The sequence below is a fragment of the Rathayibacter sp. VKM Ac-2857 genome (assembly GCF_013205025.1).
In the GTDB taxonomy this organism is placed as follows: domain Bacteria; phylum Actinomycetota; class Actinomycetes; order Actinomycetales; family Microbacteriaceae; genus Rathayibacter.
In genome coordinates this window covers 57,109-114,779 of sequence record NZ_JABMLE010000005.1, presented here as the reverse complement: position 1 = coordinate 114,779, position 57,671 = coordinate 57,109, and the positions used below count along the sequence as shown (strand labels likewise).

Below are 57,671 nucleotides of genomic sequence, written 5' to 3'. Positions count from 1 at the left end.
CGGGGCGGCTGAACTGGTTGCGAGCCGGCGTCCTGGGCGCGAACGACGGCATCGTCTCGGTCGCCGCGCTCGTCGTGGGTGTCGCCGGCGCGACGACCGCGACGGCGCCGATCCTGACGGCGGGTGTCGCGGGAGTCGTCGGTGGTGCAATCTCGATGGCGCTGGGCGAGTACGTGTCGGTGAGCAGCCAGAGCGACAGCCAGCGCGCTCTGATCGCGAAGGAGCGGGTCGAGTTGGCCGAGGATCCCGCCGGGGAGCTCGAGGAACTGGCCTCTCTGTACGAGGCGCGGGGCTTGACCGCGGAGACCGCCCGCCAGGTCGCCCACGAGCTGACCGACAACGACGCCCTGACCGCGCATCTGGAAGCGGAACTCGGCTTGAACGAGGAAGCGGTCGCCAGTCCGTTCGCCGCCGCCGGCGCCTCCGCGCTGTCATTCCTCCTCGGAGCCGTTCTGCCGCTGCTGGCGATCCTGCTCCCGCCGCCGGAGCTGAGGGTTCCGGTGACCTTCGTCGTGGTGCTGATCGCCCTCGCGGCCACGGGATTCATCAGTGCCCGGGTCGGCGGCAGCCCGGCGCTACGCCCGGTGATCCGCATCGTCGTCGGCGGCGCTCTGGCCCTCGCTGCCACGTTCCTGATCGGGTCGCTGCTCGGTACGTCCGGCGCGGTCTGATGTCCCGGATCCTCGTCGTCGAGGACGACCCGCAGATGGGTGCCCTCATCGAGCGGGGACTGCGGGAGGACGGCTACGACGTGCAGCTCGTCGAGAACGGCGTGGACGCGCTGATCGTCTTCACCGCGGGAGACGTCGACGTCGCCGTCGTCGACGTGATGCTGCCGGGGATGACCGGGTTCGAGGTCTGCCGGCGGATGCGGGAGTCCGGCAGCACCGTCCCGGTCGTGCTGATCACGGCGCGGGACGCTGTCGAGGATCGGATCTTCGGCCTGGACTCCGGAGCCGACGACTACGTCACCAAGCCGTTCCACTTCGGCGAACTGAGCGCACGCATCCGCGCCCAGATCCGCCGCCGCGCCAGCGGCCCGCAGCCGATCGTGCAGATCGGCGAGCTGCGACTGGACGCCCTCTCGGTCCGCGCGACGGTTCGCGACCGGCCGTTCGCGCTGAGCGTGAAGGAGTTCACGCTGCTGCGCTTCTTCGCGACGCGCTTGAACGAGGTGCTCACCCGGACGCAGATCCTCTCCGAGGTATGGGGATCGCCGGACACCTTCGAGCCGACCATCGTCGACCAATACGTCAGCTACCTCCGCAAGAAGCTCGACCTCGCCGAGGTCGACTTGCGGATCGTGACCATCCGAGGCGCTGGCTACCGCCTGGAGCGCGTCACATGAAGCTGCTGCGCACCCTCTCCATCCGCGCACGGATCACCCTCGGCAGCCTCCTCGTCGCCCTGGTGGGAGTCGGCGCGATCACGGCGGTTCTGCATGGGCAGTTCCGCAGCATCGTCGCCGCCTCCGAGGTGACCCTCGCCGAGGGCGACCTCGCCCCGTACCTCGCCGATCTGCGATCGGACCCGACCGAGACCCCCGACCCGCCGGCCGAGGGGATCCTGATCTTCACGCGCGCTCCCGGCGGGGCGGTGCCCGTCGACACGATGCCGCACGACGTCCACGAGGTCCTCGAACGCAGCAACGGCAGCGACGGCACTTCGACGGTCGTCACCGACGAGGACGTGCGGTTCACGGTCGTCTCGCGGATCCTGGACACCAGTGCGGGCACGTGGGAGCTGTGGGCGGCGCGCAGCGGCGCCGGCAGCGACCTCACCGTCGCGGCCCTGGACCGGACGCTGCTCGTCAGCGCCGCGGCCCTCGTGGTCTTGTCCGCTCTCGCGGCGTGGCTGCTCACCGGTGCTGCTCTTCGTCCGGTCGAGCGGATGCGACGTACCGCCGCGTCGCTCGGCGATCGTGACGGCGGCGAGCTCCCCGTCGGTCCGGCGGTTGATGAGCTGTCGGATCTGGCGGAGACGTTGAACGCCTTCATCGCCCGGATGCGGGAGACAGCGGATCGGGAGCGGCAGATGGTGTCCGCGGCCAGCCACGAGATCCGCACGCCGCTGGCCGTCGTCATCACGCAGCTCGAACTCGCGCACCGGCACTTCGGCGACGCGGACGCCCTCGAGACGGAGATCCGCGCTGCCGAGGGTTCCCTCGCTCGCCTGTCCCGGCTGGCGACGAACCTCCTCGAGCTCTCTCGCCTGGACGCCGCCCCGCCCGTCGCGGCGCGCGCGACGGCGAGCGAGCTGGAGACGGAGTTGATGGACTCCGTCGACCGGCTGAGGACGATCACGGGCGGCGCCGGCCCCGACATCGAGCTCGACACGGCGATCGAGCGGGCCGACGCGCGCTACCCGCTCTCGGTGAGCGCGTTCTCGCGGGTCCTCGACAATCTCGGCGCGAACGCGATCGCCGCGACGCCACCTGCGGGACGCATCACCCTCCTCCTGCAGCAGCACGACTCCGCCCTCGAGCTGCGCGTGGAGGACACCGGGCACGGCATGCCGGAGGAGTTCGTGCCGCACGCGTTCGAGCGCTTCTCCCGGCCCGACGAGGCGCGCGCCAGCCGCGACGGCGGCAGCGGGCTCGGGCTCGCCCTCGTCGCAGCTCTCGTCGACACCGCCGACGGATCGGTCACCCTCGAGAACCGCCGCTCCGCCGGGGTGGCGGTGACGGTCGTGCTGCCCGAGCGGTGACATGTGAGACCTCGAACACGAATCGGACCCTGGCGCGGAATCGGCACGCACCACTCATAGCCGGCACCAAGACTCCCCCGCGACGGTGAGAGCGCGCCCCCGGGAACCCCGGGTCGGCGCACTCGACACCGACCGGAGGGCGCCGCCGTGAGCACCATGATCCGACCGACCAGCGCACCCCCACCCCACGCGCCGACCACGCTGCGTCGGTCGCAGGCCGACCGCGGGCGATCCCTGCGCCGGCGCCTGCGGTCCGCGGACGCTCTCGTCACCGCCAGCTGGGTCTCGGTCGCCCTCGCCATCGCGCTCTACCTCGCAGCCGGCGGACCCGCGCAGGTCACCGATCTCGGCGGAGCTCTCTCGGCCGCGGGGATCGTCGCCGGTCTCGTCGGCACCGACCTGATCCTGGTCATGCTCGTCCTCGCCGCCCGGATCCCCTGGATCGATCGCGCCTTCGGCTAGGACGCCGCGATGGCGCTGCACCGCCGCCTCGGCAAGCCCGCCCTGTACCTGATCCTCGGGCATGGTGCCCTGCTCACCGTCGTCTACGCCCTCACCGACGGGCTGACGCTGTGGAACGAGACGCTCGCCCTGTACTCCGGCGCCGACATGCTCCTGGCGCTGCTCGGCAGCACCCTGCTGGTGCTCGTCGTCGTCACCTCCCTCGTCGCCGTGCGCCGCCGCTTCGCGTACGAGGCGTGGCACGCGATCCACCTGCTCAGCTACGCGGCCGTCCTCGTCGCCGTCCCCCACCAGCTCTCCGCCGGCCAAGTCCTCGCCGAGAGCACCCCGCAGCGGGTCTACTGGATCGCCCTCTACGTCCTGGCGTTCGGAGCGATCGCCTGGTTCCGGTTCGCGGTGCCGGTCCTCGCCACGTTGCGGCACCGGATCCGGGTCGAGGCCGTCGAGACGATCGCCCCTGGCGTCTTCTCGATCCACCTCTCCGGCCGCGACCTCTCACGCCTCGGCGTGATCGGCGGGCAGTACGCGATCTGGCGGTTCTGGAGCCGCGGCACCTGGTGGCACGCGCACCCGATCTCCTTCTCCGCCGTCCCGACCGACACCCGCGCGCGGATCACCGTCCGCGCACTCGGAGCCGGGACCGACCGCCTCGCCCGACTGCGCCCCGGGACCGCGGTCTCGATCGAGGGCCCCTACGGGATCTTCACCGACGTCGCCCGCACTGCCCCGCGCCTCGCGATCATCGCCGCCGGCATCGGCATCACCCCCGCCCGAGCGCTCCTCGAGCACGGCGGCCTGCGCCCCGGAGAGGCGACCGTCCTGCTGCGCGCCACCGACGAGTCCCAGACCTACCTCTGGGACGAGACGCAGACCCTGGTCCGCAGCAGCCGCGGCGCCCTGTTCGGGATGATCGGCCGGCGACCTGCGGGGCTCGCGACGTGGATGTCCGCCGAGTCCGTCGCCCGCGGTGTGACGATCACCTCCGCGCTGCCCGGCCTGCTCGAATCCGACCTGTTCGTCTGCGGTCCCACCGCCTGGGCCGACCTCGTCGTCCGCGACGCGCGAGCGGCGGGCCTGCCCGACCGGCAGATCCACGTGGAGAGGTTCGACTGGTGAGAACACGAGCAGCAGTCGCCAGCGTCCTCGCCTCCCTCGCCGTCCTCGTCGGCGGCTGGCAGCTGGGATCCGCCGGCGCCACCGGATCACCGCTCGCCACCGGGACGAGCGCCACCACGGCCACGGACCCAACGGCCCCCGCGGCGACCACGCCGACCCCGGCCGGCACCCCCGCCTCGACGACGCCCGCAGCGCCCTCCGCCGGCGCCACCGCCGACCCCTCGGCCGGCGCGAGCTCGACGGCCACCGCCAGCCCGTCCGCCTCGACCGACGGCACCTGGACCGGCTCGTCCGTGTCGACCCGCTTCGGCGCGGTGCAGGTCGCCATCACCGTCACCGGCGGGCAGATCACCGACGTCACCGCCGTACACCTGACGGACAAGGACGGCCGGTCCGTGTCGATCTCCAATCGGGCCGCGCCGATCCTGCGTCAAGAAGTCCTCGCCGCCCAGTCCGCGCAGGTGCAGGCGGTCAGCGGAGCGACCTACACCAGCGACGGCTACCTCACCTCCCTGCAATCGGCGATCGACCAGGCCGGAATCTGACCGTGCACACGTTCACGACGATGGGCACCGTCGTCAGCCTGCGCGCCGCCGACGACGCCCCGGTCGGCGACATCGAGGCCGTCTTCGCCGACGCCGACGCCCGCTTCAGCCTGTACCGGCCGGAGTCGGAGGCGTCCCGGATCGCCCGCGGCGAGCTCGCGCTGACCGCCTCGTCCGAGCAGATGCGGACCGCCTACACCGAATCACTGCACTGGCGCACCGCGACAGATGGCGCCTTCACCCCGCACCGGCCCGACGGGTTCATCGACCTCGCCGGAACCGTCAAGGCGACCACCATGGCGAACGCGGCCCGGCTGCTCGGCGACGGCGAATGGATGCTCGACGTCGGAGGCGACGTCCTCACCTCACCCTCCGGCAGCTCGACGGTCGGGATCGTGGACCCCGGCGACCGGCAGGCGCTGCTCTGTGTCGTCCCGCTCGGCGACGGACGCCGCGCGATCGCCACCTCCGGGACCGCCGAACGCGGCGAGCACGTCTGGCGCCGACCGTCCGAGCCTGGCGGCGTCCCCTTCGTGCAGGTGTCCGTGATCGCCGAGGACATCGTCACCGCCGACGTCCTCGCGACCGCGATCCTCGCCGGCGGCGCCACGATCCTCGGCACCGTCACCGACCGCTTCGACATCGACGTCCTCACCGTCGACGCCACCGGCGCGCTTCTCGTCACCGACCGCCTCCGCCGCCTAATCGCCCCCGCCGCTTGATCGCAGGGGCCGACTCTGCCCGGTCGGCGCATCGTGTCTCGGCGGTGAAGCGGGGAGTCGGCTCCGAGGAGGGGCGAGCGATCGTTCGAGGGCTCACACAATCGCCTCGACCGGCGCCGCATGCCGGACCGGGCGCGTTAGCGTCACGAGGACAGCCCCCCTCGACCGAAGGCGCCCCCGATGAACGACTGGCAGATCAACGGCCTCCCCCTTCACCCGCTCCTCGTGCACGCCGTCGTGGTCCTGCTCCCCCTCGCCGCGCTCACGCTCATCCTCGGCAGCGTCTGGCCCGCCGCCCGCCGCAAGTCCGGGATCCTCACCCCGATCATCGCCCTCGCCGCGCTGATCGCCATCCCGCTCACTACGCAGGCCGGCGAAGCCCTCGAACGCCAGACGGAGCCGTCCGCGATCCTCGAGCAGCACACCGAACTCGGCGACCACCTGCTCCCCTGGGCCGCCGGCCTGTTCCTGGTCACCCTGGTGCAGTGGCTCTGGTTCCGCCGCACGCGACGAGCCGAGGACCGACCCGCCACCCGCCGCCCCCTCGTCGGGATCGTGCTCGCCGTCGCCGCGATCGCCATCTCCGTCGGAGCCACCATCGACGTCGTGCGAATCGGTGACTCCGGGGCGCAAGCCGTGTGGATGGACTCGACCTCGAGCACCGACAAGGTGCCCGCTACCGACGGCGCCGACTGAACGCTGTCCGCCGCCGCCAACCACGGCCACACCTCAAACAAGAACCAGAACCTTCAGCAGCCGCGCGCATCCCAGTCAGCGACCTTCCTCGTGGAGGAGGCAACGATGGGTTCGGAAGATCGCCGGGTGCGCTGAACGCGGAGATGCTCCTCATCGGGCAGGTCAGGGCCGCCCGCGACGCGGTGCGATCGAGCGCGTTCACCGCGATTGCGCTGTTGCGTGTGATCGCCCCCCTTGACCGCCCGACAGGATCCAGCATGACGACCACCACCGACGGCCCCGGCTACCGACCGTTGCCGGCGCTCGGTGGAACAGCCTGCGTGGGCTCCTCGGATCGAGGCTGCCACTGGGAGGATCCGTTGGTGAGCGGGTGGGGACGCGGTACTCTGGTGTTACGACGGGCCGGTTACCGGAACGTTGTCCGCCGAAAACCTCGCCTCGCGCGAGGTTTTCGTGCATCTGGCGGCCTCTACGGGTCCCAACGCCAGACTTCGAAAACGAGCCCGTCGAGGGTCGTCCATAGCCGTTGGACGGCGGATGCGACCTGGCTGTTCGATTCGACGTGGGCATCGAAGCGCCGATAGATGTAGGCGATCGCGTCCGCGGCTTGCAGGCCGGGGAAGCGGGCGGAGTCTTCGAAGACCAGCGGCGGCACAACGGCTGCGAGCATGCTGCTCTGATATCCCGGGGTACCGGAACGTTGATAACGGATCATGTCCGCGGCGTGCGCGACTTGCCCGGGGACGATGTCGGCGACGATGCGGACCTGCTTGCCGTGCTGTCGGGCGCATCTATCGATTGCTTCGAGTGTGTGCTGCAACGCGACCTGGTGAGGTGGGTCCGGGTACTTGTAGCGAGCGTTCAAGCGGGTGACGTCGACTCCTCGGACGATCACGCGAGCGGGAAGCGCGGCGAGTTCGTTCATCCACTGCTGATAGATGCGAATCCGTGCCCGCACTTGCCGGGCGACAGGTTCAAACCCATCACGACCAGTCATCAGGGAGTGGGCGTGCAGTTCGGTGGACGGTTCGACTCCAAAGCCTTTGAGGAAAATGCTCATCCGTGCTCGCGCGGCGTCCAGCGCTGGATTGTCCGCCTCATCAATGAGGAAAGCGGCGACGTAATACCGCTCGTCGGTATAAGACTCATCGAGGTAGGCCGTTAGCACGACGCCATCCTGACAGAGCAGGCGGCGTCTGAACGGCCGAGCGGCTGCACGCTGGCGTCCATCGCACACCGGGTCCGCGCTAGAACGCTACCGCCCGCTTCCTCCTCGCGAATCGGCACAGAGTAAAGGAGCATCCATCTTCGCGGGAGCGCTCGAGCTCCCTCGGCTCCCCCGCGCCGCCCCAAGCCGTGAGGTGTGAACTGATGATCAGCCCGATGAGCGGCTCCCCGCAGTCGTTCTTCGGCCGCCGCTGCGTGAGTGCAGCTCGCACCCCTGAGGCCGGGGAACCCCGGAATGTGAGGCGGCAGCTCCACACGAGCCAGCCCATACCGCTCACCGAGACAACCGAAGCCTCGAGGCGTCCACGATTCCGGCGACGCGGCGGATGATGCGCACCGTCCGCGCGAGTAGCTGACCGGTGCTACCGATGCTCTTCGCTCACGCTCCAGGTGCGGCGATCAACGCCTGCGGCATGCGCAGGATCCCGAACAGCCCGACGACGACCGGGCGCGTGCGACCAAACACCGGTACTTCAGGCCGCGCGAGAGCAGTCCTACGACACCGACGGACTCGACCCTCAGATCAGCCAGAGAGTGTCCTCCGCCTCACCTCCCGGAGGGATTCGTTCGTCAGAAATCGAAGTCGTTGATGTGCGGCACTGCTCTCGGACGGACGACGCGGGGTGAGCTGGCGTGCGTGGGTGACCCTGTGAAGATGTCAGCGCAGTCCAGCTCACGCGTGGGGAGCTGGACCGGCTGCTGAGGTCAGTTCGCGGCGTCGTACGCTTCGACGATTTCGGAGGAGACGCGGCCGCGGCTGGAAACCTCGTACCCGTTCTTGCCCGCCCACTCCCGGATCGCCTTCAGCCGCTGCGGGTCGCTCTTCTTGACCGCCGCCGGAATGGAGCTGCTCCCGGCACGCAGGCGACGTCCCGCGGACACGTACTTCTCCAGCGCCTCGGTCAGCGTGGCAGCGTTCTTCTCCGACAGGTCGATCTCGTAGTTCGCGCCGTCGATGGAGAACCGGACGGTGCCGCCGCGGCCGTCCTCGATCGGGGAACCATCGAGGTCATCAACGAGCGTCATCTTCTGAGCCATACGACTACTACTCCAAATCAGGTACGGAAAGGTTTTCCATCCCTAGTCCTATCAGACCGAGCAAGAGAAAACCTTGCACGCAGTCCACGCTCTGCACTTGACCGACCGGCCACCCGGTCTCAACAAGGTCCCTGTTGCGAAGGTCGAGTCACCCATCAAGGCGTTGTCACCTGCATCGGAAGCTCTCACGTTGGGTTTCCATTCCACGTGCATCGCATTGACGCTCGGCTGTAACGCTGATTCGTGCCGACACGTGCCTGTGCGACGGTGGCGCTCTCGGCGTCAGCACATGGTGTCCGCATAGCTCTGGTCGCTTCAGCACGTCGTCCGGAAGTCCGGACCGATTCGTGAGGAGCTGAAGGCACTCAGAGATCCCGGTTGCTGAGGCCTCGGATGCGGTGGAGTTTCTGGATCGCGGCGGCCGCTCGTGGAGTGGGGCGTGGGATGTCGTGGCGGCCGTGTGTGGCGGCGGCTTCACCGGTGAGGAACAGGGGCACGTCGGTGCTGTAGGTGAGGCAGGCGGGGTCGAGGCGGCCGCGGATCACGCCCAGGCGCACGGCGAGCAGTCCTGCGGCGTCGGCGTGGCCGAGCCAGCCGGCGCAGACGCAGCCGTCGTCGAGGTGGCAGAGGAACACGGCCGTGGGCTGCTCAGGGACTTCGGCGTCGTAGCGGGGCAGTTTCGTGTATTCGGTGTCGTCCCAAATGCCGGAAGGCACACCACGGCGGTAGGGGCAGGATGCGCACGGGGTGGCCCGCGGGGTGAGCAGGTTGTCGGGGTGCTTATCGGTCATGGCTGTCATGCCGAGTCGGTGCTGGTGGGGGTGGTGGTGAGGAGATTGTCGGTGCGCAGGAGGAGCGCGGTGAGGCGTTCGTCGAGGTCGTCGTAGGCGTCGGCGAGGCCCTGCAGGGTGAGGGGTGGCCGGAGACTCGGTGCGACCGGGCGGGGTCGGTGGTGGGCGGGGAGGAGCGTGGGGTCTTGACGGTGTGCGGTGAGGGCGGAGATGGTGCGGGTGCTGATGGTGGTGTTCGTGAGCCAGCCGTGACGGTCGATGGCGGGCAGCAGGTTCGGTGCGACCGTCCAGGTGTCCTCGAGCGGGCCGGTGCAGTCGTGCCGGTCGGTGAAGCCGGCCGGGTCCAGGAGTTCGCGCACGCTCGTGCGGAAGCCGAGGGCGGCGGGTCCGAGGACGCGCAGCCATCGGCTGAGGATGCAGCGCGGACAGGGGATCGCCGAGTCCGTCCTTGGCAAGAGTGTGTCGGCGATCCGCCATTGGGTCGGGTCGACGTCGGTGATGCGGATGGCGCGCAGGCCGGCCCGGGTGAGGTGGAGGTGGTCCAGGAGCAGGAGGACGAGCGCGTCGCGGCGTCCGACGAGGCCGGCCGGGTAACGGGTCAGTGGCAGAGCCAGCAGCGCCGCCTCGACGCTCGCCCATTCGGTGCCGACCCGGAGTGCAGGAGAGGTCGGGGTGGGGGCGTCGGGGAAGGGTGTGCCGGTGATGGTGTGCGCGGCCCGGATCGCTCGGACGCGGGCGACGGAGGTGCTGAACGCGGCGGGCACGTCGCGCAGGAACGCCTGCAGCTGCGGCGTCGCCGCCGGCATCGTCGGAACGTCGGTCGAGGCGCACCAGTCGGTGTACAGCTGCCAGGCGGCGCGGCTGGAGACAGGCAGCTGCTCGAGGATGTTTGCGGGGGTCATAGTCCGAGGGTGGTGACGGCGTTGCCGGTGAGGGGGTCGCGTTCGCGGGCGTAGATCTCGACGGTCGCGGGTGAGCGGTGTCCGGTCTGGCGCATGACCGCGTGGGTGGTCGCGCCGTGGCGCAGCGCCTCGGTGACGAATCCGGCGCGGAGGGAGTGGGCGCTGTAGCGGGCGGGGTCAAGGCCGACGGCGGTGACGCGGCGTTTGACGATGAGGTTCACCGATTGGGCGCTGAGGGGGTTCTCGGTGGGCAGGCCGCTCTTGTGCATCCGCCGCAGCAGCGGCGCCGCCCCCTCCACCGCCGGCATGTCGCTCCGGCAGACGTGCACGGCGGGGTCGTCGGTGAACAGCACTCGCATGACGGCGCTGCGTCCCTGTTCGGTGGCGGCGAGCAGGCGTAGCCAGCGCATCCATGCGCACGCAGCGCAAGTGAGCGGTTCCCGCCCGTAGGGGATGGCTTTCATGAGGCCTTTCCCGGTCTGGTCGGTTTTGGAGCGTCGGATGCGCAGGTGCAGGCCGTCGTCGCGGTGGCGGGTGATGTCGTCGAGCCGGAGGTCGGTGAGTTCGCTGCGGCGGAAGGCTCCGGCCCAGCCGAGCAGGATCAGCAGCCGGTCGCGGATGCCGGCGGTTCCGTCGGGCCAGTGGGTGACGTCGATGCGGTCGAGGACCGCTTGGACGTCGCTGAGTAGCAGCGGGTCCGCTTGCCGGGTGGGGCGCTGGCGGTCGCGGCGGATGCCCTGCAGGGTGCGGGTGACGAGGGAGGCGTGCCCGGGCAGGGGGAGGTTGCGTTCGGCGTGGGCGGCGTTGATGGCGGCCAGAGCGCGCGCGAGGGTCGATGGCGCGTACCGCCACTCCCCCGCGGTGGTGATAAGGCCCGCGCGGTCGGCGAGGTACTCCGCGACCGTCTCCGGCGAGGCCGGCAGATGAGGCCGCCCGGAGGCGGCGCACCAGGCAACGAAGCTGCGCAGGTCCGCCTGATAGGCGCGCCGGGTGTTCGCAGCGATCGACGCCTCGCCCAGCTGCAGGACTGCCGGCGAGAGCGCACCGACGACGGGCGCCGCCGCCACTCCCCCGCGCACGTCCTCGAGCTCGTCCATCAGGTGCTCCGGGGTGCGCCGAGGATTTGGCAGGCGCGGCAGGCGCCGTCCCGGGTGTCCGTGTCGGCGGTGCCGTCCGGGCAGCGTCCGCGGTCGAGGTGCGGGAGGCGGCCGTCGGCGATCTGCTCGAGCTGGCGGATGCGCTCGATCAGTTGCGGGACGGGGGTGCGCAGCAGGGCGGTCGCTCGCAGCAGGACGCGCCAGGAGGGGGTCTGCTCGGCGTCGAACCATTCGGCGGTGCGGACCTCGTGGACTTCGAGGGCGATCGCGTCCAGATCCAGTGGTGCCGCGAGCAGGCCCTCGAAGGGGCCCTCGAGCTGATTCTCGAGCGTCACGGCCGCCTCCTCCCCCTCGAACGCACCCCGAAAGCCTCCTGATGCTGCTTCGACTCTAGTAGCGGTAACCACAATTATCGCTATTTATACTTGGGCAGCATGAAACGACCCCGCCCAGCTTCGAAGAGGGCACCTACAGCGGGAGAGGTCAAAGCAAAGTGAGACGGTGAGTACCACGAAGGGCCGGCTACGCCTCCAACGATTGCCTCTTCTCGTCGATCGAGTTCGAACGGCGAGGTGGCGGAACCGGTCGAACATGTCGATCGCCGCTGCCGCCCAACCGCTAGGTTGCGTGGTATCGCGTCAGTCACGGCTATCGGCGGCCTCGCCGACGGGACTCGAAGACCTGTAGGCCGCGCAGAGCGGTCGGGACTGTAACCGAAGACGCCGTGGCGCAACGGATTGAGGCAATTTTGACCGATGCCAGCGTTGTGTTCGCAATCGTCGCGATCGCGAAGTCCTCCGCACAGCCACGCGGACCGCGGCGCAAGTGCGGAGGGCTCAGCGCGTGAAGCGCAGTACAGCGAGGACCAGGCGTTGCCGTGAGCCGAGGTCGATCTGGCGCTGGCCGCTCATTCGAGTCTTGGCGTCGTCAACGAGCATCTCGGGCACTCCGCTGCACGTGACGTGACGCTCCGTGACGACACAACCGAGCGTCCGGGACGATCACGCTTCTGTCGGCCTCGTGTACAGAGAAGAACTCAAGAACAGCCGCAACGCCGACTCGACGTCGAGACCAGGATTGGCCAGCCACTGTAACTGCAGACCGTCGACGACGACGAGATAGAGGAGCGCTCGCTCGGCATCGCCGTCTGCACGGGCGCCACTGACTCCTCCGGTTGCAAACTCGGCGCGATCAGCGAAAAACCCACGAGCAGGATGGTCCTTCTGCGTGGCGGCGATGCTGATCGCGAGCCACGCGCGCAATCGATCGGGCGTCCGCTGTTGGTGGACTAGAACCGCAGCGATGACGTCTGCAAGGGACCCATCCGAACGCGAGGCCTTGAGCGCCACTTCCTCGGAGTCCGCCTCGAAGAGCTTCAGCGCGAATAAGAGCAACGCACGCTCGTCCGGAAAGAGGCCAGTCAGGGCCTCATACGAGACACCGGCTCGCTGAGCAACTTCCCGTAGCGACGCGCGCTTCACACCCTGCTCGCCGAAGACCTCCAGCGCGGCCCACGCGATACCGACCATTGGAGTGACGGTGGATCCCACGGCGTCGGCAGACTGGTCATCCACGAGCACTCCCCTTTCGCCTCGGTGCGTAGCAGGCGCCGCTTGCCACACACCCGGTTCGGTCAACGAATAGCTCAACGGTACGACACCTGAAGGTTTGCGCCGCTGCGCGGACTATTCCTGCGCGTTAAATTATTTATGTCTAGACGTATTTAACTGTCGAGACGAGCTCGGATCGCTTCGTCCAGGAAGTCGACCACTGTCATGCCGTTCTGCTGAACGTAGTCGTCGAGACGATCACGCAAGCTGATCTCGATCTTGGACGAGAACGGCTCCATCCGCCTCTTAGATCGAGGACGGCCCGGTCCAGGCCGGCGTTCCGGCGCCTGCTCCGCGTCAACGGTGATCGCCGGCGCCGACACGTCCGCAACGGCAGGACGTGCAGAAGACAAGGTCTCAAGCACGGTGGCAGCCGGCGCCTTCGTAACCGAGGACTTGCGTTGAATACTCACTTGGAGACTCCTTCAAGATGGCGAGCATGCGAAACGAAGCGCTCGGTCAGGATCGCGGGTCGACGACCGCTCAGCTTGGTCAACGGCACGCGTGCACTGACCGAGTCCTGCATTGCGGTCCAGGTCGGTAGGTATGGCTCGACGATGAGATCGCCGTACGCCTCTCGGAGCTCGCCGATCTGGAACGAGTGCTCGCTCGTCAGCGGGCTCGACGTCTTATTGACGACGATCCCGGCAGTCTTCAGGCCGGGATTGAGGTGCGGAGTCGCGGTGACCTGACGCACCGTGTCGAGGAACTCCCCCACTCCTCGAACAGCGAATGACGTCGGCTCCGTGACCACGAGGACCTGCGTAGCGGCCAGTAGTCCATTGACCGTCAAGCGCCCAAGTGCGGGCGGGAGATCGATCAGAACATGGTCGTACTGCGCAAGCTCCGGAGCCTCCCACATGACGGTCTTCAAGCGGACCTCAGCACCCATCAGCGATTCGGTCTCCATCCGAAAGAGCGCTTCTGAACTCCTGACGACGTCGATCCCGCTCCAGGAGGACTTCGTGACCGCCTCGCCGATCGAACCCGGCACTCCCCCATAGAGGACGTCAAACACGTCGAGCTCGCCGTCAGCCTCGAGCGCAGTTGACGCGTCGGCTTGCGGATCAAGATCAATGACGAGCACCTTTCGGCGCATCAGCATCAGCCCAGTTGCCAGGCCCAGCACCTCCGCGGTCTTACCAACACCGCCCTTGCGGTTTCCGACCGCCGTAATGATCGCCATCGCGCCCTCAACTCTGTCCATCTGTCTGCCCGTCCATCATACCATCTAGCTGTCATTACGTCATGACGTAATTAAACCTTAATCGGCACGCCGGCACGCAGACAATACGAGCGTATTTACGTCATGACGTAATTATTTGGGTCGACGGGTACTGCCGCATCTCGTGTGCGGGGGTCGACAGCTCTTCAAGCTCACCAATAATTATTTACATCAGGACGTAAATAAAGCGGGGTATGGCCGCGGATGCGCTCACGGAAGCATAGAAGGCCGCTGCAAGCGGACAGCGCGCCAACGTGGCTTGCTGGAGGACACGACCGGCGTCAGGCAAACATAATTACGTCTGGACGTAATTATATTGCCAGCCAGATAGACGTCCGCCTTTACGTCCGGATTTATTTAAACGACAAGCTACGACTAGAGGTCCCTCGTCGACCGAACACGACCCACCGCGTACGCCGTCGTCAGTTCGGCTCAACGGGTCGCAGTGGGGGGAGAGTGCGTCTTGTTCCTTGGCCCAGACAGGTCCTTCAGAGCTGGCACGTCCTGGTGCCATCTCCGAGCGGCCGAGTCGTTTAACAGCGGCGTGATTGGTGATCTGGCGGTGTCGGGTGCCGAAGGTGGCATCGAAGATGTCGGTATAAACGTGGATCCTTTCGGGGAAGAGGCCTGCCAGAACGACACCGGCGCGACAATACCGTGCACCGTCGCAACCACACCCAGAAGGTACCGATCGGGACCTTCACGATCGCCGCCGGTCAATCCGTGGGAACGGGAAGCGGGCGGGTCTGCACGAGGACTAGTGCAGCGCGTCCGCGAACGGCGACGTCGACCGAACACGCGCATCGTCTTCGTCACCGGACCCTGCGCGTAGAGGCGGCGGGCGGCGCGCTGCGCGAATACGGAGAGGAGCTGGTCCAGCGAGCGACCACGCAACCGTCGTTGTTCAAGACGACGACGAGTCAACCGACAAGCTTCGAGTCGGACCACCGCCGCAGCTCCCTTAGAAAGACTGCACTTCGAGAAGGCCACTGCATCGCTCAGAGCGCGCGGGGAGGCCGCCACATGCAAACGGCGAATACACCCCAGAGCTGAAGGTCGCCGAGCTCCCGGACGAAGGTCGGAGGGTACTCGAGTCCTCAGCGCGCAAGATGACGCCGACGACGGAGAGCTCGAGGAACTTGACGAAAGTTTGCCGTCACGGACCGAGACGAAGACGTTGCCATGCTTGGGGGAGAGGGGTCGGTCGACCAAGAGCTAATCGACGTCGCTGCGGCTGGCCCACATAATGCCCTCCAAAGAGACGCGGACGGTAAACGTGGAGGTCTAATCGTGGATCCGGTGGTCGTCAAGATCCAGGGGGCCCTCAAAGTGGCCTCGCGCCGGAGGAGAGAACCCGGCGACGAGGGCGTACTCGGCGACGACGACTACGACGATGGGGAAGTGGTCCACCGCGTCGATAACAGACGAGGGCTATGCGGCGGTGGAGGACCACCAAAGGGAGCCTGGGGCGAGCATGCCTGTGCGCCCCCAGTGGAGGGCTTCTCGGTGGTCGCCGCGGCCGGCGGCGTCTCGGGGGTAGAGCGGCCAGACGCGTTCTCCGGCGGAGGAGTCGTCGAAGAGGGGGCGACTGGTGATATGCGGGCGTCGGGGGCGTTCTCTTGGCGTGGAGGAGCGGTGGGCGAGTTCGGCTTGCCACCAGGCCCAGACTTCACGTTCGATGCTGTAGCGGTGGGCGCGGTCCTCGAGCAGCCCGTTGACGCCAAGAGTTTGTGCTGCAGTGGCGCGTAGGTCGCGGAGGGATCGTCTCCATCCGTCGGAGTGCTTGACGATGAGGCGATGGCCGCGAAGCCGGGACAAGTTCGTGGCGGCGGTTCGGACGGTCACTCCGAGCATCCGGGCAGTGCTGTCAACGGTCACGGAGGCTTCACGGCGCAGCAGCGCGTAGATCTTCCCAGCGAGGTGTCCGAGGCCCGGGCGGGTGAAGAGATCGTGGCGAGCGTCGGTGAGTTCGTTCTCGAGCCGGTCGAGGATGACAGCTCGCTCGGAGAAGAGCTGGCCCGGGGGGCGGGGGTTATTGAGTGGTTGTGTCCGGACTGTGTTGGAACCTGTGGAAAGTGTGCCAGTCAAGCGCCATTCGCTCGCGTTGCTGCCGTCGGCCCGGGCGGTGAGCTGGACGTAGCCGTCCTCGCGGAGCGTCCGTAGTGCGCTGGCGGCGGTAGTGCGGCCGAGGCCGGAGAGCAGTGCGAGATCGCGAACGGACGCGGCGACGGTGCGCTTGCCGGTGTGCAAGGTCAGGTATGCGAGGGCGGTGAGGATTGTCCGCTCGGAGGTGGCGCGCTCGGTACGACCCCATCGGCCCGGGTTCACTCGGAACCGCTCGAGGAGGTCGCCGACGGCCGCGACGATGCCCTCGAGCTCAGTCAGATCGCGGGGCTCCCGCTGGGAAGGCAGCACGGCATGCAGGGACGCGAACTCGAGCGCCTTTTCCCACTGACGACTAAGTCGCGCGGCGGCCTCGTCACGCGCTCGAGGGCGGCGGCCACCTCGACCGGTGTTCTTCGTGCGGTAGTGCTCCATACCGGGCGCGGTCTGGGCGGCGTGCTGGACGTCGGTCAGTGTCCAGCCGGCGTGCGCGGCCGAGAGCAGGCACATGAACGCGGTCCACGACGGGTTTGCGCCACCACCGGCGGTAGCCATATGGGCCGCACCCGCAGCGCTCAGCGCACGGTGAGTGCGGTGCTGCAGGACGACCGCGTCCTGAGTCGGCGCGAAGTAGCGGCGCCCCGAAGGCGTCGCTTCGAGGACGGCCGCAACCGCGAGCAGCGAAGCCGGCAGTACGACCGGCTCCAGCAGATCCTCGACGCGGCCTCGCAGCAGCGTCGACAGGCTGCCGTCGCGGTGAGGAGACAGGGGAGGGCGGGCAGCACCCGTGCGCGGGTTGTGCAGCATGCCGTGATCCAGCGTGCGGAAGTTCGCCTTCGCGGCGGTCGCCAACCGGTCGACATCGGCTGCGGCAGCACCGCCACGGACGGCGACCCACAGGTGGCGACCCCCGGTGCCGGAGGACTCGCACACGACGTGTGGAACCTGATGCTCATCGAAGACAGCCGAGAGTGCGTCGCAGTCATCGACGGCCTGTTCCATCAGGTCGGGGTCGACACCGTGTGAGTCCTTGCCGTCGAAGTCGAAGCAGAGCAGTCGGAAGACGCTGGCGGAGTCCGCGAGGTAGATCGCCCAGGGGGTACTCGGGGCAACGGCGGAGACCAGGAACGCTGTGGGGTACGCGTTCTCGTCCAGGCGCCCGTAGGCGTCGCGACGCATCGTTCGGACGGTGTCGCGCGGGCTCAACCGACGGGTCAGTGACCATGCGTCGGCGCCGAGCGTCAACGAGCCGTGACGGCTCGCTGAGAGATTCATCCTTGAATGTCTCAGCCCGTCGTGTAATCTTTCGGGCATAGAGAAGCCTCCCGTGAGGGTGGTGACTTGATTAGCTCTGAACCCGGGCTTTGGTCGGCAGTGGGTTCTGAGCTACGAAACTTGGTGAGGCCCGCTTCGGCGGGCCTCCTTCGTTTAAGCGGCTGGGATCGGCAGCTCCTCTGCTTGAGGTCGCGGTGCAGCGACGAGGGGGAGCGCACCGTTCGTCTGAACGAGCTCGCGCAGGAAGGTATCGAGGTAGTAGGCCAAGGAGACGCCGCTGGCCGCCGCGGCCGCCTTCACTTCCTCACGGACGTCCGGAGTGACGCGTGCCTGAAGCAGCACGGTGGGAGCATTGTCTGCTCGCTTTGCACGACCCTTGATTGCGCTCATATGAGCAGTCTTCTGAGCGAATGCATGCATTTTGGGGATGTCGCTCGGCGTGTCTACGAACGTCCCGTCGAGCGCAGTAGCGACGAGCGGCGACCTGACGATTGCTCGAGCAGCGTCCGCCGATCGCGTCGCGACACGCCGACGAGTGAAGCTCGTCGTAGTTCGCTGCGAAGGCGTGGGTATGATGCCAGACATGGAGAAGCCTCCCGTGAGGGCTGGTGACTTTAGATGGGACGAACCTCTAGGTCGGCAAACTGTGAGGGTTCGAACTACGTAACTTAGATCGGCCCGCCGCGTCAGCGGCGGGCCGCTTTCTATTAAGCGGCGGAGATGTGCGCCTCCTGGTCGATGTCGAACGTCGGTGCCAGCACGGGCAGGTGCCCGGTGGAGTCGCGGAGCTGCTGAAGCAAGAGTTCGAAGTACAACGAGCGCGAGACGCCCGAGGCCTTCGCGGCGCCGTCGATGTCGTCCTTCAGCACGGGCGGCATCTGAACCTCGACGGGCACGGTGACGGCGCCGTTGCGCGCGCGTCGCTTCTGCTTGATCGGAGCCATGCGTCCAGAGTGGTGACTTAACCCCGGCATTGCGTGCGCCACGCCGCGCGCTGGCGGGATCAATCCCGGGATTAAGGACGATTGCTGCAGTGACGTGGTCGCGACGGATCGACTAAGGCCGTGAAGGCCTCCAACCCGCGGCCGGTACGGTCTTCGTCCAACAGCCATGCCGGAACTGTACCAAATAAGGTTCGGCAGTGTTACCGACTTGGGTACACGCTGTCAGCTCGGCGCGTGCCGCCGTCCGACCCACTCGCAGATCGAGGCGTCGAACTCGTGTGGTGCAACGTTGTACTCCCAGGCATGCGCAGCCGACGGGAGCAGGGCTAGCTCGCTGCGCTCAGCGTTCACGCTCACGAAGGTCCGTGACAGCGAGGCAGGTACCTCCCGATCTCCGTCTGAGTGAATGAGGAGGGTCGGAACGGTGAGTCTCGGTCCTCGGGTCCAGTCCAAGGCATCGAAGTCGATGGGCTTGGGGAGTCCTGCGAGGGTACTGAGGGGGCGAGTGGAGAGAGCGAACGTCCCAAGCGCACCCACGACCGATGGCAGATGAGCTCGGCGCGCTCCAGCCCGAATGACCTGCCGCCAGTCGGTGGCGGGTGCGATGAGAACGAGGGCTGCGATGAGATCGCGGTGTTGAGACCGCTCTGTGAGCTGAAGAGCGATGCCGCCACCGAGGGACCAGCCGAACAGAACGATGCTGTGCGCTCCGTGCTCCACGGCGTAGCTGATCGCAGCATCGACGTCATCCCATTCGGTTTGGCCGAGAGTCGACGCCCCGTTCTTCGTTGGTGGCCCATCTCCGTCACCTCGGAACGAAGGAACGAGCGACGTGTAGCCGAGCTTGCGTGCTGCCGGGACTGAACGCAGCGCGGTGATGCGGGTGGTGCGGATGCCGTGCACGTGGATCGCCCAGGTTGTTTCGCCCTCGCCGCCGGTTGACGGGAAGAGCCACGCCGGACATGGGCCTAATGGCGAGTCGACGTGGATCTCGCGCACGCGCGAGTCGATGTCCTCAGGACGCGCGAAGACGTGCCCGGTCCACCGGCCTTCGTGAGCGGTGGAGAGATCGCCGCCGGTGACTCGAAGCACCTCGCGGCGAACGGTCCGCTCGATCGCGTCGTGATGAAGGATCCGGCCAACGAGTGCATGGCCCCGATCGGAGTCGAACCAGAAGCCGTACTCGCCGTCGTGAAGGGTCTCGGGAGTCGCGTGGAGGGTGAGGCTGTCCGGGGTCGCCGAGAGGACCTGCACGGTCCTCTTGCGCCCGGGCATCACGACTCGCCGCCCTAGGACGACACCGACGCCTGCCAGCAGAGAGAGCGCCCCTATCGCGGTTCCGACCGCTCCTAGGGCAGTTCTCGCGCTGAAACGTCGTGCGCTCATCGGGTCCAGGCTTTCGTGATCGCGGGGGAGGGGAGCTGTTCCAGCACGATGGCCTCGGCCTCTGCCACGTGGCGAGCGTCCGCGGCGGTCAGGCGGCCGCGATGGGCGTTCTCGAAGTCGCGCAGGGCGATCACGAGGTCGTACACGACAGCGATCGCAGATTCGTCTCGAGTGCCGCGTGACCCATTCGTGGGCGGCATCATTGCGAGCCGGGTGGCGAGCCGGCGCAGTCGCCGCGCATGTCGGCCGAGTCGCGCCTCTCGCATGGCCTTCTGCAGAGTGAAGGAGGCGATTCCGGTGACGATGAGGATGACGCCGCAGTAGAACAGGAAGTCGAACGCGTTTCGTAGGAGGATGCGGAAGCCCAGATCGGTGACCTCAAAGTGGTCGAGGGCCAACGCGGCGATCTCGTCGATGCACGCGAGTATGACGAGACTACTGCCGGCGACGAAGAAGCCGTAGGAGCGCGCCTGTCTGCGGCGGAGACCCAGCAAGAGCATCGTCGAGATGGCCAGGATCGCCGTCATGTAGATGCTGGCGTAGAGCCAGGTGCTGCTCTGAGTGATGTGCTCGGTGATGAAGGTCTTCGAGGTGGGTTCCTTGTCGGTAATGAACAGGAACGGCACCGCGAAGGACACGAGCATGGCGACGAGGATGAGCTTCCTGGTCCAGAACCGCGGGGTGCTGCGGGACTGAAGGAGGGCGGCGCGCATGACCAGCCAGAAGGCCGTGGTCGCAAGGAGATTCTGGGCGAGGTTGATGTAGTTCTCACCACCGAGGAACCGATCCAGCCCGGGGTGGACTCGGGTGAGTAGCGCGAGAGAGCCGACTCCACTGGCGAGCCAGGACAGCCGGCTTGAGGGCTGGGAAACAGCGGCGGGGATCCGGGCGACGAAGACGACGGCGAGAATCACCAGAGCGATCAGTGCCAGAGCCTGCATCTACCCGAAGACCTCCTCGTCCTCCCGGAAGCGAGGACGCAGGAGCGAGCGCGAGAGAAGGTGTGCGAGGTGCTCTGCTTCTCCTTCGAGGATGCGCCGGTCGCCGTCGGCGTTCTCGATGCCCTCCGAGCTGCCGGTTTCCAGGAGGCGGCCGCGCACGAGTCCGTCCGTTCCCCGGTACGACGCGAGGGAGGAATCGTCTCCCAGGACGTTGCAGCCGGGGTGGCGAAGGACGATGTGAGCGAGCTCGTGCAGGATGCAGTGCATCTGGTAGAGCCGCGTATCGGTCGAGCGATAGAGGATCTGGGCCTCGTGGGGAAAGTCGACCCAGAGAGCTGTGAGCGTCTCCCAGTCGGTGTCGTCGATGGCGTCGACGTGGATCGGCTTGCCGTGCAGGTCGGCGACGTGCTCGACAAGGGCATCCAGGGTTTGGTCGTCCTGAAATCGGTGCTGCTCGAATGCGAGCGCTGTGCGCGCCTCGACGTCGGCGTGCTCGAACCACAGGGCGTCGTTGCTCTGGGTGGCGCTCATGGGGTGGTGCCCTCCTTCGGAGTCCGCTCGATCGAGAGAATCGCCTTGGTGACGGCGGCGAGCTGCTTGGCGTTCATACCACCCAGCGCTCGAGCGCTGATGGAGGTTGCACCGGTCGCGAGCAGCGCCCGGTGGAAGCCGATCTCGGCTTCGATGAGCTCGCTGGCTTCGTCTTCACGCCTCGCGGCTAGGTACTCGTAGCTGACACCGAAGAACTCGCTGAGACCGACGAGCAGATCAACCGGCAGCCGAGTGAAGCCCTCCTGTCCGAGTAGCTCGTCCCACTCCTCCGGGTCGAAGCTGATGTCACGGCCATGGAGCGACTGAACGAGGGCATCGAGGGTGAAGACCGGAGCATCGGCGCTCGTCGGCCCTTCGGCGAGGAACTTCAGTCTCCGAGCGAACTCCCTGCCGTCGATGCGCTCAGCAGTGAGCTCTCCTCCGCCATCCTCCGTTGTCGGGGAAGAGGCAAGCTGCAGCACCTCGTACGGCTCGACTCCGAAGGCTCCTGCGAGCTTCTCAATGTCGTTGGTGGTGAACGGCGCTTCGCCGCGGAGGCGGATGTAGAAGTAGTTCGCCGAGATGCCCGCAGCGCGGATGAGCTCGGTGTTGGTCAGCCGCGCACGATCGCGGAGCGTCTCAACCGCGCGGACCACGCGTCGCGAGAAGTCCGTCGGTCCCGGCGCTGGTCGTCTAGCCACGCATGGAATGTACCAAAGACGATATGAGCCTATTTCGGTAACCTACTCAGGTTGCATTAGCTACCGAAATCGGTAGTTTTATACACGTGCTCGCATCTTCGTTTCGGTACTCGCCCGTGCTGCTTGCTCTCTGCGCCACGCTCCTCATCGGAGGCTGCACCTCCACCCAGTCGGACGACGCACCGCACGAGAGCGAGTCGCCGACGACGACAACGCCTGTCCCGACCGCTGCGCCCTCAGCAGCCGAACTCGCGCCCAGCCGACCTGGTCCTGGTGACACTGAGCCGACTCCAGAACCAGATGTAGTGAGCGACACCGTTGCGGTAGCCACGAATGCGGTTGCCGCCTTCTGCCGTCCGTCGCTCGACTACGAGTCCTGGATCAATGAGCTGTATCCGGTGCTCTCGCAGCAGGCGGGCATCGCCTACGAGACGGTCGACCCCGCGAACGTGCCGTGCACGAGCGTCACAGGCAAAGCGCGAGTGCGCGACGGTGATGGCGCGTTCACGGTGCGCATCCTCGTCCCTACCGACGCGGGGGAGTACTCCGTGTACGTCCACCGCCCCGCGGAGAGCACTCGCTGGGCCGTGGAGCAGATCACCCTTCTGGCCTCGGAGTAACGGGATGCAGAAGGGGGGACTGGGGGTGCTGGCGGCGGTCATGGTGCCCGTCATCTCGATCGCAATGCTGTTGTGGGTGCTGTTCTTCGGCGGCTCCGCTGCCGCGGCATGCCTGCCAGGCGGGGGACCGGTCAACGTCTCCGCTCTCCCGGCAGATGCGAAGGTCGGCGCCTACGGGCACGACCAGCTCAGGAACGCAGCACTGATCGTGAACGCGGGAGCCGCGAAGGGGATCGGCGTGGACGGGCAGACGCTGGGCGTGCAGACCGCGATCGGGGAGTCCTCCCTGGTGAACATCAGCTACGGAGACGGCACGATCAACCCGGACGGGTCGGTCGCTGACTCGATCGGCCTGTTCCAGCAGCAGTCGAGCTGGGGCACCATCGAGCAGCGCATGGACCCGACGACCTCGGCCGGCTTCTTCTACGACCGCCTCGTGACCGTCGAGGGCTGGCAGGCGATGGAACCCTCCATCGCGATCAACAAGGTCCAGCGCAACGCCGACCCGAACCACTACACGAAGTACCGCGCCGACGCCGTGGCGATCATGACCTACCTCAACGGCCTCGGCAGCAGCACGAGCGCGCCCACGACCATTGCACCGGTAGGCGCTCCGTCGACGCCGGCCAGCACCGCACCTGCGACTCCTGCGCCGATCGGTGTATGCGTCGCCGTCTCCGGCGACGCGCAGGCCCTCGCAGCCGCACTCGTCACGGCGATGGAGGAGGGGCGCCTGCGCCTGCTCGAGGACAGGTACGCGCAACAGATCCGCGACACGGCCGCGGGCACCGCGAAGGAGAACTGCGTCATCGACGTGCGGATCCTCCAGGTGATCACGATCGCTCTGAACACGTTCCGGAAGGTCGGCGTCTCCGACCTCAACCGCCAGTGCACCGGCTCGCTCCTGGGCGCCGGCACCGGCTCCTCTCACTGGATGAACGGCGGCGGAAACGCGGCCGACTTCTTCTCCTTCGACGGCACGCCCACCACGGGCTGCGACGCGAACGCACAGCAACTGCTGACGGTCCTGGACCCCCAGGTGCCTCAGGGCTCTCGCGCCGGCCAGATCCAGTGCCGCTCGACCACGTATCAGCACATCACCCAGTTCGGTGACACCCCGAACCACCTGCACTTCGACGTCGCCTACGCCGACGGCCCCCTCACCACCGGATAACCCGACCCTTTCGACGCCGCGCCCGCGGCGCCGATCACCCCCGCACCACCCACTACGAAACGGAGCACCTCATGTCTGCACTGCTCGCAGCAACAACCGACATCCTCATTACCACGGGCGCGCTCGGCGCCGTCGTGCCCGATCCGGGTCCCGGCGGCATGCCCCCCGGATTCGAGGCCTTCACCACCGTCATGGGCTGGGCCAAGTGGGTCGGCCTCGGCGTCGCCGTCGTCGGCCTGATCATCCTCGGCGTCACCATGACCGTCTCCGCCCGGCGCGGCGAAGGCGGAGAGATCGGCGGCTGGCTCGGCCGCCTGCTCATCGGCGTGATCATCATCTCCGCCGCGTTCACGGTCGTCGGCTTCTTGATGGGCGCGTAGCGTCCGTCTCCAAGCCAGCGGACACTGCTCCACCGACGAAAGGGAATCCCATGAGCAACGTGGAACCTCGTAACCCATTCACCCGCAAGGGCTTCATCTTCGGAGCCGTTCTCGTGGTGGTCCTGGTCCTCGCGGGGATTCTCGTTGCCGTCACTTCCCTGGGCCGTGGCGGAGGGGGCACCGCTCCCTCCGCCACGCCGTCGACCCCGGTAGCGGCCGCGACCGCCGACGCGGACGCGGAGGAAGCGAGCGCCTGCGGACTCGCCGGAGACGAAGAGTCCGGCACGCTCTCGGCGGCGCCCGAGACGGAGTGGACGATCGTCGGGACGATGGCCGCCCCGGAGCGCTCGGACGTCGGACCCGGCGTCATCGGAGATGACGGAGTGCGCAGCTGCTACGCCCACACTGTCGAAGGCGCCCTGTTCGCCACCGCGAACCTGTGGGCAATGGGGACCAACGCGAGCCTCAGCACGCCCATCCTCGAGCAGCTCGTCGTTCCCGGCCCCGGCCGGGACGCCGCCCTGGCGACGACGTACGGCAGCTCGAACAACGGTGTCAGCGCACAGATCGCCGGCTTCAAGGTGCTGTCGTACACGAGCGACCGGGCGACGATCGACACGGCGTTCACCCTCAACAACGGGACGCTGTCCAGCGGTGCGCAGGAGCTCCAGTGGAGCGACGGTGACTGGAAAGTCGTTCTCACCGACGACGGCAAGCCCTCCTACCGACCGGTCGCCCTGCAGAGTCTCGGCGGCTACATCAGCTGGGCCGGTGTCCAGTGACCGTGACCCCGCCTTCCGATGAGCCGTGCGGCATCTTCGACTTCGGCTGCCAGGCCGGCGTCGTCGTCTCCCAGGCGACGAACGATGCGCTGCAGCAGTTCGTCAACAACATCTTCGAGGGCTACGGCAAGGCAATCGCCTCCCTGGGCACCCTCTGGGTGAACGTCCCTTCCCCGGTGACAGTCGTTGACCGTGGCGGCGGAGTGAACGGCGGCGGCACCCCTCCGGTCCCTGAAGCGTTCGAGACGATCCTCGGCTACGTGACGTGGGTTTCCGCGGGCATCGCGATCATGTCCCTGATCTTCGCCGGAGTCATGATGGCCTCCCGTCGCCGGCACGGCGACGGGGAAGCCCACGTCGGCCGCATCGGCGTCATCGTCTTCGCAGTGCTGCTGCTCTCCTCCGCGTCCGCGCTCGTGACCGGGTTCCTGCCCCTGGCGCTGCACCTGAACGAGTCCTCCTCGGTCGTCGGCTGGGTCCAGGGCCAGCTCGAGTGGTACACCGGCGGCTTGGCGGTCCTCTCCGTCCTCGTCGCGGCGGGCCGGATGGCGTGGACGCAGCGCGCGACCCCGTTGAAGGAGCTGATGGGCACCGTCCTGACGCTGATCGCCGTCGCCGGAGCGGGACTCGTCGTCATCCGTCTTGCCACGCAGGCGGGCGACGCCTTCTCGATCTGGATCCTCAACAACTCTACGGACTGCGAAATCACCAACGGTGAGAGCAACTGCTTCGGCACGAACGTCTCCGCGATGATCGGCCTGACCCTCACCCAGCCCATCGGCCTGATCGGGCTCTTCCTCCTCGGCATCCTCGCCGTGCTGATGACCTATGTGCAGATCGCGCTGATGGTCTTCCGCGGAGCGATGCTCGTCGTCCTCGCCGGCATCTTCCCGATCGCCGCGTCCTTCACGAACACCGAGATCGGTCGGCAGTGGTTCAAGAAGGCGCTGGCCTGGATCATCGCGTTCATCCTCTACAAACCCGCCGCGGCGATCGTCTACGCAATCGCGTTCCGGATGACCGGCACCGACCTTTTCAAGTCGGACGGCACCGGGCTCTTCCAGATCATGACCGGCCTCGCTCTGATGCTCATCGCTCTCGTGGCCCTGCCCGCTCTCATGCGCTTCCTCGTCCCGGCCGTCTCCTCAGTCGGCGGCGGAGGCGCGGCGGGCCTGCTCGTCGGCGCCGCGGCCATTTCGGCAGCGGGCGACGTCGCGACCGGTGCGATCCGCGCCAGCAACAACGGCGGAGGCGGGAACAACGGCGGTGGAGGCGGTGGAGGCGGCAGCTCGTCGACCGATGGGCCGACCGGCAGCAGCAGCTCTCCCGGGCGCCCGGCGTCCTCGACGCCGGGCGCCAATCCGCCCGGTTCGGCAGCGGCCTCGGGCGGCGGAGCCGCGACCGGTGGGGCGAGTGCGGGCGCCGGAGCAGCGTCCAGTGGCGCGGGCGCCGGGGCCGCAACGGGCGGAGCGACGGCGGCCGCCGGTCCGATCGGCGCCGGGATCGCGGTCGCGACGAAGGCCGCGGAGGGCGCCAAGCACGCCGCGCAGGCCGTGAAGGCCGGCACCGAAGAGGCCACCGGCAGCAACGAGAACGAGAGCTAACTCATGACCAGCACCGCTACCGCGACCGATCCGGTCAAGGCACGCACCTACGGCAACTGGCGAAAGCCCCAGACCGCCGGCCTCGGCGGGCTCGGGCAGCTCGCCACCCTCGTGATGTTCGTGGGCATCGTCGCCTCGATCATCGCGTCCATGTTCTCCGGCCTCGGGCCGGCTCTCATCGTCGCCGGGATCTTCGGCGGCATCCTCCTGACCGTCTCGGTCAAGGACAAGCACGGGCAGTCGGCCCTGGGAAGGACGGTGGTCCGCGTGAACTGGTGGCGCACCAAGAGCAAAGGGGCGAACATCTACCGCTCCGGCCCGACCGGACGTGCCAAGTGGGGCACCTTCCAGCTGCCTGGCTTGGCCGCGGCGTCCCAGCTCACCGAGCATGAGGACTCCCACGGCCGACGTTTCGCCCTGATCAGCACCCCGACCACTCGGCACTTCACGGTCGTCCTGGCGACGGAGCCGGACGGCGCCGCGCTGGTGGATCAGGAGCAGATCAACAACCAGGTCGCGGAGTACGGCATCTGGCTCGCCAACCTCGGAGACGAGCCCGGCATCGAGGCGGCCTCCGTCACCGTCGAGACAGCCCCCGACACCGGCACCCGCCTGCGCGGTGAGGTCGAGGGATCGATGGACCCGGACGCCCCGCTCTTCGCTCGAGCAATGCTCCAAGAGGTCGTAGAGACATACCCGGTCGGATCCGCGACCATCCGCGCCTACATCGCTCTGACGTTCACGGCGACGGCCCGCATCGGCGGGAAGCGCCGCAACGCGAAGGAAGTCGCCTCCGACCTCTCCGCCCGCATCCCCGGCCTGACGTCCTCCCTCGCAGCGACCGGCGCCGGCGCTGCACGGCCCCTCAACGCGCAAGAGCTGTGCGAGGTCATCCGCACCGCCTACGACCCTGACGCGGCAGTCCTGATCGACCAGGCCCGCGCAGCGGGCGAGACGGCCGACCTGTCCTGGACCGACGTCGGCCCCGCCGCGGCCGAAGCGCACTGGGACTCGTACCGGCACGACGGGGCCGTGTCGACGTCGTGGACGATGACCGCTCCGCCGCGCGGGGTGGTGCAGGCGGGCATCCTCGCTCGTCTGCTCGCACCGCACCGGGACGTCGCCCGCAAACGCGTCACCCTGCTCTACCGCCCGATCGACCCGGCACGAGCTGCCGCACTGGTGGAAGCGGACCTCAACGCTGCGCAGTTCAACAGCTCGGCGTCCACCAAGCCGACCGCTCGCTCGACGCTCTCGACCCGTTCGGCGCAGGCGACGGCGGCGGAGGAAGCCTCCGGCGCCGGGCTTATGAACTTCGGCCTGATCGTCACCGCCACAACGATGGACCGCACCCAGGAGCCCGAAGCGCGGGCCGCGATCGACTCGTTGACGTCCGCGGCTCGGCTGCGGATGCGGCCGGCGTTCGGGTCGCAGGACTCCGCCTTCGCCGCCGCGCTCCCGCTCGGGCTGGTCCTGCCGCGCCATCTGCGCATCCCCAACGAGGTCCGGGAAGCCCTGTGACGGACACCGCCACCACCAGGACGGCACTGGACACACGTCCGGTGCCGTCCCGGCTTAACCCTCAGCCCTCGCCCGTCCTCGCCGTCGTTTCGCCCCTTCTAGGAGGCCCCCAGTGAGCATCGCTACCAAGCTCTTCTCCCGCCACCGCGACATCGAACCCGTCAACGCGATCGCCGCCGAGGGCGACGAGCTGCCTACCGGCGCCGCCGACGTCGACCGGATCGAGGACACCGGCGACGTCGACGTGCTCGACACGGCCGTCCCCACGGGAGCGGTCGGTGCGCCGTCGACGGACGCTGCGGAAGCGGCGACGACGGACAGCCGCGCGGTACCCCGCCGGACCCGGAAGGCGCAAGAGGACGCCGCCCTAGCGCGGGCCGCGGCCTCGCCGCTCGCCCGCGATAAGCCCTCCAAGCGGTCCCGGAAGAAGCCGGCGATCCCGCACCAGGGCGGCAAGCAGAAGATCGAGAAGGAGCCGGCCCCCAAGCGCCCGATGCGGCCGACGCCGACGGGATGGCTGGGCCGCGGCGGCGGGCAGGCCGTCTCGATCCAGCCCGCCGATGAATTCCGCGCGACGACCGTGCAGGTGTGCGGGCTGTACCCGTTCTCGGTCGGCACTGGCACACCGATGATCGGCGTGCCGCTGGGGAAGAACCTCGCCACGGGCGCGTCGGTGCTGTGCGACCCGATCAGCTGGTTCCAGCGGGCGCAGCTCATCTCCAACCCGTCGATGTTCGTCCTCGGCAAGCCGGGCCTGGGCAAGTCCTCCCTCACCCGGCGCATGGCGACAGGGCTCGCCGGATACGGCACCCTCCCGCTGGTCCTCGGGGACTTGAAGCCCGACTACGTGGACCTGATCCGGGCGATGGACGGGCAGGTCATCACCCTGGGCCGCGGTCGCGGCTACCTCAACATCCTCGACCCCGGCGAGGCGACCACCGCCGCAGCGCGTCTGCGCGCCGACGCGGACGCGGCTCTCGAGCGGGCCGTCGAGCTCGACGATCACGGCGAGAACTCGACGGAGGAGCGCAAGCACGCCGTGAAGTCCCAGCGCCTCGCATCTCAAGTGCTCGCTGATGCTCACGGCCGCCGGCACACGATGATCGCCGCGCTGCTGACGATCCTGCGCTCCGAGCCGCCGAGTGACCGGGAGGAGACGATCATCGACCGGGCGCTGAAATACCTGGACGAGACGCACGAGGGCATCCCCGTCCTCGCGGACCTCCTCGCCGTCATCCAGGCCGCACCCGACGAGATCCGTCAAGTCGCCCTCGACCGCGGCGACCTCACCCGCTACAAGGCGATCACCGAGAACCTGGAAGCCTCCCTCATCGGCCTCACCACCGGCGGCCGGCTGGGAGAGATCTTCTCCCGCCAGACCACCACCCCGATGCGGCGAGACCGCCCCGTGGTCTACGACGTGTCCTCGATCGATGACTCCGAAGGTGATCTGCAGGCGAGCATCCTTCTCGCCTGCTGGTCCGCCGGGTTCGGGACCGTCAACGTCGCCTCCGCCCTCGCGGAAGCCGGGCTGGAGCCCCGCCGGCACTACTTCGTGATCCTCGATGAGCTGTGGCGGGCGCTGCGCGCAGGCAAAGGCATGGTCGATCGCGTCGACGCGCTCACCCGCCTCAACCGCGCCCGCGGCGTGGGCCTCGCGATGATCAGCCACACCATGTCCGACCTCCTCGCCCTGGCCTCGCAGGAGGACCAGATGAAGGCCAAGGGCTTCGTGGAACGCTCCGGCATGGTTATCTGCGGCGGCCTCCCGGGCGCTGAGATGCCGCTGCTGACCTCCGCGGTGCCGCTATCGAACGCGGAACAGTCGATGCTCACCAGCTGGCAGGACCCGCCCGCCTGGGACCCCGTCTCGGGACACGAGTCCGAGCCTCCCGGGCGCGGACGGTTCCTGATCAAGGTGGGCGGCCGGCCCGGCATCCCGATCCGGGTGCAGCTCACCGCCGCCGAGCTCGACGTCAACGACACCAACAAGCTCTGGCACACCACCTCCCGAGCCGGACGCGCGAACGAGCCCCAGGCGACCGATCCGGTCGTGGTGGAGATCCTGCCGTGAGCGTCCTCGTCGCCCTCGGCGCGACCGGCGTCGCGGCCGGCGCGGCCGGTGCCGCGATCATCAGCGTGATCGCCGCCCACCGTCAGGGGGCGGCGGAACGCGATCGGTTCCTGCTCACGGGCTGCTGGACCGGGATCGCCCTGATGGCGGGCTTCGTCGCCTGGGACCAGTGAGACCGGGTGATCGTATGAGCTGCACGTCGACGGTCGTCTACGACGGATACCTCTGGGGCTGCTCGATGACGTCGACGCTCCCGCACTCGCACCACATGACGGACCTTCCGGTCGAGTACGTAGACAACGGCCAGGCCGTCCTCACCTGGGGCTCGAGCTGCGAGGCCGCGGCAGCCGACGCGACGCAGCGCTACGACGGCCCGATCTACGAGCGGTGCGAGCCGCGACGATTCCTGCCTTCACCCGTTCCGCTGCTCGAGATGGCGACGTCGTGACAGCCACCCGCAGCCGCGCCGACCTGCTTCGACGGTGCAGCGCGTGAGCTCTTCGCCGCCGACCCTCACCGTGACCGCACTGTTTGAAGGAGCTGCAGCATGACCGCGACGATGAACAACCGCCGACGCGAGCCCGGGAAAGCCGGCAACGAGACGCTGATTCTCGTGTCGGCGGTCGCGGCGATCATCGCGATCATCGGCTTCGCGGTGTCGATGAAGATCGGCTCTGACATGGACGGCGTGAACGCCGGGATCACAGCGGATCCGTTCTCGATGATCGAGGGCCTGCGGAAGGGCGTTTACTCGTGGCCTGCATCGGGAACGATGATCGCCGCGGTCTTCGGTGGCGTCCTCGTCTTGATCGGGGTGTGGGTGCTGTGGATGCGCGCCATGGGCGCGAAGGGTCGCACGAACGTCGACCACGCCGCCCGCTACATGGCACCGACCCGGGATCTCGCGTCGATGCAGGAGAAGGCGGCGTTGAAGAAGTCGCAGCGCCTCGGCGTCATCGGGAACCCCGGCGTTCCGATCGGGAAGATGCTGATGGGCGCGCGCACCGTCTACGCCTCGTTCGAGGACATGATGATCCTGATTGCCGGTCCGCGCGTCGGGAAGTCGACGTCGCTCGTCATCCCCGCGATCACTGCCGCTCCGGGCGCGGTGGTCACGACGTCGAACAAGCGCGACGTGCTGGACGCGACCCGTGACCCGCGCGCAGCCGTGGGGCCGGTGTGGGTGTTCGATCCGCAGCGCGTCGCGTCGGAGGAGCCCCCCTGGTGGTGGAACCCGCTCTCCTACGTCACCGACGACACCAAGGCGGCCAAGATGGCGCAGCACTTCGCCTCCGGCACCACGGCCCCGGGCGCGAAGACGGATGCGTACTTCGATGGCAAGGGGCAGAACCTGCTCGCCGCGTTCCTGCTCGCGGCCGCGGTCGGGAACCGTCCCGTCACCGACGTGTACGAGTGGCTGACCAACGTCTCCCGCACGCAGCCGGTCGAGTATCTGGAGCGGGCCGGCTACCGCCGGATCGCGGAGAGCGTCAGCGCCGTGCAGCAGGCCACCGAGAAGCAGCGCGACGGCATCTACTCCTCCGCCGAGCGGATGGCCGCCTGCCTGAACAACTCCGGCATCGAACGGTGGGTGAACCCCGACCCGTCTCCGGTGACGCCGCGGCCGCAGTTCGACCCGCACGAGTTCGTGAAGGGCACCGGCACCCTCTACAGCCTCTCCAAGGAGGGCGCCGGCACCGCCGGCCCGCTCGTGACGGCGCTCACCGCGGCCACGATCGAGGCGGCGGAGGAGCTGGCCGCGAACTCGCCCGGTGGCCGACTGCAGACGCCGCTGCTGGGGCTTCTGGACGAGGCCGCGAACGTGTGCCGGTGGACCGACCTCCCCGACCTCTACAGCCACTTCGGCTCGAGGGGTATCCCGATCATGAGCGTGTTCCAGTCCTATAGCCAAGGCATCGCCGTGTTCGGGCAGGACGGGATGCGCAAACTCTGGTCCGCCTCCAACGTGAAGGTCTACGCGGGCGGCGTCTCCGAACCGGCGTTCCTGGGCGAGATGTCGGACCTGATCGGCACGTACGACCGCGAGACGACCTCCGTCAGCATGAACAAGGGCGTGCGCTCCACCAACACCGCGTTGAAGCGAGAGAAGATCCTCGAAGTGCAGGAGCTCGCCGACATGCCCCGCGGGCGTGCGGTCATGTTCTCCTCCGGCAACCGCGCAGCGCTGCTGCGCACCGTGCCCTGGTACAGCGGCACGAAGGCTAGCGTCGACGCGATCAAGGCGTCGATCGCCGCGCACGAGCCCGGCCGGACGGCGGCGTAGCGATGAGCGTATACGACTTCGACGCCGAGCCCGACGTCGACGCGGACGAGACGTCGGAGCCGGACGAAGAAGCGTCGGAGGATCCGACGCCGGAGCTGTTCTTCGGCTCTGCGGACGAGTTCATGCGCAAGCAGCTCCGGTACAAGTACCGCCGCGCGATCACGCGACCCGGACGCGGCAACTACCGGTGGCGCGCCTCGTGGTGGAAGAGCGAAGAGGCGATTAGTCGCATCGAGTCGCTGTGGCGGGCGTGGGAGAAAGCGCGTCAGGACCCTGCTGCGATGAGTGACTGGTGGCTGACCCACTGCGATCGCCAGATGGCCGTGCTGCTCTCCCCGGACGGGCCATTCGCCGGCTCGGAGGACGAGAGCAAGCCGGGTGACCCGTTGCCCTACACGGCCCCGCCTGAGGGCTACTTCCCGCCTGACAAACAATCAGACGCGCTCGCTTGAATGGATCAGCGACGGACCGGGGCGACGCTCCGCCCTTCACCGGCCGCGCTCGCGGCGTCGATGCCCTAACTCGTGCTCGAGGAGCCCCCCCCCCCCCCCGTGACAACGGCGGGCCCCGAAGCGACGACCGCGGCGTCGGCCCCTGTTCCGGGTCGGAGGGCGTCACTGCAAGGTCGACATGCCGTCTTGGGCATCGGCATCTGGTCTAAGGTGCAGGACATGTCAGAACACATCGATGTGTTGATCGTCGGCGGCGGACTCAGTGGAATCGGAGCCGCCAGCCACCTCCGGCGAGATCTCCCGGGGAAGAATCTTCTGATCCTCGAATCGCGATCCGAAGTCGGGGGAACCTGGGATCTCTTCCGCTATCCCGGCATCCGCTCCGATTCGGACATGTACACCCTCGGATACTCGTTCCGACCATGGACCGACGGGAAGGCGATCGCCGACGGCGAGTCCATCCGTCGGTACGTGCTCGACACGGTGGAGGCTGAAGGACTCTCCGACCGAATCCGCACGAACCACCGAGTGATCGCTGCCGAGTGGTCGACAGCGGAGGCCGCCTGGACCGTCACCGCCGTGCACACCGACCATCACGAGTATCCGACGGGGTCGGGCGCGGAAGGCCTCGATCCGGCCACCACTGTGACCTTCACCTGCTCCTTCCTGTTCGTGTGCTCGGGCTACTACCGGTACGACGAAGGTTTCACTCCGCAGCTCCCGGGCATCGAGGACTTCGCGGGCACGGTGGTGCATCCGCAGCACTGGCCCGCCGACCTCGACTACGCCGGCAAGCGGGTGGTCGTGATCGGAAGCGGCGCGACCGCGGTGACACTCGTGCCGTCGATGGCCGCCTCTGCTGCGCACGTCACGATGCTTCAGCGATCGCCGACCTACATCGGCGCCGTGCCCTCGCGCGATGCGCTCGCCGACCGGCTCCGCGGACGGCTGCCGGCCCAGCTCGCCTACGACCTCATCCGGGTGAAGAACATCGCGTACTCGATGTTCACGTACCAGCTGAGTCGGCGTCGTCCCGAGGTGATGAAATCACTTCTGCGCAAGGCCGCCGTGGCGGCGCTGCCTGCCGACTTCGCCGTCGACACCCACCTCGCTCCGAGCTACCAGCCCTGGGATCAGCGCCTCTGCGCGATCCCCGACGGCGACCTCTACGCCGCGATCAGCAGGGGCGCCGCCGACATCGTGACCGACCGCATCGAGCGGGTGACCGACGGTGGAATCGAGCTGGCATCGGGGGGATCTCTCGACGCCGACATCATCGTGACTGCGACCGGGCTCAACCTGCTCGTGATGGGCGGCATCCGACTCACGGTGGACGGCCGATCCGTCGATGTTCCCGACACGATCTCGTACAAGGGGATGATGCTGACCGGCGTTCCCAACTTCGCGCTCACGATCGGGTACACGAACGCGTCCTGGACCCTCAAAGCCGACCTGGTGGCGCGCTACGTCGCCAGAGTCCTACGCAGGATGGATCGACGCGGATACAACATCGTCACACCGCAGGCTCCCGTATCCGTCCGCGAAGGACCGCTCGTCCCGCTCATCGACCTCCAGGCGGGATACATCCTGCGCGGCTCGGCCCAGCTGCCCAGGCAGGGGCAGCGCTCACCGTGGCGACTCCGTCAGAATTATCTGCGCGATTTCCTCCAGCTCCGACGGGGGAGGATCACGGACGATGTGCATTTCAGCCATCGAGGCGATCCGATCCGGAGCGGCGTCGCGGGGTCCGACGGCCCGGAGCTCGCTCTGCCGGGAAGCGGCTACCTGACCGTCGGCGGCCTCCGTCTGCGGTACCGGGACACCGGTACCGGCCCTCCGCTCCTTCTCCTCCACGGCATCGGCCAGAGTCTCGAGGACTGGAGCGAGCAGCACGATCGGCTCTCGGCCTCGCACCGGGTGGTCAGCCTCGACCTGCCCGGCTTCGCGTACTCGCAGCGGCCGGCGGCACCGTTGACTCTGCAGATGCTGGCAGGCGTGCTGCCCGGCTTCCTCGATGCTCTCGGCGTGGTCGGGCCGGTCGGGATCCTCGGCAATTCGCTCGGTGGCGCCGTGGGGATGATCGTCGCCGTGGCGCATCCGGATCGAGTGTCGGCGATCGTCCTCGCCAACAGTGCGGGATTCGGCACCGAGGTGACCGTGGTCCTGCGGCTGCTGGCCGTCAAGCCGATCGGAACGCGCCTGATGCGGCCCGCCATCAGCAGATCCGCTCGAACGGTGCAGTCGCTCTTCCACGACAGATCCCTCGCCACGCAGGAGCGCATCGCCCGGGCCTTCGCTCTCGCTCAGCGCCCTGACCATGCGAGGACCACGCTGGACATCGTGCACGACCTCGGAACGTTCCGCGGCGTGCGCCCCGAGTGGCGCGAGCGGCTGCTGCGCGAGCTGGCCGAGCTGGACATCCCGCTGTTGATCCTCTGGGGCGACCGTGACCGTGTGCTCCCCTCGCATCAGCTCAGAGCGGCGGTGGCGGCTCTGCCCGATGCCCAGTCGCACGTGTTCGCCGATACCGGGCACATGCCCCAGATCGAGCGTCCAGACGAGTTCGCCGCTCTCGTCGCGGCGTTCCTCGCGCGGTCCGGTGCCGACGTCAGCACATCACGATCCGAAGGAGCACCTGCATGAACACCTACCGATTCGCCGGCGGAACCGCTGTCGTCACGGGCGCGGCGAGCGGCATCGGAGAGGCGCTGGTGCGCGAGCTCGGAGCCCGGGGAAGCAGCGTCGTCCTGCTCGACCGGGATGCCGTCGGTCTCGCGCGGGTCGCCGGGGACCTCCGCGCCAAGCACCCCGGCATCTCGGTGAGCACGGTCATCGCCGATCTCGCCGATCGTGATGCCACCGATGCGGTCGCAGCACAGCTCGCGGCCGATCATCCCGACACCACGCTGCTCGTCAACTGCGCGGGCGTCGCACTGGGCGGGAACTTCGATCAGGTCAGTCTGCAGGACTTCACCTGGCTGTTCGACATCAACTTCCACGCGACGGTGACGCTCACCCACCATCTCCTGCCCGTGCTCCGCCGCAATCGTGGCTCGCATCTCGCGAACGTGTCCAGCGTCTTCGGCCTGTTCGCTCCCGCCGGCCAGGCGGCCTACGTGTCGAGCAAGTTCGCTGTGCGCGGCTTCACGGAAGCGCTGAGGGCGGAGTCCGAGGGCACCGGCATGGGAGTGACCTCCATCCATCCCGGCGGGATCAGGACGGCGATCGCGACGAACGCCCGCGCCGGCGCCGGGCTGTCCGCCGCCGACGCCGCGAAGAAGGTCGATGCCATGAGCCGCGTGCTCACCATCACGCCGGCCTCGGCCGCGACGTCCATCCTCGACGGCATCGAGCGCAGGAAGCCGCGAGTGCTGATCGGGTCCTCCGCGAGGATCCCCGACCTGATCGTCCGCGTTCTCCCGGGGAGCTACATGAAGGTCCTGAACCGGCTCCTGTAGGTCGGGGCCACTCTCGTCCCGGTCGGTGAGGATCGCGCGTCCGGAGCGAGGCCGATCCGCCCGCCTCACGGCCCTCTCACAGGAGTCGCACTCGGGTCGAGGAGAGTCAGGACAGCGCACCTGGTGGAAGAGCCTCCGAGGCGAGGTGTGGAGGGACGCAGCGTCGGGGGGGGGGGGGATCGACGGCGCGCCGGTGCTCGTCCCTCCGGTCGGGCCGTCGGCCCGACCGCGGAGCGGCCGGAGGATGAACACGATCTCGATCCTGTTCAGTTCGGACGCATCCTCGAGGTGCTCGCGCCCGTCATCGCGACGGCTGCGGGCCCCGCACCGCGACCGCATTCGGATAAGCAGGGCCGGAGGCGGTGGCTCATCGCTCAGGTGCCAGGCCTCGCTCGTCCAGCCAAGTCCTGGTGACGGTGTTCTTCACCTGGCCGCCGAGTCCACCCTGGGGGGCGTCGAAGGCGTGCCACGCGAACGGAACGGGGACGATCGTCGCATCGACGCCGGCCCGGGAGGCCTTCTCCATCGCGCGGTAGTTGTTCTCGGCGGGGATGAAGTCGTCCCGGTCGGGCTGCAGGACGAGGGTCGGCGGGGTGGCGTCGCCGAGGTACGTCAGGGGTTCGATCGCATTCAGGCGGTCCGGGAAGTCGGCCGGCTCGCCGCCGAGGAAGAGCCGAGTGAACTGCTGGGGGTCGATACCGGGAACGGGTGCCACGCCGTAGTCGTAGATGTACTGGACGTCGCTGGCGGGGTAGGCGGCGACGACGGCGTCGGGGACGGGGACGACGCCCTGATCGGCGCAGGTGGAGGCTGCGGCACCGGCGCCGGAGGACCAGCCGAGGAGCAGGGCGAGGTGCCCGCCTGCGGAGTCGCCCAGGACGGTCAGCCGCTCGGAGTCGGCGCCCGCCTCGGCCGAGTGGCGATCGGTCCACGTGAGGGCGCAGGCCAGATCGGCGGGCGCCTCGTCCCAGGTCGGCCGCTCTGCGCCGGAGAGGCGATAGTCGACGCTCACGACGTACCAGCCCTCCGCGGCCCAGTGCTGGGCTGTCTGCTCGGACTCCTCCGCTGAGCCCGTCGCCCAGCCGCCGCCGTGGATGTACATCATCACGGGAGCGCCCTCCGCGCCGCCCTCGGGCTCGTAGACACGTGCCTCGAGAGGTGCGCCGTCGACCGTGCTGTAGCTGGTGATCTCCGTCGCCGGCTCGGTCGGCGTCGCCAGGGTGAGGGCCTGCACGAGGTTCACGGACCCGCCGTTCGAGGTGGCTGCAGTGACCAGCGAGCCGGTGATGACGGTCGACGCGATCAGGGCGACTGCTGCCGCCCCGGAGGCGATGCCGCGGAGCACGGGACGGCGTCCCGCCCGCCACAGCGGAATGGTCAGCAGCACGGCCACGAGGCTGAGGATCACCAGGTGCGGGGCCGAGCTCGCCCAGACGTACGTGCCGGCCAGGGTGAGGATGTTCGACGATGCCGGGAAGAGATTCGCCGCGGCGAGGAGGACGACGAGCACGCCCAGGGCGGCCGCGATCACAGCGGCCGCCGTGCGCGATCGGGGGAACCGCGTTCTGCGGGGCGGAGAAGCGGCTGGATGCTGTGGCATGTGCGTGACGTCCTTCGGGATCCGACCGCGGATTCGTCCTAGGTTAGACGAAGTCGATAATTCGACGGTATCCAGCGCGCGCTGTGCAGAGGGTGTGAGTGTGCCGCGACGGCGCCTCGATGACCACCGCGACAGCCGAGCCCGTCGCTCCGATCCCGCAGGGCTCCCGAGGGCTCGCTCGGGAGGTCCAAAGTTGGATCAGGTCCATCGTTATACTGGTTAGGATCGGACTCATGGTTTCCGCTGCCCCCGCTCAAGGCCGACGCTCGATGCTGAAGGAGCGATCGCGGCGCTCGATCCTCGATGCGGCGTCCGCCCTCGTCGTCGAGCGGAACGGCCCGAAGTTCACCGTCGAGGAGCTCGCGGAGCGCGCCGACGTATCGCGCGCAACGGTCTTCAACTACTTCCCGTCGGTCTCGGACGTCCTCGTCACAGCGAGCGTGGAGCGATTCGACCGGATCCTCGCCACGTTCGACGCGGCGACCACCGCCGAACCGGCGACGGACGGATCGAGGGAGGCCGTCTTCGATGAAGTGGCGCGGCTGCTCGGTGCCGCGGATCTCCCGGACGTGATCGTCTCGGTGGGCGCCGTGCTGGGATGGAACGATCAGGCGTCATCCAAGCACGAAGTCCTCCTCCGCCAAGTGATCGACCGGACGTCGGCGCACATCGCCGATCATGTCGCTCTGCGGTACCCGGCCTGGAATCGCCTGGAGGTCGAGCTCCTCGTCGGAGCCCTCATGAACGGCGTCATCGTCGCATCCGGGCACTGGCTCCTGGGCTGCGACGGGGAGCTGACCCGGAAGTCGCGCGCCGTCTGGTCCGACATGCTCGACCGGGTCGTGGAGGGTGCCCGCTCCGGGTACGGCCGCCCCGACCGATCAGCAGCCTGATCAGGCCCCCGACGGCCGCGGCCCATCAGCTCTCGGCCGCGCCGGGACCGGACGCTACGCGGCTCATCGGCGGCAGCTCGAATCGGAACGGTGTCGCGGGAATGCCCGCTCCGTTCACCAGGGGGACGTTGTAGAAGCCCGTCCATGCGAAGCTGACGACGGATCGCGGCGGGAACGAACCGATGACGACGAGACGGTCGCCCTCGACGCGCAGACCACTGACGGCGATCCTGCGGCCGGAGGGCGAGCGGACGTCGAGAGGGACCTCTCCCTGCCGGAGCCGCAGCCCATCTGCGTCGGCGAATCGCACATCGACGCCCTCCCTGGTGCGCTCCGCCGACACGAATCGGGGAGGGTCGCCCTGGATGCTCTGCCCGTACAGGTGCCGACGGGCCAGGAGCGCGAGGCGCGCGCCGATCGGCCTCTTCCGCTTGGGGTGGACGTCCCACTGCAGACCCGAGTCGGAGGAGCTCGCCATCCAGGTGCCGGGTACCGTGTCGGCGACAACCTGCTGCTGGCGGCGCAGCTCGGGGTAGGCCTCGCCGGTCGACACCAGCCACTCGCCGAAAGGAGCGAGCTGGACGAAGAGGAACGGGATGTCCTCGCGCCAGAGGTCCCGCCAGGACCGGATCAGGGCGCCGAACACGTCGGCGTAGATCTCGGGATGGGTCGCATCCGACTCACCCTGATACCAGATCACTCCGCGCGTCGTGTACGGGGCCACCCGCTTCAGCATGACCTCGTGAAGACCCGCGGGACGGAACGGGTGGAGGGGGCCGACGACCGGGTACTTCAGTCGTCGGCCGCCCAGGGCGACCAGCGCCTTCTGCACCGGACGGGGGAAGCCGGGGGAGAGGAGCAGGGTCAGCAGCGACGGCTTGAGCGGATCGGTCGTGTCGTTCAGGGGATCGGCGCGGTACGCCGCCGAGACGATCTCGAGGTCGACGCCCTCGAGCTGGGCGCGGTGCTCGTCGAGCCAGACCCGCCCCTCACCGGCCTCGAGACGCTCCACGCTCGTCCAGGCGCTCGCCGGCGTGCCTCCCCAGTTGCATCCGACGATCCCGACCGGCACTCCGAGGGACGCGTGGAGGTCGGCGGCGAAGTAGTAGCCGACGGCGGAGAAGTAGGGGAGGTCCTCCAGCGTGCTGGTGCGCCAGGTCCCGAAGCGCGAGTAGTCCTTCTCCTCCAACTGGCCCTCGTACGAGGTCCGAGGGGAGTCGAAGAAGCGGATGTCGGGATCGGGAGTGCCAGCCAGTATCTCGCGCCGATCGCCGTCGAACGCGAGGAAGTACTCCATGTTCGACTGGCCCCCCGCGATCCACACCTCCCCGATCGCCACGTCGGTGAACTCGATCCGCGTGCGCTCATCGGCGAGGACGAGGCGGAGACCGCGGTCCGCCTCGTGGGGCTGCAACGACGCCGACCACGTCCCGTCCGAGGAGACGGTCGCGCGCACCGCCTCGTCCTCTGCCAGCCGGATCTCCACCGTGCTGCCCGGTCGCCCGGTGCCCCAGATCGCGATCTCCTTCTGCCGCTGGAGCACCATGCGGTCCCCGAACGGCAGTCCGGCCGCGAGCGCGGTCTTCTGCAGGACTGCGTCGTCCACGGTCTCTCCTTTGCGGCTGTCCGTCTCGGCCGCTTCGAGGAGACGGACGAGTCGGTAGTTTTTTCGATTATCGGCATGATATGCGAGAAGATGAAATTCTTCGATCGGTCGGCACGGGCCGGTCCGGCGGCTCCGCACTCGAGCGATCCGCCCTCGCACCAGAGGAGTTGCACATGGCATCGACGATCACGACCGCCTCACCCGGATCGCGGATCCTCCGCGTCCGGCTCTCGGCGCACCGGTCGCGGAGTGCGACATGCTGAGCAGCGACCGGATCTTCGAGCTCGTGGTCCCGCTCCTGCGCGGGACCGCGACGAAGAGGCGCCGCGAGAGGCGCGAGTCCTTCCTGACGGAGACGGTCCCTCCTCGCGCGGTCGTGTTCCTCGGTGACAGCATCACCGAGGTCGCCCCGCTCGGGGAGCTCTTCCCTGGGCTTCCGGTCGTGAACCGGGGGATCGGCTGGGACACCAGCGTGGACGTGCTGGATCGGCTGGACGAGGCGGTGGTCGACCCCGCGGTCGTCTCGCTCCTGATCGGCACGAACGACCTGCACACGAGTCGGCGCACGAAGGATCCGCGTGGGATCGTCTCGCGGGTCGGGACCATCGTCGAGCGCGTCCGCGCCACGGCTCCGGACGCGCTCGTCCTGGTGAACGGGGTCCTGCCCCGCACCACGCTCTACGGTCCTCGCCTGCGAGCGCTCAATGCGCAGTACCGGGTCCTCGCCGAACGGACCGGATGCACCTACGTCGACGCTTGGCCCGCGCTCGCGGACGCCGACGGCGCGCTGCGCAAGGAGTTCACCACGGACAACCTCCATCTGTCTCCCGACGGCTACGCGGCCTGGGGCGACGTCCTCCGGCCGCTGCTCCCGGGGCCTACGGCATGACGAACGGGTTCCGGCCCCGCCGCGCGTCGGCGGGGCCGCAGGGGGGCGGTGTCCCGTACGACGTTCGGCAGGCAGTGGTCGACGGTCGGAACGGGGCCGTACCGGTGCGCGACTACCTCCCGGAGACACGATCGACCGATCGACCCCTGCTCTGGGTCCACGGCGGCGGATTCTCCGCCGGCGGGTTGGACGACGGGGAGTCGGATGCGCCTGCGCGAGCCTGGGCCGCCGCGGGCCGGTGGGTCCGCACGGTCGACTACCGCCTCGCGCCCCGGGTGAGTCTCCTCCGCGACCACGCTCTGCGCGAGGGTCCGGATCGCTTCCCCGCGGGTCTGCACGATGTCGCAGACGTGATCATCGCCTCGACTGCCGCCGCCGGGACGCCGGTCGACGCGGCCGGAGCGAGCGCCGGCGCGAATCTGGTGGCCGCTGCTGCGCTCCTGCTGAGAGACGACGACGGTCCCGTTCCGCGCCGGCTCGCGCTCGCGTACGGCACGTTCCACAGCGGACCCGTCCCCGGATCCGAGGTGTACGACCGGCTGCGGGGCCCTCTCGCACGATGGGCCTTCAACCCGCGCATGCTCCTCCGCATGAACCGGAACTACGTCGGCGACGACCGGCTGCTCGTGCCCGGTCTCGCCTTCCCCGGCGGAAGCGATCTGCACGGGCTGCCGCCGACTCTGGTCGTCGACGCCGACAACGACCGTCTGCACGCGTCCGGCCGGCTCTTCGCGGCCGAGTTGCGCGAGGCCGGCGTCGACGTCCGGGAGGAGGAGCTCCGGGCGATGCACGGTTTCCTCGGCTTTCCGCGGTCCGCCGCATTCGGAGCGGGTGCCCGGATGATCCGCGAGTGGTTCTCCGAGGAGTGACGACGAGCACCCGGCCCGCTGGAGCGGTTCCTCGCGAACCGAGCGGGCCAGGTGCTCTCGACGTCGGGCGGGCGCAGCGCGCCCGCCCGGATCACGGCGCCAGGCCGTAGCCGTCGAGCCAGTTCACGACGACGGTCGTCTTGAGCTGACCGCCGATCGATCCGGGGTCGCCGTCGAAACCGTGCCACGCGAAGGGGACCCGGGCGATCGTCACGTCGGCTCCTGCCTGCTGCGCCTGCTCGACGAGGCGGTAGTTGCCCTCCGCGGGGATGAAGTCGTCGCGCTCCGGCTGGAGGACGAGCGTCGGGGGCACGTCGGCCGAGAGGTAGGTCGCGGGCGACACGGCGCGCAGGCGCTCGGGGAACGCCGTCGGCTCGCCGCCGAGGAAGAACCGGGTGAACTCCCGCGGGTCGACGCCCAGGGGTGCGGCGCCGTTCTCGTAGGTGTAGGTCAGGTCTCCGACGGGGTAGGAGGCGATGACGGCGTCCGGCACCGGTACCTCGGCCTGGGCGCCGCAGGACGACGCGGCCGCCCCTTCCGCGGCGGACCATCCCAGCAGCAGCGAGAGGTGCCCGCCGGCGGAGTCCCCGAGCACGGTGAGCCTCTCGGTGTCGGCCCCGGCGGCGGCGGCGCGCTGGACGGTCCAGCTCAGCGCGCAGGCGACGTCGGCAGGGGCCGTGTCCCACGTCGCGGTGTCGGCGTCCGCGAGCCGGTAGTCGACGCTGATGACGTAGAAGCCCTGGGTCGCGTAGGAGCGGACGATGCTGTCGACGTCCGCGGCTGCTCCCATGTACCACCCGCCTCCGTGGATGAACATCATCACCGGGGCGCCCTCGGCGCCGCCGTCCGGCTCGTAGATCCGCGCCTGCTGCGCCTCGCCGTCGACGGTGACGTAGCTGGTGACGTCGTCGGGGCCCTCGGTCGAGGTCGACATCGTCACGGCCCGAACGAGGTCGATCGATCCTCCCGCGGCGTAGGCGGACTGCACGATCATGCCCGTGATCGTCGTCGAGGCGATGAGGGCGACAGCGGCGAGTCCGACGGCGACGCTGCGCAGCACCCGACGGCGGCCGGCACGCCACAGCGGGATGCAGAGGAGGACGGCCGCCACGCTCGCCAGCACGATCTGCGGCCCGTAGTGCGCCCAGACGTGCGCCGGGGCGAGGGTGAGCAGGGAGCCTCCTCCAGGGATCACGTTGCCCAGTGCCAGGTAGGTGATCACTCCGCCGATGATCGCCGCGACGACGGCCGCCGCGGTGCGAGTGCGACGGAGTCGTTCGGGTCGGCGAGTCGGAGCGGTTCCGGAGCTCGGAGAAGAGGAAGAAGCAGCGGGCTGCTCGTGCGTGGTCAAGAGGGTCTCCTGGAAATGAGGGGGTGCGGTGCAATTTAGACTAGGTCTAAATCTGGACGTATTCCACGCTTCTCGGCGACTCTCCAGCATGACGATTGAGTGTTGGAGTTATTCCAATGATGCGTATAGCATCCCGACTATTGGGATAGCGGAGCCGCACGAGCGGATTCTGCTCTGTGCCGCGAGGCACGCCATCCAGACAAGGAGATCCGCGATCATGACGGAAACGACCAGGGCGTCGCAGGTCGACCACCCCGCCTTCATCAGTGCGGGTGAGCCGTCCACGTCCGACACGCCCGCGGTGTACTTCCGCAAGGAGTTCGTGGTCGAGCCCGGACTGCTCAGCGCCACGCTCAAGATCACCGCCCTCGGGATCGTCGTGCCCTCGCTCAACGGGGCTCGTGTCGGCGACGAGGTGCTGGCACCCGGCTGGACGTCGTACGCGAATCGCGTCCTGGTGAGCAGCTACGACGTGAGCGGGTCGGTCCGCACCGGGCCAAACGCCCTCGGCGCCGTCGTCGGTGAGGGCTGGGCGGTGGGACCCCTCACGTGGGAGCTGAACCGCGCGATCTGGGCCGACCGCCCCGCCCTCTGGGTCCGTCTCGAGCTGGCCTACGCCGACCGCATCGAGGTCGTCGGCTCCGACGACTCGTTCCGCGTGGGGAGCGGAGCGGTCCGCGCCAACGGCGTCTACGCGGGCGAGGACTACGACGCCCGCCTCGAGACCGACGGCTGGGACTCACCCGGTTTCGACGATTCGGCGTGGGCGCCCGCGCAGTCGTTCGAGTGGGACCTCGCCTCGCTCGAGGAGGACGTGCCTCCGCCCATCCGCCGCATCGAGGAGATCGCACCCGTCTCGATCACGACCAGTCCCGCCGGCGCGACCATCGTCGACTTCGGGCAGATCCTCTCGGGATGGGTTCGGCTCACTGTGACCGGGGAGGCGGGCAGGACAGTCACCCTCCGCCATGTGGAGCTCCTCACCCCTCAGGGGGAGCCCGAGTTCGAGACGCTCCGGCTCGCGGAGGCCACCGACCGCTACACGCTGCGCGGCGGGGCGGAGGAGTCGTGGCAGCCCGAATTCACCTTCCACGGATTCCGCTACGTGCAGGTCGAGGGCTGGCCCGGGACGCTCACCGAGGACGCGCTGAGAGCGGTCGTCGTCCACAGCGACATGGCGCGCACAGGCTGGTTCGAGACCTCCGATCCTCTCGTCACCAAGCTCCACCAGAACACGGTCTGGTCGATGCGGGGCAACTTCGTCGGCATCCCCACCGATTGCCCCCAGCGCGACGAGCGGCTGGGCTGGACCGGCGACATCAACGCTTTCGCCCCCACCGCCGCGTACCTCTACGACGTCCGCGGCGTTCTTGGATCGTGGTTGAAGGACCTGGCGATCGAGCAGAAGCAGGCCGGGACGGTCCCCTGGATCGTCCCGACCGTTCTGGCCGCTCCCTCGACGGCGACCGCGCTGTGGAGCGACGTCGCGGTGAGCCTGCCCTGGGTCCTCTTCCAGGAGTACGGCGACCTGGAGATCCTGCGCTCGAGCTACGAGTCGATGACGAGCTTCGTCGTCGAGGTCGAGGGGCAGCTCGACGAGGGCGGTCTCTGGAGCTCCGGCTTCCAGTTCGGGGACTGGCTCGACCCCGACGCGCCGTCCACCAACCCGTCCGACGGCAAGACCGACCGGTACCTGGTCGCCTCGGCCTACCTGGTCAAGACGACTCGTGAGATGGCGGACACCGCGGGGCTGCTCGGCGAGGTGGAGGACGAGAAGCGCTTCCGCGCACTCCACGAGCGGGTGACGACGGCGTTCCGCCGCGAGTACGTCGCGGAGTCGGGGCGACTGGTGAACGAGACAGCCACGGCCTATGCCCTCGCCATCACCTTCGAGATCCTCGACGGAGAGCAGAAGCGGCGTGCCGGTGAGCAGCTCGCCGCGATCGTGGCCAAAGCCGGCTACCGGATCTCGACCGGCTTCGCCGGCACCCCTCTGCTCACCGACGCGCTGACCCTCACGGGTCACCTGAAGGAGGCGTACGCACTGCTGCAGCAGACCGAGGCGCCGTCGTTCCTCTACCCCCTCACCATGGGAGCTACCACGATCTGGGAGCGCTGGGACGCGGTCCTGCCCGACGGCTCGCTCAATTCCACCGGGATGACCTCGCTCAACCACTACGCCCTCGGCGCCGTCGCGGACTGGCTCCACCGCGTCGTCGGGGGGCTCCAGCGGACCGAGCCCGGCTGGCGGCGCTTCCGGGTCGCACCCCAGCCCGGGGGCGAGCTCACCTGGGCGCGAACGGCGCACGAGACTCCGCACGGACGGGCGGAGATCGTATGGAGGGCGGAGGGCGGCGAGGTCTCCGTCGAGCTGACGGTTCCCCAGGGCACCAGCGCGACGGTCGTGCTGCCGCTGCATCCCGACGGCCTGACCGAGGAGGTCGGTCCCGGATCGCACTCGTGGCGGTACTCGGACCCGACCGGCTACGGCGGACGCCCCCTGCTCACCACGGACACCCCTCTCGGACGCCTCAGGAAGGACGCCCCGCAGGTCTGGGACGCGATCCTCGAGGTCATGCGGATCCACTACCCCGGCATCCCCGTCGCGGCGGCCGGCTCCCAGTTCGACGGCCTCTCGATCGCGGACATGCTGAAGGTCCTGCCCGCCGGCCTGCCCGGCGCGGAGGACGCGCTCCAGGCCGCGCTCGACGCCGGCAACGACGCGTCCCGCTGAGTGCGGGTGCCGCAGGAGCGGCTCCTGCGGCACCCGCACTCCCTCGTCCCGATCGACACCACCCACATCACCTGAACCACCCCACCACCATCGCCGGGATCCCGGTCGCTTCGAAGGAGAAGACATGAACGAGAAGACGAGTCGGCGCGCGCCGGGTCCCTGGCGAGTGGGTGTGATCGCGGGGATGGCCTCGTACATCGACGCCGCCGCCATCGTGAGCTTCAGCACCGCGATGGTGATCTACCAGCAGGCGCTCGGGATCACTCCGGAGCAGATCGGTCTCGCGTCGGGCGCCCTGACGCTCGGCATCGCAGTGGGCGCGGTCACCGGTGGACGCCTCGGGGACCGCTTCGGACGCCGCCCCGTCTTCACGGTCACAATGCTCGCGATCATCGTCGGAGCCGTCGTCCTCGTGCTCGCCGATTCCTTCCCACTGGTGATCATCGGTGCGATCCTCCTCGGTCTCGCGACCGGGGCCGACCTCCCCGTGTCCCTCTCGACGATCTCCGAGGCGGCGGACGACTCGAACCGAGGGAAGATCCTCAGTCTCTCCAACCTGCTGTGGCTGGTCGGATCCATCGTCGCCGGCGGCCTCGGAGTGCTGGCGGCCGGGCTGGGTCGTTTCGGTGGCCAGATGCTCTTCGGCCACATCGCCGTGGTGGCGACCGTCGTCATGGTCGCGCGGCTGGGCGTGCCCGAATCGGACAGCTGGAGGGCTGCTCGAGACGAGCGCCGTGCCGGCGTCTCCACGGTCCGCGCGGCTCGGTCCGGAGTGCGCGAGCTGCTCCGGCAGCCCTATCTGACGCCGTTCCTCGGTCTGGTCGTCTTCTACGCCTTCACGAACCTCGCCGCCAACACGGGCGGCCAGTTCGGCACCTATCTCCTGGTCAACTTCACCGACGTCGACATCGCGACCGCCGCCCTGATCGGTCTCCCCGTCCTCCCGCTGGCGGTGATCGGGATCCTCTGGTTCATGAAGATCGCGGACTCGCCCAAGCGGTTCACCTACTTCACCGCGGGAGGCGTCCTCTGGATCGTCGGACTGCTGATCCCCGTCGTCTTCGGCTACTCCTTCCTCACTTCGTTCATCGCGGGGATCGTGGTCCTCGGCGGCTCCATCTTCGCGTTCGAGGCGATCATGAAGATCTGGACCCAGGAGCAGTTCCCGACACTCCTCCGCACGACGGCGCAGGGCGCGATCATCGCGGTCGCGCGGCTGTTCGCCGCGATCCTCGCCGCCTTCACTCCGTCGATCGCCGGCGCGGGGGGACCCTCCCTGCTCTACGCTTTGCTCGCGCTCTTCGCCGCGATCGGGGTCGTGACCGCCTACGCCGTGTTCAAGACGCGCGACCAGCACAACGAGTTCGACACCGAAGCGGCCGAGCGGCCGCTGCAGCGGACCTGACCCTCTCGGCCCGCTCTTCGACCGCGGAAGTCGGAGGGCGGGCCGGGGGTGTGTGCGGCGGCGCGTCCGGCTCGAGGCGCGCCTCTCCCAGCCCCGGCCCAGATCGTGGAGTTAGTCTAAATTTAGACGTCGTCTCATAAGTATCCTGATGCGGCACTCCTTGACCGAAGGGCATCATGAACGCGAGCGGGCTGCAGGGCGCCTCCGAGACCGAGTCGACGCGGACGTCCGTGACGAGGCTCCGCTCGAGACGACTCCTGCGCTCGCGCCGTCTCCTCGGATGGCGCACAGCCGCGGCGATCGTCGCCTTCGCGCTCGGCGCGCTCGTCGCGGTTCTCGCACTGGGCAACGGGCTCCCGCCCCGGACGAACGTCGTCACGATGACCGCGGCTCTCGTCTGGGCATCCGTCGGACCGCAGCTGGTCCTCGTCTCCGTCGTCGCGGCGATCCTCTGCATACCGATCTGGTGCGCCGGCCATCGCCCCGTGGTCACGGGACTGTCCACCGCGATCGTCGCTGTCGCCCTGGTCCTCTCGACGGCGATCACCGGTGCTCTCGTCGGATCGGCGGGGCCGTCGGGCGGCTCGGTGGATCTGGCCCGTGCGGTGGCGGGGGCGGCGCCCTCGCGCGGCCCGGACGAGATCACCGCCTACGCCACGGTCGAGGGTCGGTCGCTGGAGGCTCGGGTCTTCGAGCCCGCCGCCGCAGCCGATGCGCCGGTGCTGATGCAGATCGCGGGTGGAGACCTGATGGGCGCGTCGGCGGAGTCCTCCGATGCGACCGCTCGCTGGTATGCGAGCAGGGGCTGGTTCGTCGTGACCGTCGACCATCGCCGGGGCGACTCCTCGGACCCCGCCTGGGACGACGCTCCCGCCGATGTCGGCTGCGCCCTGAGCTGGACCGCTCGTCGCGCCAGTGAGGCCGGAGCCGATCCCCGCCGCTTGGCTGTGCTGGGCGACTCCGCCGGCGGTCATCTCGCGCTGCTGCTCGGATGGTCCTCGGCCGTCGACTCCGCGACCACGTCGTGCCCCGCGCTCGGATCCGTCCCGGTGCCGGACGCCGTCGCGACCGCCTCTCCGATCGGGGACCTCTCCCACGCGGACGCCCACGGCGCCGTTCCGCTCGGGAGCAGCCCGCAGCAGTTCGTGCGCGACTTCCTCGGCGGCGCACCGGAGGCGATGCGCGACCGGCTGGTCGTCGTCTCGCCCTGGACCTATCTCTCGGCAAAGACGCCCCCGACCCTGATCGTCCAGCCCGAGCGCGACGACGTCGTTCCGGCGGAGGGCAATCGGGGCCTGATCGCCCGAGCGCTGCAGGCCGGCGTCGACGCGACGCTGGCGGAGATCCCGTTCGCCTACCACGGCTTCGGGCAGGACCCCGACTCGTTGGGCGGGCAGATCCGCAACACGATCGTGGAGAACTGGCTGGCGGACAAGGGGCTCCGACCCTGAGGCGTCGGAGCGCCGCGTTTCATCAATCGGCACGGCGTGCAGTCACTTGAAATATTAGCTCTGCTCTGAAATTCTGAAGAGCTGTCTCCGCGCACGTGGCCGGAGACCGCCGAGCTGTCGACGACGAAGGAGTTGCGCATGATCCGCAGGAGCACGGGGCGGCCTGTCCCGGTCACGGGGCGATCGGCCGAGCGCGATCCGGAGGTGGCGGCGTGACCCCCGAGTCCGGTGACGTGCGCTCCGCCGTCGAGTACGACCTCACCTCCCGTGACGAGAACGGCACCGGGCGGTTCGCCTGGCACCCCTTCACCGGCGGCTGGAGCGTGGAGCGGGCGGGGGCCGCGCCGATGGCCGTGGAAGTCCCTCACGACGCGATGATCTCGGAGACCCGGCGCCCGGACGCTCCGAGCGGTTTCAACGGGGCGTACTTCCCCGGAGGCCGGTACGTCTACCGCAAGCGCTGGACTCTGAGCGGTGTCGAGCGGGAGGAGCGCGTGCTCCTGCGTTTCGAGGGGATCGCCCGCGTCTCCACCATCGCGGTCAACGGCGTTCGCGTCGGCGGTTCCTCCAACGCCTACCGCGAGCTCGAGGTCGACGTCACCGACGTGCTGCGCCCCGGCGAGGAGAACGAGATCGAGGTCGTGGCGGACACCAGCGAGCAGCCGAGCAGTCGCTGGTACGTCGGTTCGGGCCTGCACCGCGCGGTCGCCCTGCAGGTGCGCGGACCGATCACCCTCGGCCCGCACGGAGTGCGGATCCGCACCACCGGGATCGCCGACACGGCGACCGTCGACATCGATGTCGCCTTCGCGAACGCCGATCGCGCCGGCGTGCGCGTCGACGTCGAGATCGCCGACGCGGGTGCCGTGGTCGCCCGTGCGCACGCCACGACCGACGGCACCTCGTCCCGCCTCGCTCTCGCGATCCCCGACTCGCGGCTCTGGTCGGCGGAGGATCCGCATCTGTACGTCTGCCGAGTCGTGCTGCGCGTCGGCGAGGCGGTCGTCGACGCGCAGGAGCACCGGATCGGGCTGCGCATCTTCGCCCTCGATGCGCAACGCGGGCTCCTGGTCAACGACGAGCCCGTCCTGCTGCGCGGAGCGAACGTGCACCACGACAACGGGGTCATCGGCTCCGTGGCGCTTCCCGCCGCCGAACTCCGCCGAGCCGGGCTCCTGAAGGAGAACGGCTTCAACGCGATCCGCAGCGCGCACAATCCTCTGTCGCGCGCGATGATCGACGCCTGCGACGAGGTCGGCCTCTACGCTATCGACGAGACGACCGACGTCTGGTGGAATCCGAAGACCCCCTTCGACGACTCGCGCCGGTTCATGGAGGACTGGCAGGCGGACCTCGAGGCGCTGACTCTTCGCGACCGGAACCGGGCGAGCGTCATCATGCTCTCGATCAGCAACGAGAACAGTGAGACCATGTCGCGCGCCGGCATCGAGCTCGCCCGTTCGATGCGGGACCTCGTCCACTCCCTGGACGGGACGCGGCCGGTGACCGCGGGTGTCAACCTGACGCTCAACGCACTCGGCAAGAAGGATGCCGCGCCGCCCCGGGAGGGCGAGAGCGCGCAGGCCCCGATGAGCAGCACCGCCTTCAACATCTCGATGCAGTTCGCGGGCCCGATCATGAAGACCGTCGCCGTGACGCCCTTCGCCGATCGCGCGACCAGGGGTGTCTTCGACGTCCTCGACGTCGCGGGATACAACTACGGTGCCAACCGGTGGCGCAAGGACGCCGAGGCGCATCCCTCCCGCATCGTGCTCGGGACCGAGGAGAAGCCGGGCGACATCGCGGCGGTCTGGCCTCTCGTCGAGAGCCTGCCGAACGTGATCGGCGACTTCGTCTGGGCCGGCTGGGACTATCTCGGCGAGGTCGGCATCGGCCACTGGACCTACGGAACACGGCTCGCGTGGCTGATGAAGGCGTATCCGCACCTCACGAGCGGATCCGGCTCTCTCGACATCACCGGGATCCCCGGCGCCGGCGCCCTGCTCTCGCAGGCCGCGTGGGGGACGGAGCAGCGGCCGCAGATCGCGGTCCGCCCGCTCGACGTCTCCGGGAAGCCCGTGGCGAAGGCGGCCTGGCGTGCGAGCGACGCGATCAGCAGCTGGTCGTGGCGGGGTCGGGACGGCGAGCGGGCCCACGTCGAGGTCTACTCCTCCTCAGAGGAGGTCGATCTGCTCCTGAACGGGAGGAGGATCGGCACGCGCAAGGCGGGTGCGGCGCACGGATTCCTCGCGCGCTTCCAGGTCCCGTACCGTCCGGGCGAGCTGGTCGCGGTGGGGCGGAGCGCCGGGGCGCGCCCCCTCGAGGGCCGACTGCGATCCGCTCGCGGACCGCTGCGCCTGGTGCTGCGACCCGAACGCACGGACTTCTCCGCCGACGGCGGCGACCTGGCCTACGTGAACGTCGAGATCGCCGACGCCGACGGCGTGGTCGAGTCCCTCGCGGACGATCTCGTCACCCTCGCGGTCGACGGTCCCGCCACGCTCGCCGGCTTCGGCAGTGGAGTGCCCGCGACCGAGGAGTCCTTCGCCGACGATCGGCACCGCACCTACTACGGTCGCGCGCTGGCGGTCCTCCGCGCGACCCGGCAGGCGGGTGTCGTCACGCTGACGGCGACCTCTCGGCGCCACGGCAGCGTCTCGACCGAGCTCGTCTTCTCCTGACGCGCTGGACCGACCGGCATACTCGTCCGATGAACTGGCGTGCGCTGCTCAAGACCGTTCCTGCCGTCGTCCTCGTCGTGGATGTCCTGATCCGGCTGACGGCCGTCGTCACCGTGCCCCGCAACACGCGCCCGAGCTCGGCGATGGCCTGGCTGATGGCGATCTTCGTCGCGCCGATCCCGGGCAGCATCCTCTACGCGGTGCTCGGCAGCACCCGGCTCCCGCAGGATCGTCGCGACAAGCAGCGCGACGTCAACGCCCTCTTCGTCCAGGTGACCGAGGACGTCCCGTCCCTCGACACTGCTTCCTCGACCGACCCGGCGCCCAGCTGGCTGCCGTCCGTGGTGCACCTCAATCGCCGTCTGGGCTCGATGCCGTTGCTGGGGGGCAACGACGTGACACTGCTCCCCGACTACCTCGCCTCCGTCAGGGCGATGGCCGACGCCGTCGGCGCGGCCAAGCGGTTCGTGCACGTGGAGTTCTACATCCTGGCGCGCGACGAGACCACCGGGCCCTTCTTCGACGCCCTCCTGGCCGCGCACAATCGCGGCGTGGACGTCCGCGTCCTCTACGACCACTGGGCGACGATCCGCAATCCGCTCGGACCCGCCACCCGGCGGTGGCTCGAGGAGAACGGGGTCCCCTTCCAGGAGATGCTGCCGTTCCGTCCATTCCGCGGCTCGTGGCGCCGCCCCGACCTGCGCAACCACCGGAAGATCGTCGTCGTGGACGGAGGCCTCGCCTTCACCGGCTCGCAGAACATGGTCGACGACAGCTACAACAAGCCGGACAACATCCGCCGCGGGCTGCACTGGAAGGACCTGATGATCCGGCTCGAGGGGCCCTCCGCTCTGGCGCTGGACGCGCTGTTCCTCACCGACTGGTTCTCGGAGACCGGCGACTTCCTCCCGACAGCCGAGGAGCTGCCCGCCGAGCGGACCTCCTCCACCGCCGTGGCCTGCCAGATCGTCCCGAGCGGGCCGGGCTTCGAAGGGGAGAACAACCTGCGGTTGTTCAACGCCCTGGTCTACGGCGCTCAAGAGCGCCTGATCATCGCCAGCCCGTACTTCGTTCCCGACGACTCGATGCTCTACGCGATCACGACGGCCGCCGAGCGCGGTGTCGACGTGCAGCTCTTCGCCTGCGCCGTGGCCGATCAGTACGTCGTCTACCACGCGCAGCGCTCCTACTACGAGACCCTGCTGCGGGCGGGAGTTCGGATCTTCCTGTACGAGGAGCCGACCGTCCTGCACTCCAAGCACTTCACGGTGGACGACGACATCGCGGTCGTCGGGTCCAGCAACATGGACATGCGCTCGTTCAGCCTCAACCTCGAGGTGTCCGTCATGATCCACGGCGCGGAGTTCGTCGAGCGGCTGCGCGCGATCGAGGACGACTACCGGGCGATGTCGAGGGAGGTCACCCTCGACCAGTGGTTGACCCGGCCCGCCGCCGCGCAGATCCTCGACACCGTGGCACGGCTCACTGCCGCCGTGCAGTAGCCGGACGTCCCCGGCGGCGCGTCTGCTCGTCGTCCGGGGTCCCGCGGTCGGCCGCGGACTCACGGGCGGCGGCGCGCGCTCACCGCCCGTGCGATCCCCGTCGACTAGGGCGCGAGGCCCTGCTCCTGGAGCCAGGCGACGGTGACCGTCCTCTTGATCTGATCGCCGAGCGAGCCGGGGATGATGTCGAAGCCGTGGTGGGAGAAGGGGATCGAGGCGATACTCGCGTCGACTCCGGCGCTCTGCGCCTGCTCGACGAGGCGATGGTTCCCCTCGGCGGGGATGAAGTCGTCGCGCTCGGGCTGCAGGACGAAGGTCGCGGGTGCCGCCTCCGAGAAGTAGGTCGAGGGGGAGACCGCCGCCAGGCGGTCGGGGACCTCCGACGGCTCGCCTCCGAGGAAATCGCTGATGAAGTCCTTCGGCTCGAGGCCCAGTGCCGCGTTCCCGTAGTCGTAGGTGTACTGGATGTCTCCGACCGGGTACGAGGCCACGACGGCCTCCGGCACGGGGACCTCGCCGAGGTCGGGGCAGGACGTCGTCGCCCGGTCCGCGGCGGCGGACCAGCTCAGGAGCAGGGCGAGGTGCCCGCCGGCGGAGTCGCCGGTCACGGTCAGGCGCTCGGGATCCGCTCCAGCCGCGCCGGCTCGCTGTGCGGCCCAGCTGAGCGCGCAGCCGACGTCGGCCGGCGCCTTGTCCCACGTGGGATCCTCCGCCGTCGAGAGCCGGTAGTCGACGTTGACGACGTACCAGCCCTGGTCGGCGTACCAGCGGGCGCTGGCGTCGGACTCGGCAGCGGCGCCGATGGCCCAGGCTCCTCCGTGGATGTACATCATCACCGGTGCGCCCTCGGGGTCCTCCGGTTCGTAGACGCGCGCCTCCTGCGCCTCGCCGTCGACCGTGGTGTAGCTCGTGACCTCGTCGGGTCCCTCCTCCGACACCGACAGCGCCACGGCACCAGCGAGATCGACGGAGCCGCCGAGCCTGCTGCCGGCGTTCACCAGCACGCCGGTGATGATCGTCGAGGCGACCAGGGCGGCGACGGCCAACCCGGACGCGACACCTCGGAGAACTTTCCGGCGGCCCGCGAGCCACAGCGGGACGCTGAGGATCACCGCCAGTGCGCTGGCGACGACGAGCTGCGGTCCGACCCACGCCCAGACGACCGCCGCTGCCAGGGTCACAGAGTTCGCGGCGGGCGGGAACGCGTTGCCCAGCGCCAGGACGAGGACGAGACCGCCGAGGATCGCGGCGACGATCGCCGCAGCGGTCCGGAGGCCCCGAGTTCGGCGACCGGCTCGGCCTCGGGTCGAGGAGGTGCTGGTGCGCGGGTGGGATGTCATGAGCGTCTTCCGTTCGGGGGCGATGTGGTCATCACACTAAGTCTAATTCTAGACAGAGTCTAGCTTTGTTGAACGGAATCACGGAGGCGCGAGATCGAGACGATCCAGGAGGACTCGGTCTGCTCGACCGATCACCGAACAGGATCACCGCAGAACACGCGCGGTCCTCGCGCCTCTGCGCCATGACGCGCAGGTCCGTCCCCGCGGGTGCAGGAGGGCGGAAGGAGGCCGAGGCCCTTGCGGGCCCCGGCCTCCTTCTCTGGTGCCGGCGACAGGGGGATGCGGCACCAGTCGGTTCCCGCCGAGGGCGGGAGACTGGGGGTCAGGTGGGGGTCAGGCGGGGACGGCGTCAGGAGTCCGGGCGGCGACGGCGAGAGGGAGCTTGGGCAGCCGGCCGCCTGCGAGCGTCTCGAGGACGCGGACGACCTGCGCGCTGTATCCGGACTCGTTGTCGTACCAGACGTAGAGCACCACCCCGTCCGGCGTCTCGATGGTGGCGAGGCCGTCCACGACTCCCGCGTGCCGGGAGCCCAGGATGTCGGTCGAGACGATCTCCGGGGATTCGACGTAGTCGATCTGGCGGCGCAGCGGCGAGTCGAGCGAGGCCCGGCGCAGATGCTCGTTGACCGCCTCCTTCGTCACCGGCCTGCTGGTGCGGAGATTCAGGATCGCGAGCGAGACGTTCGGGGTCGGAACCCGGATCGAGCTCCCCGTGAGCCTTCCCGCCATCTCCGGCAGCGCCTTCGCGACCGCCTTCGCCGCACCGGTCTCGGTGATGACCATGTTCAGGGCCGCGGATCGGCCGCGCCGGTCTCCGGCGTGGAAGTTGTCGATCAGGTTCTGATCGTTGGTGAAGGAGTGGACGGTCTCGACGTGGCCGCTGACGACCCCTGCGAAGTCGTCGATCACCTTGAGCACGGGCGTGATGGCGTTGGTCGTGCACGATGCGGCTGAGACGATGCGGTCGGCCGGGGAGAGATCCTCGTGGTTGATGCCGTGGACGATGTTCTTCACCCGACCGGAGGCGGGCGCGGTGAGCAGGACCTGCTGGGCACCCGTCGACAGGAGGTGGCGTTCGAGGCCCGCCTGGTCGCGCCACCGACCGGTGTTGTCGACGATGATCGCGTCCTCGATGCCGTGCAGGCTGAAGTTGATCGTCGCCGGGTCGTCCGAGTAGAGGAACTGGATCAGCGTGCCGTTGGCGAGGATCGTGTCGCGCTCCTCGTCGACCGAGAGGGTCCCGGCGAAGGGGCCGTGCACGCTGTCGCGGCGGAGCAGGCTCGCCCGCTTGCGCACGTCGTCGGCGGAGCCGCGCCGCACGACGACTGCACGCAGGCGCAGGCTCCGGCCGCCGTGCTCGATGAGCAGCCGGGCGACCAGCCGGCCGATGCGGCCGAAGCCGTAGAGGACGACGTCGCGGGGGCGCTCGGGGAGACGACGCTCCGTCCCCAGGACCGGGGCGAGCTCCCGGCGCAGGAACTCCTCGAGGTCGACCTCGCCCCCGCCCGTTCGGCGGAGTCGGGCGAGCTGGGCGAGGTCGAGCGACGCGGGAGCGAGATCGAGCACCGAGAGCGCGCGGAGGATCGCCAGAGTCTCGTCGAGAGGGAGCTCCGTCTCGTCGAGGTGGCGTGTGAAGCGGTGCGCTTTGAGGAGCTCGATCGTCGATCTGTTGATCAGGCTCGTGCCGTGCAGCGAGGTGATGACTCCGTGCCGGCGGTAGAGGTCGCCGATGAGCGGGATCATCGTCTCGGCGCAGGCTTCGCGGTCCTCCCAGCTCGCGGCTCGGAGGTGGTGCTCGGTGAGGTTCATCCGCTGCTCCTGGGGGTCGGCGTCCGCGGTGGCGGTACTCGGGGATGGTGGTGGGGTCACCGCAGCGGCTCGCCGTGCATCGAGAGCGGATGCCGGACGGCACGGGCGGCCGCCACGACGGCCTCGACCACGAGCTCGACCGGGTAGGCGCCGTTGATGCGTCGCAGCAGGCCGCGCTCCTCGTACTCCCGGGCGATGGGGTGGGTGAGCTCCTGGTAGCGCGCGAGCCGCTCCCGGACGACATCGGGTCGATCGTCCGCGCGGTCCTCGGATCGGTTCGAGAGGCGGTCCAGCAGCGTCCTCTCGTCGACCTGGAGCAGGATCACCGCGTCGATCTCCTCGGCGTCCTCCTCGAGGAGGTCGTCGAGTGCCGCGACCTGGTCGATCGTCCGGGGATAGCCGTCGAGGACGAACCCGGTCGCGGCGTCGTCGCGCCGGAGCCGCCCGCGCAGCATGGCGGTCGTGAGGGAGTCGTCGACGTACTGGCCGTTCCGCAGGGCGTCGGCGACCTGGAGTCCGAGCGTGGTGCCGCGGTCGACCTCGTCGCGGAACAGTCCGCCTGTTGTGATGTGCGGGACGCCGAGGGCGGTGGAGAGCAGTGCTCCCTGGGTGCCCTTGCCGGCGCCGGGCGGGCCCATGATGACGATGCGGCTCATGCGAAGCTGCTCCAGGTCTCCACGACGGTGTCGGGGTTGAGGGAGAGGGACGAGATCCCCCGGTCGAAGAGGTACCGGGCGAGTTCGGGGTGGTCGCTCGGAGCCTGGCCGCAGATGCCGACGTAGCGTCCGCGAGCGCGGCAGGCGTCGATCGCGAGCTCGATCAGCTGCATGACCGCGGGGTTCCGCTCGTCGAAGCTCTCGGCGACGAGCGCGGAGTCGCGGTCGATGCCGAGGGTGAGCTGCGTGAGGTCGTTGGATCCGATCGAGAAGCCGTCGACGTGGTCGAGGAACTGATCCGCGAGGAGCGCGTTGGAGGGCACCTCGCACATCATGATCAGCTCGAGCCCGTTCTCGCCCCGGCGCAGGCCGTTCCAGGCGAGCTTCTTCACGACCGCGCGCGCCTCCTCGACGGTGCGCACGAACGGGATCATCACCTTGATGTTGCGCAGCCCCATCTCGTCGCGGACGTAGCGGATCGCCTCGCACTCGAGCGCGAACGCGGCCGAGAACTCCTT

52 protein-coding genes (2 of these 52 only partly in view) are annotated in these 57,671 nt (G+C 68.8%); 29 read left to right on the top strand and 23 right to left on the bottom strand.

Annotated features, from left to right (window positions below):
• The 8 genes from HQQ86_RS20525 to HQQ86_RS20490 form a co-directional block, all read left to right on the top strand.
• Positions 1-671, top strand: the 3' portion of a protein-coding gene (locus tag HQQ86_RS20525; protein ID WP_173290634.1) for a VIT family protein. 64 nt of this gene lie to the left of the window's left edge; the window shows 671 of its 735 coding nt (coding positions 65-735); its start codon lies beyond the left edge, outside the window; its stop codon occupies positions 669-671.
• On the top strand, positions 671-1,348 hold the full coding sequence (locus tag HQQ86_RS20520) for a response regulator transcription factor (protein ID WP_173290632.1): 678 nt from the start codon (positions 671-673) through the stop codon (positions 1,346-1,348). Before HQQ86_RS20525 ends, HQQ86_RS20520 begins: the two co-directional genes overlap by 1 nt.
• Complete coding sequence (locus tag HQQ86_RS20515) at positions 1,345-2,706, top strand: HAMP domain-containing sensor histidine kinase (RefSeq protein ID WP_173290630.1); 1,362 nt, start codon at positions 1,345-1,347, stop codon at positions 2,704-2,706. The genes HQQ86_RS20520 and HQQ86_RS20515 overlap by 4 nt, the downstream gene beginning before the upstream one ends.
• Positions 2,707-2,853: 147 nt before the next feature.
• Positions 2,854-3,168 (top strand): hypothetical protein, encoded by a 315-nt coding sequence (locus tag HQQ86_RS20510; protein ID WP_173290628.1) that lies wholly within the window; start codon positions 2,854-2,856, stop codon positions 3,166-3,168.
• A 9-nt stretch (positions 3,169-3,177) separates the two neighbouring features.
• On the top strand, positions 3,178-4,284 hold the full coding sequence (locus HQQ86_RS20505; protein ID WP_173290626.1) for a ferric reductase-like transmembrane domain-containing protein: 1,107 nt from the start codon (positions 3,178-3,180) through the stop codon (positions 4,282-4,284).
• Complete coding sequence (locus HQQ86_RS20500; protein WP_173290624.1) at positions 4,281-4,829, top strand: FMN-binding protein; 549 nt, start codon at positions 4,281-4,283, stop codon at positions 4,827-4,829. The genes HQQ86_RS20505 and HQQ86_RS20500 overlap by 4 nt, the downstream gene beginning before the upstream one ends.
• Before the next feature lie 2 nt (positions 4,830-4,831).
• Complete coding sequence (locus HQQ86_RS20495; protein WP_367948755.1) at positions 4,832-5,551, top strand: FAD:protein FMN transferase; 720 nt, start codon at positions 4,832-4,834, stop codon at positions 5,549-5,551.
• A 180-nt stretch (positions 5,552-5,731) separates the two neighbouring features.
• The gene (locus tag HQQ86_RS20490) at positions 5,732-6,247 is read left to right on the top strand and encodes a DUF2231 domain-containing protein (RefSeq protein ID WP_173290621.1); all 516 of its coding nucleotides are present in this window, start codon (positions 5,732-5,734) and stop codon (positions 6,245-6,247) included.
• Positions 6,248-6,716: 469 nt separating this feature from the next.
• Here HQQ86_RS20490 and HQQ86_RS20485 read toward each other — a convergent pair whose 3' ends face one another.
• The 16 genes from HQQ86_RS20485 to HQQ86_RS20410 form a co-directional block, all read right to left on the bottom strand.
• Complete coding sequence (locus HQQ86_RS20485) at positions 6,717-7,415, bottom strand: DUF3800 domain-containing protein (protein WP_367948754.1); 699 nt, start codon at positions 7,413-7,415, stop codon at positions 6,717-6,719.
• 764 nt (positions 7,416-8,179) lie between these two features.
• On the bottom strand, positions 8,180-8,500 hold the full coding sequence (locus HQQ86_RS20480) for an Lsr2 family protein (RefSeq protein ID WP_301952367.1): 321 nt from the start codon (positions 8,498-8,500) through the stop codon (positions 8,180-8,182).
• A 377-nt stretch (positions 8,501-8,877) separates the two neighbouring features.
• A complete protein-coding gene (locus HQQ86_RS20475; protein WP_254072302.1) occupies positions 8,878-9,312 on the bottom strand; it encodes a DUF6283 family protein in 435 nt (144 codons plus the stop codon).
• On the bottom strand, positions 9,309-10,205 hold the full coding sequence (locus HQQ86_RS20470) for a hypothetical protein (protein ID WP_173290617.1): 897 nt from the start codon (positions 10,203-10,205) through the stop codon (positions 9,309-9,311). The genes HQQ86_RS20475 and HQQ86_RS20470 overlap by 4 nt, the downstream gene beginning before the upstream one ends.
• A complete protein-coding gene (locus HQQ86_RS20465; RefSeq protein ID WP_173290615.1) occupies positions 10,202-11,302 on the bottom strand; it encodes a site-specific integrase in 1,101 nt (366 codons plus the stop codon). The genes HQQ86_RS20470 and HQQ86_RS20465 overlap by 4 nt, the downstream gene beginning before the upstream one ends.
• Positions 11,302-11,637 carry a hypothetical protein gene (locus tag HQQ86_RS20460; protein ID WP_173290613.1) on the bottom strand — a complete coding sequence of 112 codons (336 nt, stop codon included), beginning with the start codon at positions 11,635-11,637 and terminating at the stop codon, positions 11,302-11,304. The genes HQQ86_RS20465 and HQQ86_RS20460 overlap by 1 nt, the downstream gene beginning before the upstream one ends.
• Positions 11,638-12,303: 666 nt before the next feature.
• On the bottom strand, positions 12,304-12,876 hold the full coding sequence (locus HQQ86_RS20455; protein ID WP_216845742.1) for a TetR family transcriptional regulator: 573 nt from the start codon (positions 12,874-12,876) through the stop codon (positions 12,304-12,306).
• A 149-nt stretch (positions 12,877-13,025) separates the two neighbouring features.
• Positions 13,026-13,325, bottom strand: coding sequence for a hypothetical protein (locus HQQ86_RS20450; protein ID WP_173290611.1), 300 nt, complete (start codon positions 13,323-13,325; stop codon positions 13,026-13,028).
• Positions 13,322-14,119: a ParA family protein gene (locus tag HQQ86_RS20445; RefSeq protein WP_254072301.1), complete on the bottom strand. Its 798-nt coding sequence runs from the start codon at positions 14,117-14,119 to the stop codon at positions 13,322-13,324. The genes HQQ86_RS20450 and HQQ86_RS20445 overlap by 4 nt, the downstream gene beginning before the upstream one ends.
• A gap of 1,449 nt (positions 14,120-15,568) precedes the next feature.
• Positions 15,569-17,515 carry a hypothetical protein gene (locus HQQ86_RS20440; RefSeq protein WP_173290609.1) on the bottom strand — a complete coding sequence of 649 codons (1,947 nt, stop codon included), beginning with the start codon at positions 17,513-17,515 and terminating at the stop codon, positions 15,569-15,571.
• Between the two features lie 153 nt (positions 17,516-17,668).
• The gene (locus HQQ86_RS20435) at positions 17,669-17,905 is read right to left on the bottom strand and encodes a hypothetical protein (protein WP_159987120.1); all 237 of its coding nucleotides are present in this window, start codon (positions 17,903-17,905) and stop codon (positions 17,669-17,671) included.
• A 317-nt stretch (positions 17,906-18,222) separates the two neighbouring features.
• Positions 18,223-18,459, bottom strand: a complete 237-nt coding sequence (locus HQQ86_RS20430; protein WP_104288567.1) for a hypothetical protein — start codon at positions 18,457-18,459, stop codon at positions 18,223-18,225.
• A 222-nt stretch (positions 18,460-18,681) separates the two neighbouring features.
• Positions 18,682-19,845, bottom strand: a complete 1,164-nt coding sequence (locus tag HQQ86_RS20425; RefSeq protein ID WP_173290607.1) for a S9 family peptidase — start codon at positions 19,843-19,845, stop codon at positions 18,682-18,684.
• The gene (locus HQQ86_RS20420) at positions 19,842-20,786 is read right to left on the bottom strand and encodes a hypothetical protein (RefSeq protein ID WP_173290605.1); all 945 of its coding nucleotides are present in this window, start codon (positions 20,784-20,786) and stop codon (positions 19,842-19,844) included. Before HQQ86_RS20420 ends, HQQ86_RS20425 begins: the two co-directional genes overlap by 4 nt.
• The gene (locus tag HQQ86_RS20415) at positions 20,787-21,317 is read right to left on the bottom strand and encodes a hypothetical protein (RefSeq protein ID WP_173290603.1); all 531 of its coding nucleotides are present in this window, start codon (positions 21,315-21,317) and stop codon (positions 20,787-20,789) included. It abuts the gene before it with no gap.
• Positions 21,314-22,018: a helix-turn-helix transcriptional regulator gene (locus HQQ86_RS20410; RefSeq protein ID WP_173290601.1), complete on the bottom strand. Its 705-nt coding sequence runs from the start codon at positions 22,016-22,018 to the stop codon at positions 21,314-21,316. Before HQQ86_RS20410 ends, HQQ86_RS20415 begins: the two co-directional genes overlap by 4 nt.
• 305 nt (positions 22,019-22,323) lie before the next feature.
• On the opposite strand from HQQ86_RS20410, the gene HQQ86_RS20405 reads away from it, so the two are divergent.
• The 13 genes from HQQ86_RS20405 (at position 22,324) to HQQ86_RS20345 (ending at position 36,367) form a co-directional block, all read left to right on the top strand.
• On the top strand, positions 22,324-22,638 hold the full coding sequence (locus HQQ86_RS20405) for a hypothetical protein (protein WP_173290599.1): 315 nt from the start codon (positions 22,324-22,326) through the stop codon (positions 22,636-22,638).
• Positions 22,639-22,642: 4 nt separating this feature from the next.
• The gene (locus HQQ86_RS20400) at positions 22,643-23,812 is read left to right on the top strand and encodes a hypothetical protein (protein WP_173290597.1); all 1,170 of its coding nucleotides are present in this window, start codon (positions 22,643-22,645) and stop codon (positions 23,810-23,812) included.
• 71 nt (positions 23,813-23,883) lie between these two features.
• Positions 23,884-24,192, top strand: a complete 309-nt coding sequence (locus tag HQQ86_RS20395; RefSeq protein ID WP_173290595.1) for a hypothetical protein — start codon at positions 23,884-23,886, stop codon at positions 24,190-24,192.
• Between the two features lie 50 nt (positions 24,193-24,242).
• The gene (locus tag HQQ86_RS20390; RefSeq protein ID WP_173290593.1) at positions 24,243-24,974 is read left to right on the top strand and encodes a hypothetical protein; all 732 of its coding nucleotides are present in this window, start codon (positions 24,243-24,245) and stop codon (positions 24,972-24,974) included.
• A 2-nt stretch (positions 24,975-24,976) separates the two neighbouring features.
• A complete protein-coding gene (locus HQQ86_RS20385) occupies positions 24,977-26,578 on the top strand; it encodes a hypothetical protein (RefSeq protein ID WP_173290591.1) in 1,602 nt (533 codons plus the stop codon).
• 3 nt (positions 26,579-26,581) lie between these two features.
• The gene (locus HQQ86_RS20380) at positions 26,582-28,099 is read left to right on the top strand and encodes an SCO6880 family protein (protein WP_173290589.1); all 1,518 of its coding nucleotides are present in this window, start codon (positions 26,582-26,584) and stop codon (positions 28,097-28,099) included.
• Between the two features lie 463 nt (positions 28,100-28,562).
• The gene (locus HQQ86_RS20375; RefSeq protein ID WP_367948758.1) at positions 28,563-30,173 is read left to right on the top strand and encodes an ATP/GTP-binding protein; all 1,611 of its coding nucleotides are present in this window, start codon (positions 28,563-28,565) and stop codon (positions 30,171-30,173) included.
• Entirely contained in the window at positions 30,170-30,346 is a 177-nt protein-coding gene (locus HQQ86_RS20370; protein WP_173290587.1) for a hypothetical protein, read from the top strand. Before HQQ86_RS20375 ends, HQQ86_RS20370 begins: the two co-directional genes overlap by 4 nt.
• Before the next feature lie 14 nt (positions 30,347-30,360).
• Positions 30,361-30,621: a hypothetical protein gene (locus tag HQQ86_RS20365; protein ID WP_173290585.1), complete on the top strand. Its 261-nt coding sequence runs from the start codon at positions 30,361-30,363 to the stop codon at positions 30,619-30,621.
• Positions 30,622-30,720: 99 nt separating this feature from the next.
• A complete protein-coding gene (locus HQQ86_RS20360; RefSeq protein WP_173290583.1) occupies positions 30,721-32,457 on the top strand; it encodes a type IV secretory system conjugative DNA transfer family protein in 1,737 nt (578 codons plus the stop codon).
• Between the two features lie 2 nt (positions 32,458-32,459).
• Positions 32,460-32,909, top strand: a complete 450-nt coding sequence (locus HQQ86_RS20355) for a DUF4913 domain-containing protein (protein ID WP_173290581.1) — start codon at positions 32,460-32,462, stop codon at positions 32,907-32,909.
• 186 nt (positions 32,910-33,095) lie between these two features.
• On the top strand, positions 33,096-35,552 hold the full coding sequence (locus HQQ86_RS21590) for an alpha/beta fold hydrolase (RefSeq protein ID WP_173290579.1): 2,457 nt from the start codon (positions 33,096-33,098) through the stop codon (positions 35,550-35,552).
• Positions 35,549-36,367 (top strand): SDR family oxidoreductase, encoded by an 819-nt coding sequence (locus tag HQQ86_RS20345; protein ID WP_173235789.1) that lies wholly within the window; start codon positions 35,549-35,551, stop codon positions 36,365-36,367. The genes HQQ86_RS21590 and HQQ86_RS20345 overlap by 4 nt, the downstream gene beginning before the upstream one ends.
• Positions 36,368-36,734: 367 nt before the next feature.
• On the opposite strand, the gene HQQ86_RS21895 is transcribed toward HQQ86_RS20345, so the two are convergent.
• Positions 36,735-37,898 carry an alpha/beta hydrolase gene (locus HQQ86_RS21895; protein WP_173290577.1) on the bottom strand — a complete coding sequence of 388 codons (1,164 nt, stop codon included), beginning with the start codon at positions 37,896-37,898 and terminating at the stop codon, positions 36,735-36,737.
• A gap of 338 nt (positions 37,899-38,236) precedes the next feature.
• On the opposite strand from HQQ86_RS21895, the gene HQQ86_RS20335 reads away from it, so the two are divergent.
• On the top strand, positions 38,237-38,860 hold the full coding sequence (locus HQQ86_RS20335; RefSeq protein ID WP_173235793.1) for a TetR/AcrR family transcriptional regulator: 624 nt from the start codon (positions 38,237-38,239) through the stop codon (positions 38,858-38,860).
• Positions 38,861-38,885: 25 nt separating this feature from the next.
• On the opposite strand, the gene HQQ86_RS22240 is transcribed toward HQQ86_RS20335, so the two are convergent.
• Complete coding sequence (locus tag HQQ86_RS22240; protein WP_173290575.1) at positions 38,886-40,466, bottom strand: sialate O-acetylesterase; 1,581 nt, start codon at positions 40,464-40,466, stop codon at positions 38,886-38,888.
• 256 nt (positions 40,467-40,722) lie between these two features.
• Here HQQ86_RS22240 and HQQ86_RS20325 point away from each other — a divergent pair, with 256 nt between their 5' ends.
• Both HQQ86_RS20325 and HQQ86_RS20320 read left to right on the top strand, forming a co-directional pair.
• A complete protein-coding gene (locus tag HQQ86_RS20325) occupies positions 40,723-41,355 on the top strand; it encodes a GDSL-type esterase/lipase family protein (RefSeq protein ID WP_173235797.1) in 633 nt (210 codons plus the stop codon).
• The gene (locus HQQ86_RS20320) at positions 41,352-42,224 is read left to right on the top strand and encodes an alpha/beta hydrolase fold domain-containing protein (protein ID WP_254072300.1); all 873 of its coding nucleotides are present in this window, start codon (positions 41,352-41,354) and stop codon (positions 42,222-42,224) included. Before HQQ86_RS20325 ends, HQQ86_RS20320 begins: the two co-directional genes overlap by 4 nt.
• Positions 42,225-42,315: 91 nt before the next feature.
• Here HQQ86_RS20320 and HQQ86_RS21575 read toward each other — a convergent pair whose 3' ends face one another.
• Entirely contained in the window at positions 42,316-43,446 is a 1,131-nt protein-coding gene (locus HQQ86_RS21575; protein WP_173290571.1) for an alpha/beta hydrolase, read from the bottom strand.
• A gap of 346 nt (positions 43,447-43,792) precedes the next feature.
• Here HQQ86_RS21575 and HQQ86_RS20310 point away from each other — a divergent pair, with 346 nt between their 5' ends.
• The 5 genes from HQQ86_RS20310 to cls all read left to right on the top strand — a co-directional run bounded on the left by HQQ86_RS20310 (position 43,793) and on the right by cls (position 53,348).
• The gene (locus tag HQQ86_RS20310) at positions 43,793-46,309 is read left to right on the top strand and encodes a glycoside hydrolase family 78 protein (protein WP_173290569.1); all 2,517 of its coding nucleotides are present in this window, start codon (positions 43,793-43,795) and stop codon (positions 46,307-46,309) included.
• A gap of 124 nt (positions 46,310-46,433) precedes the next feature.
• Complete coding sequence (locus HQQ86_RS20305) at positions 46,434-47,714, top strand: MFS transporter (RefSeq protein WP_173235805.1); 1,281 nt, start codon at positions 46,434-46,436, stop codon at positions 47,712-47,714.
• A 176-nt stretch (positions 47,715-47,890) separates the two neighbouring features.
• A complete protein-coding gene (locus tag HQQ86_RS20300; protein ID WP_173290567.1) occupies positions 47,891-49,165 on the top strand; it encodes an alpha/beta hydrolase in 1,275 nt (424 codons plus the stop codon).
• Between the two features lie 212 nt (positions 49,166-49,377).
• The gene (locus HQQ86_RS20295; RefSeq protein WP_173290565.1) at positions 49,378-51,846 is read left to right on the top strand and encodes a glycoside hydrolase family 2 TIM barrel-domain containing protein; all 2,469 of its coding nucleotides are present in this window, start codon (positions 49,378-49,380) and stop codon (positions 51,844-51,846) included.
• A gap of 29 nt (positions 51,847-51,875) precedes the next feature.
• The gene (gene cls, locus HQQ86_RS20290) at positions 51,876-53,348 is read left to right on the top strand and encodes a cardiolipin synthase (RefSeq protein WP_173290563.1); all 1,473 of its coding nucleotides are present in this window, start codon (positions 51,876-51,878) and stop codon (positions 53,346-53,348) included.
• A 104-nt stretch (positions 53,349-53,452) separates the two neighbouring features.
• Here the strand turns inward: cls and HQQ86_RS20285 are convergent, their stop codons facing one another.
• The 4 genes from HQQ86_RS20285 to ppsA form a co-directional block, all read right to left on the bottom strand.
• The gene (locus HQQ86_RS20285) at positions 53,453-54,688 is read right to left on the bottom strand and encodes a S9 family peptidase (protein ID WP_173290561.1); all 1,236 of its coding nucleotides are present in this window, start codon (positions 54,686-54,688) and stop codon (positions 53,453-53,455) included.
• A 333-nt stretch (positions 54,689-55,021) separates the two neighbouring features.
• The gene (locus HQQ86_RS20280) at positions 55,022-56,497 is read right to left on the bottom strand and encodes a glyceraldehyde-3-phosphate dehydrogenase (RefSeq protein WP_173290559.1); all 1,476 of its coding nucleotides are present in this window, start codon (positions 56,495-56,497) and stop codon (positions 55,022-55,024) included.
• 56 nt (positions 56,498-56,553) lie between these two features.
• The gene (locus tag HQQ86_RS20275; protein WP_173290557.1) at positions 56,554-57,153 is read right to left on the bottom strand and encodes an adenylate kinase; all 600 of its coding nucleotides are present in this window, start codon (positions 57,151-57,153) and stop codon (positions 56,554-56,556) included.
• On the bottom strand, positions 57,150-57,671 hold the end of the coding sequence (gene ppsA / locus HQQ86_RS20270; protein WP_173290555.1) for a phosphoenolpyruvate synthase. 1,863 nt of this gene lie beyond the right edge of the window; only the last 522 of its 2,385 coding nucleotides appear in the window; its start codon lies beyond the right edge, outside the window; it ends in the stop codon at positions 57,150-57,152. Before ppsA ends, HQQ86_RS20275 begins: the two co-directional genes overlap by 4 nt.

Excerpts from the sequence above, each read along its gene's own strand:
- HQQ86_RS20380 (WP_173290589.1), top strand. The coding sequence starts at position 26,582 with ATGACCAGCACCGCTACCGCGACCGATCCGGTCAAGGCACGCACCTAC.
- HQQ86_RS20420 (WP_173290605.1), bottom strand. The coding sequence starts at position 20,786 with ATGCAGGCTCTGGCACTGATCGCTCTGGTGATTCTCGCCGTCGTCTTC.
- HQQ86_RS20470 (WP_173290617.1), bottom strand. The coding sequence starts at position 10,205 with ATGACCCCCGCAAACATCCTCGAGCAGCTGCCTGTCTCCAGCCGCGCC.
- HQQ86_RS20445 (WP_254072301.1), bottom strand. The coding sequence starts at position 14,119 with ATGGACAGAGTTGAGGGCGCGATGGCGATCATTACGGCGGTCGGAAAC.
- HQQ86_RS20335 (WP_173235793.1), top strand. The coding sequence starts at position 38,237 with ATGCTGAAGGAGCGATCGCGGCGCTCGATCCTCGATGCGGCGTCCGCC.
- HQQ86_RS20360 (WP_173290583.1), top strand. The coding sequence starts at position 30,721 with ATGACCGCGACGATGAACAACCGCCGACGCGAGCCCGGGAAAGCCGGC.
- HQQ86_RS20280 (WP_173290559.1), bottom strand. The coding sequence starts at position 56,497 with ATGAACCTCACCGAGCACCACCTCCGAGCCGCGAGCTGGGAGGACCGC.
- HQQ86_RS20285 (WP_173290561.1), bottom strand. The coding sequence starts at position 54,688 with ATGACATCCCACCCGCGCACCAGCACCTCCTCGACCCGAGGCCGAGCC.
- HQQ86_RS20520 (WP_173290632.1), top strand. The coding sequence starts at position 671 with ATGTCCCGGATCCTCGTCGTCGAGGACGACCCGCAGATGGGTGCCCTC.
- HQQ86_RS20440 (WP_173290609.1), bottom strand. The coding sequence starts at position 17,515 with ATGAATCTCTCAGCGAGCCGTCACGGCTCGTTGACGCTCGGCGCCGAC.
- HQQ86_RS20275 (WP_173290557.1), bottom strand. The coding sequence starts at position 57,153 with ATGAGCCGCATCGTCATCATGGGCCCGCCCGGCGCCGGCAAGGGCACC.
- cls (WP_173290563.1), top strand. The coding sequence starts at position 51,876 with ATGAACTGGCGTGCGCTGCTCAAGACCGTTCCTGCCGTCGTCCTCGTC.
- HQQ86_RS20430 (WP_104288567.1), bottom strand. The coding sequence starts at position 18,459 with ATGGCTCCGATCAAGCAGAAGCGACGCGCGCGCAACGGCGCCGTCACC.
- HQQ86_RS20490 (WP_173290621.1), top strand. The coding sequence starts at position 5,732 with ATGAACGACTGGCAGATCAACGGCCTCCCCCTTCACCCGCTCCTCGTG.
- HQQ86_RS20390 (WP_173290593.1), top strand. The coding sequence starts at position 24,243 with ATGAGCAACGTGGAACCTCGTAACCCATTCACCCGCAAGGGCTTCATC.
- HQQ86_RS20300 (WP_173290567.1), top strand. The coding sequence starts at position 47,891 with ATGAACGCGAGCGGGCTGCAGGGCGCCTCCGAGACCGAGTCGACGCGG.
- HQQ86_RS20320 (WP_254072300.1), top strand. The coding sequence starts at position 41,352 with ATGACGAACGGGTTCCGGCCCCGCCGCGCGTCGGCGGGGCCGCAGGGG.
- HQQ86_RS20505 (WP_173290626.1), top strand. The coding sequence starts at position 3,178 with ATGGCGCTGCACCGCCGCCTCGGCAAGCCCGCCCTGTACCTGATCCTC.
- HQQ86_RS20310 (WP_173290569.1), top strand. The coding sequence starts at position 43,793 with ATGACGGAAACGACCAGGGCGTCGCAGGTCGACCACCCCGCCTTCATC.
- HQQ86_RS20480 (WP_301952367.1), bottom strand. The coding sequence starts at position 8,500 with ATGACGCTCGTTGATGACCTCGATGGTTCCCCGATCGAGGACGGCCGC.
- HQQ86_RS20515 (WP_173290630.1), top strand. The coding sequence starts at position 1,345 with ATGAAGCTGCTGCGCACCCTCTCCATCCGCGCACGGATCACCCTCGGC.
- HQQ86_RS20475 (WP_254072302.1), bottom strand. The coding sequence starts at position 9,312 with ATGACAGCCATGACCGATAAGCACCCCGACAACCTGCTCACCCCGCGG.
- HQQ86_RS20305 (WP_173235805.1), top strand. The coding sequence starts at position 46,434 with ATGAACGAGAAGACGAGTCGGCGCGCGCCGGGTCCCTGGCGAGTGGGT.
- HQQ86_RS20365 (WP_173290585.1), top strand. The coding sequence starts at position 30,361 with ATGAGCTGCACGTCGACGGTCGTCTACGACGGATACCTCTGGGGCTGC.
- HQQ86_RS20415 (WP_173290603.1), bottom strand. The coding sequence starts at position 21,317 with ATGAGCGCCACCCAGAGCAACGACGCCCTGTGGTTCGAGCACGCCGAC.
- HQQ86_RS20425 (WP_173290607.1), bottom strand. The coding sequence starts at position 19,845 with ATGAGCGCACGACGTTTCAGCGCGAGAACTGCCCTAGGAGCGGTCGGA.
- HQQ86_RS20325 (WP_173235797.1), top strand. The coding sequence starts at position 40,723 with ATGCTGAGCAGCGACCGGATCTTCGAGCTCGTGGTCCCGCTCCTGCGC.
- HQQ86_RS20435 (WP_159987120.1), bottom strand. The coding sequence starts at position 17,905 with ATGAGCGCAATCAAGGGTCGTGCAAAGCGAGCAGACAATGCTCCCACC.
- HQQ86_RS20400 (WP_173290597.1), top strand. The coding sequence starts at position 22,643 with ATGCAGAAGGGGGGACTGGGGGTGCTGGCGGCGGTCATGGTGCCCGTC.
- HQQ86_RS20355 (WP_173290581.1), top strand. The coding sequence starts at position 32,460 with ATGAGCGTATACGACTTCGACGCCGAGCCCGACGTCGACGCGGACGAG.
- HQQ86_RS20465 (WP_173290615.1), bottom strand. The coding sequence starts at position 11,302 with ATGGACGAGCTCGAGGACGTGCGCGGGGGAGTGGCGGCGGCGCCCGTC.
- HQQ86_RS20395 (WP_173290595.1), top strand. The coding sequence starts at position 23,884 with ATGTCTGCACTGCTCGCAGCAACAACCGACATCCTCATTACCACGGGC.
- HQQ86_RS20345 (WP_173235789.1), top strand. The coding sequence starts at position 35,549 with ATGAACACCTACCGATTCGCCGGCGGAACCGCTGTCGTCACGGGCGCG.